The sequence below is a fragment of the Christiangramia portivictoriae DSM 23547 genome, assembly GCF_000423045.1.
In the GTDB taxonomy this organism is placed as follows: Bacteria; Bacteroidota; Bacteroidia; order Flavobacteriales; family Flavobacteriaceae; genus Christiangramia; species Christiangramia portivictoriae.
Map to the genome: position 1 here is coordinate 115,343 of NZ_AUHF01000007.1, position 57,671 is coordinate 173,013.

55 protein-coding genes and 2 tRNA genes (1 of these 57 cut by a window edge) are annotated in these 57,671 nt (G+C 38.7%); 20 read left to right on the top strand and 37 right to left on the bottom strand.

Annotation, left to right across the window (positions count from 1 at the left end; genetic code table 11):
- Positions 1-187: 187 nt before the first annotated feature.
- From G529_RS0105545 to G529_RS0105555, 3 genes are read left to right on the top strand one after another with little or no spacing between them, the layout of a single operon-like run.
- Positions 188-472: a helix-turn-helix domain-containing protein gene (locus G529_RS0105545; RefSeq protein WP_026914596.1), complete on the top strand. Its 285-nt coding sequence runs from the start codon at positions 188-190 to the stop codon at positions 470-472.
- Positions 473-475: 3 nt separating this feature from the next.
- The gene (locus tag G529_RS0105550) at positions 476-1,228 is read left to right on the top strand and encodes a hypothetical protein (RefSeq protein WP_026914597.1); all 753 of its coding nucleotides are present in this window, start codon (positions 476-478) and stop codon (positions 1,226-1,228) included.
- Positions 1,212-1,874 carry a P-loop NTPase family protein gene (locus tag G529_RS0105555; protein WP_026914598.1) on the top strand — a complete coding sequence of 221 codons (663 nt, stop codon included), beginning with the start codon at positions 1,212-1,214 and terminating at the stop codon, positions 1,872-1,874. The genes G529_RS0105550 and G529_RS0105555 overlap by 17 nt, the downstream gene beginning before the upstream one ends.
- Positions 1,875-1,891: 17 nt before the next feature.
- Here G529_RS0105555 and G529_RS16695 read toward each other — a convergent pair whose 3' ends face one another.
- The 5 genes from G529_RS16695 to G529_RS0105575 all read right to left on the bottom strand — a co-directional run bounded on the left by G529_RS16695 (position 1,892) and on the right by G529_RS0105575 (position 5,314).
- The gene (locus G529_RS16695) at positions 1,892-2,101 is read right to left on the bottom strand and encodes a GDCCVxC domain-containing (seleno)protein (RefSeq protein WP_084509750.1); all 210 of its coding nucleotides are present in this window, start codon (positions 2,099-2,101) and stop codon (positions 1,892-1,894) included.
- 9 nt (positions 2,102-2,110) lie between these two features.
- Entirely contained in the window at positions 2,111-3,457 is a 1,347-nt protein-coding gene (locus G529_RS0105560) for a dihydrolipoyl dehydrogenase family protein (RefSeq protein ID WP_026914599.1), read from the bottom strand.
- The gene (gene merTP, locus G529_RS0105565; RefSeq protein WP_026914600.1) at positions 3,458-4,081 is read right to left on the bottom strand and encodes a mercuric transport protein MerTP; all 624 of its coding nucleotides are present in this window, start codon (positions 4,079-4,081) and stop codon (positions 3,458-3,460) included.
- Positions 4,082-4,093: 12 nt separating this feature from the next.
- Positions 4,094-4,465, bottom strand: coding sequence for an ArsR/SmtB family transcription factor (locus G529_RS0105570; protein WP_026914601.1), 372 nt, complete (start codon positions 4,463-4,465; stop codon positions 4,094-4,096).
- A gap of 219 nt (positions 4,466-4,684) precedes the next feature.
- Positions 4,685-5,314: an N-acetylmuramoyl-L-alanine amidase family protein gene (locus G529_RS0105575; protein ID WP_026914602.1), complete on the bottom strand. Its 630-nt coding sequence runs from the start codon at positions 5,312-5,314 to the stop codon at positions 4,685-4,687.
- Positions 5,315-5,503: 189 nt separating this feature from the next.
- Between G529_RS0105575 and G529_RS0105580 the strand changes: the two genes are divergently transcribed.
- Complete coding sequence (locus G529_RS0105580; RefSeq protein ID WP_026914603.1) at positions 5,504-5,791, top strand: hypothetical protein; 288 nt, start codon at positions 5,504-5,506, stop codon at positions 5,789-5,791.
- A gap of 19 nt (positions 5,792-5,810) precedes the next feature.
- On the opposite strand, the gene G529_RS16800 is transcribed toward G529_RS0105580, so the two are convergent.
- The gene (locus tag G529_RS16800) at positions 5,811-5,993 is read right to left on the bottom strand and encodes a hypothetical protein (protein ID WP_157514540.1); all 183 of its coding nucleotides are present in this window, start codon (positions 5,991-5,993) and stop codon (positions 5,811-5,813) included.
- Positions 5,994-6,064: 71 nt separating this feature from the next.
- Between G529_RS16800 and G529_RS0105590 the strand changes: the two genes are divergently transcribed.
- Genes G529_RS0105590 through G529_RS0105620 form a run of 7 tightly spaced genes read left to right on the top strand, consistent with a single transcriptional unit; the run spans position 6,065 to position 12,682 of the window.
- Positions 6,065-8,467, top strand: coding sequence for a TraG family conjugative transposon ATPase (locus G529_RS0105590; protein WP_026914605.1), 2,403 nt, complete (start codon positions 6,065-6,067; stop codon positions 8,465-8,467).
- 4 nt (positions 8,468-8,471) lie between these two features.
- Entirely contained in the window at positions 8,472-9,047 is a 576-nt protein-coding gene (locus tag G529_RS0105595; protein ID WP_026914606.1) for a hypothetical protein, read from the top strand.
- A gap of 1 nt (position 9,048) precedes the next feature.
- Positions 9,049-9,891 (top strand): hypothetical protein, encoded by an 843-nt coding sequence (locus G529_RS0105600; protein WP_026914607.1) that lies wholly within the window; start codon positions 9,049-9,051, stop codon positions 9,889-9,891.
- 11 nt (positions 9,892-9,902) lie between these two features.
- Positions 9,903-10,526, top strand: a complete 624-nt coding sequence (locus G529_RS0105605; protein ID WP_026914608.1) for a conjugal transfer protein TraK — start codon at positions 9,903-9,905, stop codon at positions 10,524-10,526.
- Positions 10,507-11,436, top strand: coding sequence for a conjugative transposon protein TraM (gene traM / locus G529_RS0105610; protein WP_026914609.1), 930 nt, complete (start codon positions 10,507-10,509; stop codon positions 11,434-11,436). The genes G529_RS0105605 and traM overlap by 20 nt, the downstream gene beginning before the upstream one ends.
- Before the next feature lie 30 nt (positions 11,437-11,466).
- On the top strand, positions 11,467-12,303 hold the full coding sequence (locus G529_RS0105615; RefSeq protein ID WP_026914610.1) for a DUF4138 domain-containing protein: 837 nt from the start codon (positions 11,467-11,469) through the stop codon (positions 12,301-12,303).
- A 7-nt stretch (positions 12,304-12,310) separates the two neighbouring features.
- A complete protein-coding gene (locus G529_RS0105620) occupies positions 12,311-12,682 on the top strand; it encodes a hypothetical protein (protein WP_026914611.1) in 372 nt (123 codons plus the stop codon).
- 25 nt (positions 12,683-12,707) lie between these two features.
- On the opposite strand, the gene G529_RS0105625 is transcribed toward G529_RS0105620, so the two are convergent.
- From G529_RS0105625 to G529_RS0105680, 12 genes are all read right to left on the bottom strand, one after another.
- Positions 12,708-15,833 (bottom strand): type I restriction endonuclease subunit R, encoded by a 3,126-nt coding sequence (locus tag G529_RS0105625; RefSeq protein ID WP_026914612.1) that lies wholly within the window; start codon positions 15,831-15,833, stop codon positions 12,708-12,710.
- 14 nt (positions 15,834-15,847) lie between these two features.
- Positions 15,848-17,086, bottom strand: a complete 1,239-nt coding sequence (locus G529_RS16655) for a restriction endonuclease subunit S (RefSeq protein WP_211220651.1) — start codon at positions 17,084-17,086, stop codon at positions 15,848-15,850.
- 1 nt (position 17,087) lies between these two features.
- Entirely contained in the window at positions 17,088-19,850 is a 2,763-nt protein-coding gene (locus tag G529_RS0105635; RefSeq protein ID WP_026914614.1) for a type I restriction-modification system subunit M, read from the bottom strand.
- A gap of 125 nt (positions 19,851-19,975) precedes the next feature.
- On the bottom strand, positions 19,976-21,556 hold the full coding sequence (locus tag G529_RS0105640; RefSeq protein WP_026914615.1) for a type IV secretory system conjugative DNA transfer family protein: 1,581 nt from the start codon (positions 21,554-21,556) through the stop codon (positions 19,976-19,978).
- A gap of 5 nt (positions 21,557-21,561) precedes the next feature.
- A complete protein-coding gene (mobB, locus tag G529_RS0105645; RefSeq protein ID WP_026914616.1) occupies positions 21,562-22,593 on the bottom strand; it encodes a MobB family relaxase in 1,032 nt (343 codons plus the stop codon).
- Between the two features lie 11 nt (positions 22,594-22,604).
- Positions 22,605-22,985, bottom strand: coding sequence for a BfmA/BtgA family mobilization protein (locus G529_RS0105650; protein WP_026914617.1), 381 nt, complete (start codon positions 22,983-22,985; stop codon positions 22,605-22,607).
- 443 nt (positions 22,986-23,428) lie between these two features.
- The gene (locus G529_RS0105655; RefSeq protein ID WP_026914618.1) at positions 23,429-23,878 is read right to left on the bottom strand and encodes a JAB domain-containing protein; all 450 of its coding nucleotides are present in this window, start codon (positions 23,876-23,878) and stop codon (positions 23,429-23,431) included.
- Positions 23,879-23,952: 74 nt separating this feature from the next.
- Positions 23,953-24,303 (bottom strand): single-stranded DNA-binding protein, encoded by a 351-nt coding sequence (locus tag G529_RS0105660; protein WP_026914619.1) that lies wholly within the window; start codon positions 24,301-24,303, stop codon positions 23,953-23,955.
- Positions 24,304-24,314: 11 nt separating this feature from the next.
- Complete coding sequence (locus G529_RS15535) at positions 24,315-24,593, bottom strand: hypothetical protein (protein WP_035695668.1); 279 nt, start codon at positions 24,591-24,593, stop codon at positions 24,315-24,317.
- Between the two features lie 370 nt (positions 24,594-24,963).
- The gene (locus G529_RS0105670; RefSeq protein ID WP_026914620.1) at positions 24,964-25,800 is read right to left on the bottom strand and encodes a DUF932 domain-containing protein; all 837 of its coding nucleotides are present in this window, start codon (positions 25,798-25,800) and stop codon (positions 24,964-24,966) included.
- 174 nt (positions 25,801-25,974) lie between these two features.
- A complete protein-coding gene (locus G529_RS0105675; protein ID WP_211220652.1) occupies positions 25,975-26,967 on the bottom strand; it encodes a nucleotidyl transferase AbiEii/AbiGii toxin family protein in 993 nt (330 codons plus the stop codon).
- A complete protein-coding gene (locus G529_RS0105680; RefSeq protein ID WP_245566894.1) occupies positions 26,960-27,586 on the bottom strand; it encodes a DUF6088 family protein in 627 nt (208 codons plus the stop codon). Before G529_RS0105680 ends, G529_RS0105675 begins: the two co-directional genes overlap by 8 nt.
- Positions 27,587-27,729: 143 nt before the next feature.
- Between G529_RS0105680 and G529_RS0105685 the strand changes: the two genes are divergently transcribed.
- The 6 genes from G529_RS0105685 to G529_RS0105715 all read left to right on the top strand — a co-directional run bounded on the left by G529_RS0105685 (position 27,730) and on the right by G529_RS0105715 (position 32,021).
- Positions 27,730-28,836 (top strand): helix-turn-helix domain-containing protein, encoded by a 1,107-nt coding sequence (locus G529_RS0105685; RefSeq protein WP_026914623.1) that lies wholly within the window; start codon positions 27,730-27,732, stop codon positions 28,834-28,836.
- A complete protein-coding gene (locus G529_RS0105690) occupies positions 28,837-29,250 on the top strand; it encodes a hypothetical protein (protein WP_026914624.1) in 414 nt (137 codons plus the stop codon).
- Between the two features lie 445 nt (positions 29,251-29,695).
- Positions 29,696-29,848: a hypothetical protein gene (locus tag G529_RS16480; protein ID WP_157514542.1), complete on the top strand. Its 153-nt coding sequence runs from the start codon at positions 29,696-29,698 to the stop codon at positions 29,846-29,848.
- Positions 29,849-29,898: 50 nt separating this feature from the next.
- Complete coding sequence (locus G529_RS0105705; protein WP_026914625.1) at positions 29,899-30,393, top strand: Pycsar system effector family protein; 495 nt, start codon at positions 29,899-29,901, stop codon at positions 30,391-30,393.
- Between the two features lies 1 nt (position 30,394).
- Positions 30,395-31,381 (top strand): hypothetical protein, encoded by a 987-nt coding sequence (locus tag G529_RS0105710; RefSeq protein ID WP_026914626.1) that lies wholly within the window; start codon positions 30,395-30,397, stop codon positions 31,379-31,381.
- A complete protein-coding gene (locus G529_RS0105715; RefSeq protein WP_026914627.1) occupies positions 31,374-32,021 on the top strand; it encodes a ubiquitin-conjugating enzyme family protein in 648 nt (215 codons plus the stop codon). Before G529_RS0105710 ends, G529_RS0105715 begins: the two co-directional genes overlap by 8 nt.
- Positions 32,022-32,196: 175 nt before the next feature.
- Here G529_RS0105715 and G529_RS0105720 read toward each other — a convergent pair.
- The 7 genes from G529_RS0105720 to G529_RS0105750 all read right to left on the bottom strand — a co-directional run bounded on the left by G529_RS0105720 (position 32,197) and on the right by G529_RS0105750 (position 40,673).
- Positions 32,197-32,269 (bottom strand) — tRNA-Met (locus G529_RS0105720).
- 57 nt (positions 32,270-32,326) lie between these two features.
- Positions 32,327-32,680, bottom strand: a complete 354-nt coding sequence (locus G529_RS0105725; RefSeq protein WP_026914628.1) for a SpoIIAA family protein — start codon at positions 32,678-32,680, stop codon at positions 32,327-32,329.
- Positions 32,681-32,746: 66 nt separating this feature from the next.
- Positions 32,747-32,929 (bottom strand): CPXCG motif-containing cysteine-rich protein, encoded by a 183-nt coding sequence (locus G529_RS0105730; protein ID WP_026914629.1) that lies wholly within the window; start codon positions 32,927-32,929, stop codon positions 32,747-32,749.
- Positions 32,930-32,932: 3 nt separating this feature from the next.
- Positions 32,933-34,276, bottom strand: coding sequence for a TolC family protein (locus tag G529_RS0105735; protein WP_026914630.1), 1,344 nt, complete (start codon positions 34,274-34,276; stop codon positions 32,933-32,935).
- A 33-nt stretch (positions 34,277-34,309) separates the two neighbouring features.
- Positions 34,310-37,543 (bottom strand): efflux RND transporter permease subunit, encoded by a 3,234-nt coding sequence (locus G529_RS0105740; RefSeq protein WP_026914631.1) that lies wholly within the window; start codon positions 37,541-37,543, stop codon positions 34,310-34,312.
- Positions 37,540-38,724 (bottom strand): efflux RND transporter periplasmic adaptor subunit, encoded by a 1,185-nt coding sequence (locus G529_RS0105745; RefSeq protein WP_245566895.1) that lies wholly within the window; start codon positions 38,722-38,724, stop codon positions 37,540-37,542. Before G529_RS0105745 ends, G529_RS0105740 begins: the two co-directional genes overlap by 4 nt.
- A 32-nt stretch (positions 38,725-38,756) precedes the next feature.
- Entirely contained in the window at positions 38,757-40,673 is a 1,917-nt protein-coding gene (locus tag G529_RS0105750) for an ABC-F family ATP-binding cassette domain-containing protein (RefSeq protein WP_026914633.1), read from the bottom strand.
- A gap of 70 nt (positions 40,674-40,743) precedes the next feature.
- On the opposite strand from G529_RS0105750, the gene G529_RS0105755 reads away from it, so the two are divergent.
- Positions 40,744-41,124 carry a DUF983 domain-containing protein gene (locus tag G529_RS0105755; RefSeq protein WP_035695671.1) on the top strand — a complete coding sequence of 127 codons (381 nt, stop codon included), beginning with the start codon at positions 40,744-40,746 and terminating at the stop codon, positions 41,122-41,124.
- Here the strand turns inward: G529_RS0105755 and G529_RS0105760 are convergent.
- From G529_RS0105760 to G529_RS0105795, 8 genes are all read right to left on the bottom strand, one after another.
- On the bottom strand, positions 41,121-42,191 hold the full coding sequence (locus G529_RS0105760; protein WP_035695675.1) for an NAD(P)/FAD-dependent oxidoreductase: 1,071 nt from the start codon (positions 42,189-42,191) through the stop codon (positions 41,121-41,123). The genes G529_RS0105755 and G529_RS0105760 overlap by 4 nt on opposite strands.
- A gap of 58 nt (positions 42,192-42,249) precedes the next feature.
- Complete coding sequence (porN, locus tag G529_RS0105765; RefSeq protein ID WP_026914636.1) at positions 42,250-43,143, bottom strand: type IX secretion system ring subunit PorN/GldN; 894 nt, start codon at positions 43,141-43,143, stop codon at positions 42,250-42,252.
- A 12-nt stretch (positions 43,144-43,155) separates the two neighbouring features.
- Complete coding sequence (gene porM, locus G529_RS0105770) at positions 43,156-44,706, bottom strand: type IX secretion system motor protein PorM/GldM (protein ID WP_026914637.1); 1,551 nt, start codon at positions 44,704-44,706, stop codon at positions 43,156-43,158.
- Positions 44,707-44,753: 47 nt separating this feature from the next.
- Positions 44,754-45,401, bottom strand: a complete 648-nt coding sequence (gene porL / locus G529_RS0105775) for a type IX secretion system motor protein PorL/GldL (protein WP_026914638.1) — start codon at positions 45,399-45,401, stop codon at positions 44,754-44,756.
- Positions 45,402-45,455: 54 nt separating this feature from the next.
- Positions 45,456-46,820, bottom strand: a complete 1,365-nt coding sequence (porK, locus tag G529_RS0105780) for a T9SS ring complex lipoprotein PorK/GldK (protein ID WP_026914639.1) — start codon at positions 46,818-46,820, stop codon at positions 45,456-45,458.
- A 117-nt stretch (positions 46,821-46,937) separates the two neighbouring features.
- Positions 46,938-48,098 (bottom strand): formimidoylglutamase, encoded by a 1,161-nt coding sequence (locus G529_RS0105785; RefSeq protein WP_026914640.1) that lies wholly within the window; start codon positions 48,096-48,098, stop codon positions 46,938-46,940.
- Positions 48,099-48,101: 3 nt separating this feature from the next.
- Positions 48,102-50,666 (bottom strand): type I DNA topoisomerase, encoded by a 2,565-nt coding sequence (gene topA, locus G529_RS0105790; RefSeq protein ID WP_026914641.1) that lies wholly within the window; start codon positions 50,664-50,666, stop codon positions 48,102-48,104.
- 149 nt (positions 50,667-50,815) lie between these two features.
- Positions 50,816-51,826 carry a hypothetical protein gene (locus G529_RS0105795; protein WP_026914642.1) on the bottom strand — a complete coding sequence of 337 codons (1,011 nt, stop codon included), beginning with the start codon at positions 51,824-51,826 and terminating at the stop codon, positions 50,816-50,818.
- 132 nt (positions 51,827-51,958) lie between these two features.
- Here G529_RS0105795 and G529_RS0105800 point away from each other — a divergent pair, with 132 nt between their 5' ends.
- Both G529_RS0105800 and G529_RS0105805 read left to right on the top strand, forming a co-directional pair.
- On the top strand, positions 51,959-52,690 hold the full coding sequence (locus G529_RS0105800; protein ID WP_026914643.1) for an SDR family oxidoreductase: 732 nt from the start codon (positions 51,959-51,961) through the stop codon (positions 52,688-52,690).
- A 27-nt stretch (positions 52,691-52,717) separates the two neighbouring features.
- Positions 52,718-52,960: a hypothetical protein gene (locus G529_RS0105805; protein ID WP_026914644.1), complete on the top strand. Its 243-nt coding sequence runs from the start codon at positions 52,718-52,720 to the stop codon at positions 52,958-52,960.
- A gap of 268 nt (positions 52,961-53,228) precedes the next feature.
- On the opposite strand, the gene G529_RS0105810 is transcribed toward G529_RS0105805, so the two are convergent.
- The 4 genes from G529_RS0105810 to G529_RS0105825 all read right to left on the bottom strand — a co-directional run.
- Positions 53,229-55,226, bottom strand: coding sequence for a protein-disulfide reductase DsbD family protein (locus G529_RS0105810; RefSeq protein ID WP_026914645.1), 1,998 nt, complete (start codon positions 55,224-55,226; stop codon positions 53,229-53,231).
- Between the two features lie 258 nt (positions 55,227-55,484).
- The gene (locus tag G529_RS0105815; RefSeq protein WP_157514544.1) at positions 55,485-56,681 is read right to left on the bottom strand and encodes a GAF domain-containing sensor histidine kinase; all 1,197 of its coding nucleotides are present in this window, start codon (positions 56,679-56,681) and stop codon (positions 55,485-55,487) included.
- 264 nt (positions 56,682-56,945) lie between these two features.
- Positions 56,946-57,019: transfer RNA gene (locus G529_RS0105820), tRNA-Asp, on the bottom strand.
- An 86-nt stretch (positions 57,020-57,105) separates the two neighbouring features.
- Positions 57,106-57,671: the 3' portion of a DUF58 domain-containing protein gene (locus tag G529_RS0105825; protein WP_026914647.1), read on the bottom strand. It continues 364 nt past the right edge of the window; only the last 566 of its 930 coding nucleotides appear in the window; its start codon lies beyond the right edge, outside the window; its stop codon occupies positions 57,106-57,108.

Genomic DNA, 57,671 nt, shown 5'->3' on the forward strand with positions numbered 1-57,671 from the left:
CGTAGTACGGTCGTTCTGTCGAATAAAATCCAACAAACCTATTCAAATTTGTAGAACGAAAGTCAAAATCGAAGATTCACGAACTCATATTTATTAAAATATTAAAGTCCGTGAGCTAAATCAGGTCAGGGACCATCAATTAAAATCTTAAACCCAGATAGTCCCTCTCCATTAAAACCGTTCTATTATGCCGACAAGTATTATTACCACAGACGACCTTCGAGAATTCAAAATGGAATTGCTCGAGGACATTAGAGAATTACTTACCCGCCAATCCAAAGGGAAACTCAAAAAATACCTCAAATCTTCCGAGGTTATGGATTTGCTTCAGGTAAGCCCTGGCACTTTGCAAAACCTTCGTATCAATGGTACATTGCCGTACACAAAAGTAGGTGGAATTATCTATTACGATACCGAGGAAATTCAAAAAGTGATGGATGGGAACCGAGTGCATCACGGTCTAAATTCTTAAGCTATGAACTATATAAAGCAACTTAATGCGGCTTTTGAGAAATTCTATTTTGATGACCGCCTAAACCCTACCCATATCAGCCTTTATATGGCGTTGTTCCAAGAATGGAATAGCAGCCGCTTTGCCAATGAATTTTACGTAAACCGTCGCGATTTGATGCGTGTGGCCAAGATCGGTTCAAAATCGACGTACCATCGGTGCGTGACCGACCTCGATTTGTGGGATTATCTTTCCTATTTTCCGTCCAACAATCCTTACAAAGGAAGTAAAATCAAGATGTCCATTATAGGGACAACTGATGAACCGGATATGGGACAGTACGATCCCGAATTGGAACAACTTGCGGAACTGTACCATCCCACACGTGAACCGGCAGTGTACCAGCACCATCCCAACAACGAACAAGCTGTGTACCCGCACCGTCCCGTGAGTGGACAAGCACTGGTATCTAATATAAACAATAACAAACAGGTAAATAATAATAAACAGCCAAAGGGCAGGCAGGTCGTTTTAGATTTTTTTGTTGAAAAAGATTTTAATGCTGATGAAGGAAAAAAATTCTTTGCGCATTATGAAGCTAACGATTGGAAAACAAGCGATGGAAAAACAATCAGGGATTGGCAGGGCTTAGCCAAAAACTGGATGGATAGGACCGAATTGTTTGCCGAAGAAAACACACCAAAAAAAGCGGGAGCGTCCCAAAATCGAGACAACCTTAAAACCAGTAAAACCAAGGATTATGGACAACCCCTCTAAAATAACCGAAGGCGGAGTGGAATATTCGCTCGGAAAATTTGATGGCAAAAGTGTACTCTACGATTTCCCAAAAATCCTGATTTACTTGAATGCCAAGGGCAAATTGCTCTTTGGCGAAAAGTTCAGGATTTACAATGAGGATAAAGATATTTTGTTGAAGCTCTGTTCCTACTTCATCAAGGACAAAGACAACTGTGAAAAATTTGAGATTGACATTGACAAAGGTATTCTACTTTCTGGTCCTGTAGGTTGTGGTAAAACCAGCCTAATGAAACTTTTAAGACATTTAGTACCGTTGCAACGCCCTTACGAAATGATCCCTTGCCGAAATGTGACGTTCAGTTTTAACCATCTTGGTTTTAAGACTATCGAGGATTATGGAAACACGAAATTCTTCTGTTTTGACGATCTGGGTGTAGAACCGTCAGGAAGGTTTTATGGTAAGGATCTGAATGTGATGGGTGAAGTACTTTTATCGCGGTATGAACTTTACCTCCAAACAAAGCATAAAATCAAAACTCACGCCACTACCAACCTAAATGCCGAGGAACTGGAAGAACGCTACGGTAACCGTGTGCGTAGTCGTATGCGAGGGCTGTTTAATTTGATTGCTTTTGATAAAGGAGTTGGGGATAAGCGCAAGTGAACTTAGAATATGGATTTTCAGCAACAACTTTTGTTTTCTTGAATCGGCGGGCAAGCCACAGTTCCGAAAGAACAATACACACAACAATCCTCTTCATTTGGTTTTAGAACCGTTTTGCAATTCTCACATTCATAAAAGAATTGACAGGATTCAGTCGGCATTTCTTCTGCTTTTTTGTACCCGCATTCAGGGCAGGTAATCGTAGATTTCAATATAGTAGTTTCCATAAATAATTTTCAAAGCATATAGGTTAGGTCAGATGCCATTGTAGGGTACGAAAATATCATTGTCTTCAAATCGCTAATGGTCATCTTGGTCTTTATCGCCATTGCAAAAAGATTAATAGTTTCTTCACAATGAGGCCCAATAAGATGTGCGCCCAAAATGGTATTGTTATTTTTATCAATGATTGTTTTAAAAGCATATTCATCCACATTCAGGCGTCTCGCATTGAACCAATTATCCACTTTTTCAAAATTGACATTGATTTCATATCCCTTTTCTTTGGCTTCATCTTCCAATAAACCAACAGTTGCCATAGTGGGTAAAGTGAAAACCACCGAAGGCATTGGGGGATAACTGACTTTTTTCTGGTTTCCTTTGATTATATTTGAAGCCACAACATGTCCTTCCATCACCGCAAGAGGGGTAAGGGGCAAACCTTTAGAATCTGCCGAATCTCCGGCTGCATAAATATTAGGATTAGAGGTGCTTTGGAGGTAATCGTTGACTGTGATTCCTTTTTTTGAAAAAGAGATGTCTGCTTTTTTCAAATCTAAATCAAAAATCGCTGGAGGACGACCGGCTGAGTTAAAGACAGATGCTGCCATATAAGTTGACTTTTTTCCATTTGAGTTTCCTGTTACTACATAGTGGTCTTCTTTCTTTTCAATTTTAGAGACTTCGGTTTTCAAAACCAGTTTGATTCCCAGCTTTCGGGTTGCATCCACAAGATGTTGTACAATGTCCTGATCAAAGTTTTCCAAGGGATGTTCACCACGATGTAATATGCTTACATCGGCACCAGCACGCGCGGCGATATGAGCAAATTCAAAGGCAATGTAGCCACCTCCAATAAATAAAAGAGATTCAGGTAGCTTTTTCAGGTTAAGGAAATCTGTACTTGAAAGAGCCAAATTTCCACCTTCAAAATCCAGTACCCGAGGTTTTGCTCCGGTTGCGATAACGAATTTATCCGCTTCAATAACTTCATCACCTAACTGTAAGGTATTATTTGATAAAAATTTAGCCGAGGTGTGATAGGTGTCTATGTCCTTATTCTTATATCCTTTTTCAATTTTAGGAGGCATGGCATCCACAAAAGATTGTTTAAAAGCCATAATATCTTCCCAATTGATTTTAGGTACTGTATCTATTCCATTTCCTTTAAGCCTTTGGGCAAATTCGCGTACTTCAGTTGCGCCTATAATCACTTTTTTAGGATCGCAGCCCCTTAGCGCACAGGTTCCACCGTAGGGGAGTTCATCGGTAATGCCTACCGTAAGACCTTTGGAGGCACATTTGTTGGCAGTGGTCATACCTGACATACCGGAACCTATTACAAATACATCGTACTTTTTCATCTACTTCTCTATTTTGTTTTCAGTATCGATTATCTTATAACCTGTTTTATTTATTGCTTCTCGAATGGCAGTTAAATTGGTTTTACTCTTATCATATTCCACGACGGTATTAGTCTTTTCGTAACTCGCCTTGACTGACAAAATACCATCCAGGTTATTTATCTCGCTTTCTATGTGAGCTTCACATCCTTCACAGGTCATTCCCTCAACTTCAAAAGTGTGCTTTTCGATATTGGATTGAGAGACATATACGATATCCTTGGTGGGTTGTGCATAAAATAGGTTGGAATAGTAAGGGAAAGCCAACATCAATCCGGCAAATAGTGTTACGATGAACAAAAACTGTTTGGATTGCCAAAACGTAGGTTTTGCATCATCCTCGCAAGCGCAATCAATTTCTTCCTGAGTTTTCGGCCGTAGTTTCTGGTACCAGGCAAAGACCAAAACAATAATGGTCAGACCGATAAGATAGGGTCTAAGTGGCTCGACCCAGGAAAAGGTAGATGCGATTCCGCTTGTTCCGGCAATTAGCGCCAATACAGGTGTTATACAACATATTGATGCTGCAACTGCGGTAAAAATGCCGGTATAAGCTGCGGTGTTTGAAGGTTTATTCGGTACCATAATATAAAAATTCTAAGCTGTTTTCTTTCTTGTCGAAATTGAATTGAAAATTCCATTCAAAACATTGTCTTCACTCTTTACCAGCGAATAATATAATGTTTGCCCTTCACGTCTCGATGTAATAATTCCTGCATCCTTCATTTTTCGGATATGCTGGGACACGGCGGGAACACTCATTTCAAGAATGTCCGCAATATCGCAAGGACACAGTTCATTTTCTATGTTCAAAAGGAATAGTACTTTAAGTCTTACCTCGCTTCCAGCGAGAGCCAAAATTTTGCTTATTACCTTAAAGCTGTCCGAAGAATTCTCTATGGTTTCCTTACATCTCGATATTTGCTTCTTGTCTGCTTCGTTCCGTGTACAAGTAATTTCCAAGCTCATTTTTTTTGATTTAAAGTGGCAACAAATATATCACTATTATATTATTTAAGCAAGTACTTAAATATACTATTGAGTAAATTGTTTTTTATAATGTGTAAATAATAAACTTAGGTAATCTAACTTTTAAAGGATTTACACAATAAAATCATTTCTGAAACAAACTGTAGTACAATGTCCTTCAAGCTTTTCGTTAACTCTAAAAAAATATTTTTCATAATTCTATTGATTTTGAATGGATGATAATATCGATAGTGCGATGGGTTTAATATTGTTATCTGAAATATAGCTTGCTTCATCCCTATTCGACAAAAAGCCCAACTCTATCAAAACAGCAGGACAATAATCTATAGTTTCGCTCAGCACCTGAAAGTTGGCGAACTTCACACCTCTACTTTCGTAGCCTACTGCTTTACAAAGAGCTCTTTCAATTTGATAGCCTATGAAAACTGACGGTTTCGAGAATTTTCCATGTTTTCTTGAAGCATAAACCTCTATTCCTCTCGCATCTGTATTATCAGAGTGATTGCAATGCAAGGACAGAAATAAATCAGCATTTAAGGCTTTAGTCAATTTGGTTCTATCCGATAACGAAATAAGCGTATCACTATACCTAGTTAAATAAATATCTAAAGGTTTATCCAAGTCGTCATTAAGTCTTAAAATTTCGTTTGCAATCGACAAAACCACATCCTTTTCTTGAATGCCATTTATGCCAATTGCTCCAGCATCTTTTCCACCGTGTCCAACATCAATTACAATTCTCTTTTGAACATCGATTTCCTGCCCGAAAATGAGACACATTTTCATGAGCAAAATCACAAAACTGACGTTTTTGAGGAGATTTTTCATTTCCAATTTTCAGGTTATTAACAACTTCCCTATAGAAATCCATAGAATTTGATGTCAAATAATAACATTGAAATTCAAACAATATCAAAGAATATTTTATTCACATTTATTTGATTTTCAGTTATTTACAATCAAATATATGTAAATTCTAATAATGAAAAATGAACTTAAAATCTAAATTTTTCCGTTATGAAAAAATCACACTATTTAGCGTCCATTCTTTCGCTCTTATCCACTTCCCTTTTTGCTCAAATTGGTGGCATAGAAAATTCCGTTAACGATGTTGGCGATACCATCAGGACTATCTTTCCGATTTTATTGGGTGTTATCTTCTTGGTTGGCTTCCTATTTAATGCTGGACATTTCTTCGGCGAAAATGCGGACCTCAAAAAAGGGATAACAAGAATACTAGTCTTTGTACTAATTGCAGGTGCAGTAGTCGGCATCTTCACATACTTAATAGGAATCGTAGTTTAAAGATGAAGCGGTTCGAAGTCTATAAAAACATTCGGAAACGGGCTGTCATTTTTGGACTGTCCATTTCCCTGTTAGCCTTGATGATGGTTTCCATTTTGGCTTCGTTGCTCATCATCATTTTCTCTTTCAGCTTTGGGATAATAATAGGAGTATTGGTACTCAATTCTTTCTTATTTGTGGTGCTGACGAGGATAACACACAATCCACAAATTTTTCAAATGGCAAATGCTTTCCCAAAAATAATGAGTAACAAAAAAACCTCAGGCTTTGATTATGAACAAGATTAACATTTCAGCATATCAACCCATCGCAGATATTCAGGACAATATCGTGTTTGCCAACAATGGTAACGTTGTCCTATGCTATAAAGGGAATCTACCAGAAATATACTCTCTTTCTGAAAAGGATTTTGAGGATATGCACGGTGCTTGGTTTCAGGCTTTGAAATCATTGCCAGTTGGTACTGTGGTTCACAAGCAGGATATCTACCTCAAAAAATCATATACTTCAGAACAACTTCCGAATTCAACCTTTCTGGAAAAGGCTACCCACGAGCATTTTAAAGGTCGTAGGCATATTGAGCACAGCTGTTATTTATTCTTCATCTTGACTAAAAACAAGGCACTCAACAATCCGAAATATGTCAATCCCTTCAGGAAAGTTTCAAAAGAAATCGTAAAGGAACTGGATGATAATATCAAGAGCTTCACGAACTCGGTAAGTGATTCAGTTTCCTTTATCAATAACAGCCGAAAGATGGATTTTGTTTCGCTTAATGCGAAAGATATTCGGCAACTAACAAGTGCCTACTTCAATGGCTTCAATGAAGGCTACGACACCGATACTTTACTTGATAAAAAAAGCGTCAATATTGGCGAAAACCATTTTGATGCCCTGGCCATCAACAGCGAACTGTGCTTTGGCGAAAGTGTACAGAGTAGCAAAACCAATGAGAAATTCACTTCTGACGATTTTGTATTTCATCAAGGGTTTATTGATGGCTTAGGGCTTACGCTTAACGAGAACCACATTGTCAATCAAATTCTTTATTTGGATGACAAACAAAAATGGCGTAAGCTGCTCGATAAGAAGGTTGAGGAACTAAACAAAAGTTCAAACTTTGGTTCACAAAATAAAGTAGTGCTTGGTAAAATCCAACACATCCTTGACCAAATCAATGCTGATGATAATGCCCGAATTATTCGTGGTCATCTCAATATTATCTATTGGGCAAAGGAAGTCAAAGAGCTCGACAAAATAACTTCAAAAATAAAGACGGAATTTAAGGAACTGGATATCATCCCGTATTACCCAAGAGGCGAAGAACGTAAAAACTATATTTTAAATAGTTACTGCTGTTTTTCGTCCAATTTTTCAAATAACGATTTATATGTAACTGACTTAAAACACGCACTTTGTCTTTTTATCAATAACACTAACTATAAAAGTGATAACACCGGAATCATTTTTAATGACCGTGAGCATAACATTCCTGTTTTAAAGGATGTTTGGGACGAAAAGAAGAAAAGAATAAAGGCACGAAACTTCGCCATTTTTGCACCAACTGGTGAGGGCAAATCTTTTCTGGCAAATAACATTCTACGTCAATATTTTGAAATTGGCGTTCGCCTGGTCATTATCGACTTAGGTGGCTCTTATACCAAGTTTGCAAAGCTCTATCCTGAAGAATATTCGGTGCTTCGCTACGAAAGTGGAAAGAACCTTGGTATCAATCCATTTTACATTAGCCACACTAATGACCTTACACCAGAACGTTTGGAAGATTTGTCCGTGTTCCTCTTTGAACTGTTTGCTTCAGACTTAAAGGTTACAAAGGCACAATCGGTATCAGTCAAAAAAATACTGCGTTATTATTACGATAGCACTTCAGAAAATCATTCACTGGATGGTTTCTACAGCTTTATAGAAAGGAATCAGGAAGATCTTCTGAGCAGCCTAAAAATCCATCCCGATTATTTCAATGTGACGAGCTTCTTGCACGTAATGTCAGAATATGTCGGGGATGGTCTATATAGCTTCCTTTTTGAAGTGAGCGAAGATCAGACCTATAAAATTGAGGACAAGCGTTTAATTGTTTTTGAATTGGATGAAGTGAAGGACAATAAGGAAATCCTGTCTGTAATGTTAAAACTGATTAAGTCAGCTATCCAAAGAACCATCTGGAAGAATAGAGCAGAAAAAGGCATTATCCTCTTTGATGAGTTTGCAAAACAATTAAAGTTTGAAAATGTCCTGGAAAGTGTCGAATTCTACTACCAAGCAATACGAAAACAGAACGGAGCTATCGGTATCATTCTTCAATCCATTAATCAGCTTCCGAAAAATTCCACTTCAGCGAGTATTCTTGAAAACACGCAGGTCATTTATAGCCTGAATAATGAAAAAGGCTATGACGAATTGGTCAAACGTCTCAATCTATCCAGCCACGATTTGAACCAATTAAAATCAATCAATAACAATCTTTCCGGTCCACGGAAGTACACCGAAATGTTTATCAAAATTGGCAGAGAAAGTAACATCTTCCGTCTGGAAGTTCCGAAGGAAGTATATGCAGCTTACTTGACCGATGGACAAGAAAATGAGGAAATAATGAAGCTCTACAAAGAGCATCAGGATATGCAAAAAGCAATAATTCAATTCGCATCTAAAACATAATATTATGAAGACAAAAATCTTAATTATCGCAACGGCATTCATCTTTTTATTGCCCACACGCGCTGCGTGTCAGGGAATGCCCACTTATGACAATACCAATTTTATCAGCTTGGTAAAACAACTTGTAGAATCAGGTAAACAGACAGCTCAAATGATTAAGTCTGTAAAATTCTTAAAAGATGCAAAGGAGAGCATTGAGAAAGTATCAAGTGTGGTACAGCAGCTTAGAGCAGTTGAGGAAATTGGACAGAACAATCAGCGCCTTATCACCGTAATGCAGAACGATGTACAGGACATACTCAACTCGCCCTACATCAAACCAGAGGAAGTTTCAAGGGTTGTAAAATCTTTTGATGCTATTGTTCAAAACTCATTGGAGACGGTAGATTTTATTGATGAAGTCCTGTCCAGCGATTATCTCAAAATGAGCGATGCAGAACGTGCTGAAATCTTAAAAGCAAAGGAGCTTGAATCAAAGCAGATGGTTTCCAACATAACTACAAAAACAAAACGCTATCGAGACATTATTTCTTTCAGAAAGATGCAAGATAAAGTCAATAACCGAGAAACATTCTACTAAAATGACCGCGACCATTCTCTTAGGAATTGGTCTGGAATATATCGATACCGTTTTCCAGACCATACAAGCCAGCAATTTTTCGCAATACACAATTGCGGGAATGAAAACGCTCGCTGTCTTGTTCTCTTTGGTCAACATCCTTAAAAAGTATAACGAAGGAATTGCAGAGAAGGACGGTTACACTTGGGGATTGAGTCCTGGTGAATTGGTCAAGAATTTTACCATTGTCATCTTGGTCATATTCTCAACTCAGGTATTGGGATTTTTTGATGGGATTTTAGTCGCCATTGAAGAACAATATCGAGGAACAGCACCAGCATTACTGCCTTTGCAAATGCAGGATATTCCTTTAGAGGAAGACGTAAGTCTTTTTGATGCCGCAAGTTCAGCGATGACACTTTTATATGAAGCCCTGGTTACACCTTTATACGGTTTTAAAATATTGGCATTTATCTTAACTACCCTACTTTGGATATTGGATTTGTTCATCTACCCGCTATTTTTAGCAGAGCGCTTCTTCCTTTTAGGAATAATGCAAGCATTTTTTCCTTTGGTCATTAGCCTTGCAGTTTTTGAAAAGTTTCGTTCGCTCGCCTACACGTTCTTCAAACTATATGCAGCGGTGTTTATGCTCGTGCCAGCCTTCTTTCTGGTCAATATATTTATCAATGCCATATACACGGAAATCAACACCAATTTTTGGGTCAACCTTTTTGGGACAGAGGTTGGCCAGGGCTTTTTTGCACCTGTGGTTCAGTTGGGATCAGTAGGTTTTATTGTTTTCTTGAAATTCACCCTTTATAAACGTGCCACGTCATTTACGCTAAGACTATTTACCAACTAAATATTTTCACAATGAAAACACCATACAAGAACATTTACAGCGTCCTAAATTTGAATCGGTTTATCGTTTTGGCAGTGGTTGTCTGCGCCTTACTATCCAGCACATTTTCGGTTTGGATGGTATTCAACACCCATCAAAAAGCCCTTAATAGTGCCTTTGCTATCAATACCGATGGCAGTATAATTCCGCTGAAGCTCGTAACCCAAAAGGAAAATTTTCGGGTTGAAGCTTTAGCACATTTGGATCTGTTCCATAACTACTTCTATAACATAGATGCGAGTAATTATGAACGTAATTTGGAAAAGGCATTGTGGTTGGGCAATAGTTCTGTGGACAATCTCTACCGCCAGAAAAAAGCGGATGGTGTTTACAACAGGTTGCTTCAGTATTCCTTGGTTCAAAAAGTACTGGGCATCGATTCACGACTATCTGAAAATAATGGATCGTATAGTTTTACAACAACCACCATTTTTGAAATTAATAGAGGTTCAATCATCGACACCTATGAGTTGGTTTCCACCGGAAACTTGATTACGGTTGACAGAAACTTCCCCAACAATCCACACGGATTATTGATTACCAAATATTTCGAGAACACCTTAAAAAAACTAAACGATGAAAGTAGAAAAGAATAAAATAGTATTTGCAGCAGTATTGGCCGTGATTGTCATATTCATCATTTCTTATTCCGTAATGGTAATGGGCGATGATGAAAGTGAAACTGAAAACCTTAAGCAAACCTTAGTTCCAGATTTAGAAGAAGGTCAAAAAGAGTATGATTCCAAACTGGATGCGATTAACGACTTAAAGAAAGTACGTGAAAATAATGCGCCCAGCATTTATGATGAAAAACTGATTGATTCTTTGGGATTTTACGACCCAGATCTTCCAGATCGCGAAAAAGAGCGTATCGTAGATAGCATATATGAAGCTGGTAAGATCCAATATTCAGAAAAGCGATACCAAAATTTGGGACAGAAAAGAACTGTTCGCAAAGCGGTTTCAAAGATTGATTCTGTAGAAGTAAAACGAGAACAAAAAATCCAAGCGAAAGAATTGGGATTGGAACATCAATTGTTCTTTGCTGCTGCGCCTAAACCCAACGAAGTTTCAATCATCGGCAATACAGATGAAGCAATTTATGTGGTCGTTGATGGCGACCAAGTCGTAAAAGCGAATACCAGATTGCGAATGCGACTGATCAAAACTGCTACAATCAATGGTAAGCTGATGCCCAAGAATACACCTGTGTTTGGATTTATCAGCTTTCAGCCCAACCGAGCGCTCATTGAAATTGAAAACATACAGCACCATCCCACAAAACTCAAAGCTTTTGATTTATTTGATGGTAGTGAAGGCATCTACGTACAGAACAATTTTAGAGCAGAAGCTACTACTGAAGTGTTGGATGATATTATTGGCGACATCAACATCCCTACTGTTCCGCAAGTAGGTGGCGTAACAAAGGTGCTCAGGCGTAGTAACCGCAATGTAAAAGTTACTGTACTGAACAATTACAGATTAATTCTAAAACCTAAATTATGAGCCTATAATGGGCATTTAAAACGCACTCTTATGAGAAAGTATATTATTATTTCCGCGCTTATTATTGTTTCCGCTTTCGCGAAAGCACAACAGCAAACAATACCACTTGATACAATCTATGCCAACGACACCAAAAACGTTGCGCTATTTTTTCCAGAACCCATACGACAAGGAATAACGGGTTCAGATAATTTTGTTTTTACCTACAACCGTGAAAAAGAACAGTATTTTGGACTTCTTCAAGCAACCCCTGGAAAGGAAAGTAATTTACTGGTAGTCAATAGAAATGGTTCGATTTTTTCGTATATTGTAAGGTATAAAAAACAGCTTTCTAAGTTTAATTATTTCATTCCGCTATCAAATAGTATCGGAAATGAAAAACCGTTTGTAAAGGATTCGGTTCTTGTTGAATCTTCTGAAGAACTTGTAGATAACAGCACCTATTATCACCAAAAATTCTGCTCATATCTACTCAATAGAAAACAGCGTATAGGGCGCATCAAGAAACGAAACGAAGGTATTATCTTGACCGTAGAGAATATTGTTTTTGATAAGGATGAGCTCTATTTTGTTATCGAGATTGAAAATAATTCTACGTTGGATTACGATTTGAATTTCTTGAACCTTTCGATTGAAACTCGGCAAAAAGGGAAAAGAAAATCATTGCAAAGGCTCTATCAAGAACCGATATATGAGCATAATCTGCCGTCTAAGATTAAGGAAAATGAAATGGCTCGATTCGTTTATGTGCTGCCCAAATTTTCACTATCCAATGACCGGAGGGCAATTTTGGAATTGAATGAAAAGGATGGCGAACGAAATATAAAAATGAAACTATCGCATAGATATATTAATAACCCAAATTAATACTGATATGAAAAAATTTGTTGTTTTGTCGCTCATAGCGCTGTTACTTTCTTGTGCTGATTCTAAAACTAAAATCTCGGGACCAAGTGCCACAGCCCAAATTGTTATTGAAAGCTTTTATGAAAAAGATGAAGAAACTTTAAAGGCTAACTCAACACCACAGGCATATTCAAACTACATGAATACTATAAACATGTTTAATGCTACGGTAAAGGATGATTCCAACTTTACTGTTTTGCAGGATACGATTATGGGTGACGTGGCTTGGGTAAAATATACCACAGCTTATGATAAAACGCCTGGTGTTTTTAAACTGGTTAAACAGGACGGCAAATGGCTGGCTACTGCAAGAGGCTCAAAGGACAAAGCGCCGTTTTAATTTATTTCTTGATCTTTTAAACTAATCAAAGCTCAAATCCACCTTCAAGGATAAAATGTTGAAGAAGATTATCTACCTTAATGTTGACTTTGAATTGTGGTAAGTTTGTTTCTTCAAGTGCGTCAAAATATGCTTTTGCTTTCTCTTTGTTTACGGTATCCTTTAGTTCTGTAAATCTGCCATACTCGTTGATGTTCTTTGCATTTAAACCTGAATCCATCATTTCGCGTAAGCGTGATTCATCCAATCCTAATACCGTTGCGATTTTTCTTATCTGATCGTTCTTTGCATTAAACTGATAACGTGTTATGTAATCTTTAAAAGTTTTTCCAGCTTCCAATTTTGCGCTACCACGCTGTACATCATGCAAAAACAGATTCGCATATTTCTGTTCTTCCTGGGTTAGGGAAGCAAATGATTTGTGCAGCTCATCAAGGGTCTGGCGTATTTCTTCTTTCCCAATTTTATCGCTTTGAAGTATTTTTAAATACTTTTCAAAGCGGGAGTTCATATAGTCAGCATCAATCTTTTCGGTATCAATTTCTGTAAGGTGCCCGTCTATCTCGTAGGGAACATCTAAACTGCCGCCACCGCCACTATCAGAAAAGAGTTCTTTATATCTCAGGGCTAGAATTAAATAGGTATTCTCGTCCAGAGCTAATTCTACAACCTTTTTTTCCTTACCTTTTCCAAATGTGTATTTGAGTTTTTTCCAGTTAAAGCCTTGAATTTTTGCGGCTTCCAGATACGCATTAAAATAGCTGAACAACTTTGCAAAACGACCTCTTTCTGCAAGGTTGTCTGGTAACTTCTCGAAGTTTTCTACTCCAGCAGCATTAAATAAGTGGGCAATGTCATCAAAAACGCTATTCATAGCGTTTAAATTATAGTCGAGCTGCTCCACAAATAAACCGATGGGCTTATCTCCAGAATACAGTTTTATGGCCGCTCTTATATTGCGATCCATTGTATGTGGCTTGCGGTAATAGCGTATCGTACCGTGTGGTTTATCTGGACCAAAGAGTCTATTAGTACGAGAAAATGCCTGTATGATGTTCTCATACTGCATCTTTTTATCCATATAGAGCGTGTTGACCCATTTTGAATCAAATCCTGTAAGCATTTGATCAACCACTATTAGAAGATCCAGTTGCTTTTCTGGCTCGGTTTCTATTCTTAAATAGGGTTCCTTGTGAGACAGTCTGGCGGCAATATCCTTTTTCATTTTAGCATGGTTTGCCATCCTAAAGTCCTGATCGTACCGCTCATTATAGTCTTCTATAATTTCTACAAGAGCTTCTTCTTTATACTCACTATTACCATTGTTATCTATAGTAGGGTCAAATAGCGCAGTAATTTTTAAATCTGGTTTGGCTCTTTTTATGACTTGATAGTAAAGAACCGCCATAGGAATACTGCTCGTCGCAAAAATGGCGTGAAACTTTCCATTCTGACTCAATATTTGCCAGTTTTCCAGAATATCCTCTACCACCTTTGTAATATGTGCTTCACGGTCGTATTGTGACGATGATAGATGATCTTCAATACCGGTAACGTATTGCCCAGCGCTATTATAAGATCCAGCCATAGTGACCTCATTCATATACTTCAAAAAGATCTTTTTTTTCTTATCATCGCTTAGGGCCTCTGTTACATCTACAGCTTTGGCTTTTTCTAAAGCAACCGCTGTTCGCAGGTCTTTATCTTTATAGGTTAGCACTTTATAGGGGTCAAAACCCAATACATTTCTATCCCGTATTCCATCGGCAATACTATATCTGTGAAGCTCATCGCCAAATACCGTAGATGTGGTATTCATCTTTTTCTGGTTTTCATCTTGTATGGGCGTGCCCGTAAAACCAAAGAAAATAGCCCAGGGAAAGGTATTCTTGATTGTGATAAGCATATCGCCAAAGGTGCTGCGGTGCGCTTCATCTACAATGAATACAATACGCTTACTATTCATTATCTCAATATCAGCCGATTTTAATCCACCTTCTTCGTCATTGATATTGCTCATTTTCTGGATAGAAGTAACTATCAATGTATTTGCTGGATCATCGCTTTTAAGTTTTGTGACGAGCACACCAGTATTCTCTGTAGCCTGCACATCTTCGTTGTCATCTGAAAAGCCTCGATATTCTTTAAGTGATTGTGTGCCCAGCTCAATACGATCCATCAGGAAAATAACCTTATCTGCATCTTTAGAATTTGCAATGAGCTGTGCACTCTTAAAACTAGTCATCGTTTTACCAGATCCTGTGGTGTGCCATACAAAACCGCCCAAAGCCTGCTTGCTTTTCCAGTCTGTATTTGTGATCTTATCACTTATGGCATTTGCAGCATAGTACTGGTAGCTGCGCATCACTTTTAGAATACCATCACTACTATCTGGTACGGTGTAAAAACCTATGAGACGATGCGCCATAGGAATAGACAATAGCGATGCCGCTATATCGCTCCAATGGTTTATAGGCTCATTATTAAAATCTGCCCAATTAAAATAGAAGTCTTTGTTGAACCTACCGTCTGGACCTGGATTTGCAAAATATTTGGTTTCTTCCGGCTCCATTGCCACAAAGACTTGAATAAGTGAAAATATGCCTGTGAACAATCCGGCATTTGCATATTTTTCTATCTGATGATAGGCCTGACTTACTGCAACATTACTCTTTTTAAGCTCAATGTGGATGACAGGCATACCATTAATTAGTAAAACCAAATCCCCACGTCTATCATTTAAAATTTTTGATTTGCCCTTAAACTGTGGTTGTTGTGCAATTTGATACCTGCTCTGGCCACCAACAATCTCAAAGCGATCGTATATTTTTAGACTTATTTCTTTACCATAATGTAGCGTGTCATTGGGATTGTCTCTGGTAATGGCAACTGTCTTACCATTAATAAAGCTGTTGAGTTTAAGTGGCGTCCGCAGCGCTTTTACCTGTTCCAGTATTTGCTGCATCTCGCCATCTGTTAAGGGATGGTCATTTAAACGGTCTATATTACGATTGTTCTCAAACAGGATGCTTGCCCAGTTATCTATCAATACCTTTTCTGTAGGATATTTAAGGATTTCATTCTCCCAACCTTTAGTAGTGAGCGCAGCAATTAATGCTTCTTCAAATTCTGTTTCTTTCTTGAATATCATACGGTGTGATGACTTTAATCCTGCGAGAGGAATAATTTGTTAAGAAAGGCTTTCTTAATAGTCTTAAGTTTTGCAATCTGGGAATTATGCTTTGATATATTCCTATCTAAGATTTCAAAATATTGTCCAATTTTTTTTTGTTCCGAGATATCTGGAAGCAATAAATTAGTTTCTTGTAAATCACTATTTCTAATATGAACGACTGATTTACCTTGTGCTTTTTTTATTAATTCATTATACATTATCCCGTTTGAGATCGACAAGGCTAAAAATGTAGAATCCAAATTTTCTTTTGGGCGTATTACATTTAAATCACCTCCTATTATCACTTGAGCATTTTTAATTACGGAAGCAGTAACTATGTCTTCAGATGATTCTCCAGAAGAAGGAATTATTACTTCACCACCTTCACTATAAAGGGAACCCTCTTTTGGTTTCGTAAATGTTTCAACATTTTCAATGATTAATGTATAATTCGTGTAAAGACGACCATATAAAATAATAGGTATTCCATTTTTTAAAAGATCGCTTTTGGAATAACCGCTACCTTTTAAGAATGTGCCCAAATTTTCAAGTTTTTTACTTTTCCACTTCTCATCAAATCCCTTAAAACGTATTTCTGGAGCTGTTGCACCGTTTTGTGGAAACATCTTGATAAGCATTGCTTTTTTCAATTTCAATAGTTTTTCATATTTTTTTGTATGATTAACTATGGATGATTCAAGCTTATCAAATAAAACACCTATCTCCTTTTGTTCTCTTTTTGATTTTGGTAAATTGATCTTAAGTGATAATAAGTTTTCAGGCTTAACAGATTGGCGCTTTACTACTGTTCCTTCTTCATACTGTAATGCTCTTAACTTGAACTTTTCGCTTTTTACTATTCGTTCAATAAATGACGGCTCTTCCTTTGTAGTAAAAGTTACATAGATTGGCGATATGACACCTCTACCATGCTTGTTTCTATCTATTGCGCCGTATTTAAGATTTGATGGATTGTAAACGATATCCTCAAGCTCTGTTAATTTGTAAATTTTATTTTCCTGATCTAAAGTCAAGTGGTCTCGATTGTTTGATCTTCTCTCACTTCTGTCAATCACGCCTTGCCCTGATGCAAAAGCTAAAATAGGTGCATCCTCAGATATTTTTTGAAGTTCATTTCGTTCTGTTAGAATTTCGCCTAATTCTACTTCTCGCCATTCGTCTGTAAAACCTGCAAACCGAATTTCTGGACTTTTCTTTTTTTCTGCCATTTTATCCATCGGTTTTTAATAATGTTTTAAACTCATTGATGGCTTGCATATCAAACTCACTTCCTGTAAGATCATCCATCAAGGTTGACAGTGAATTTTCTGCTTCATTGATATCCCTGGCTACATTTGAGTAGGTTACGGCATATTTTTCAGAGAGTGATTGTAGCTTTCGCGAAAGCGTATCCAGTATTTCAAGTGGTAAACTATGCATTGCCTTTACTACTGGTGTTACCCATTTGTGTTCCAATAAATAATAGACTTGTGCTTCGGTTAAGTTTTCAATGGTTTCTTTAGTGAGTAGATGCAGAGCTGCCGCTTCTTTTTTTACCACTGCTTTCACCTCTTTTTCTTCGGCAAGTAAGCTCGCTGCCATTACTAATTGAGACTCGAGAGAATCTTTTGGGAAATTAAAGGCTGCCTGTAACTGTGCCAGATATTTATTCACAGCTCCTTTACCATAGGTACCATCCTTATTGGCATCCATCGCGGTCCATTGTATCGTTTTATTAGCTTCAATAAATGCCAGCTTTTCGGCTTTTTTAGGTTTATTGTCCAGCACTTCATAATAAGCCCTGAGGGCATTTATTTCTTCAGACTCGACATCGGCATAAATATCCTTTAGCGCATCTTTTAATTCCTTTGCCATAAAAGCATCATTCTTATCATTAAGAAGACTGCTTTCTTTTTCATCTTCTGGCAGGTTATCTATAAGCTCTTCTATTTCTGTAACAATAGCCACGAGACGGTTTTCCTTTTGCTGTAACTCTTGTAATTCTCTGTGCAAAAATTGCTCCTGCACCAGTTCAAAAGGCATCACACGACCTTTCCAGCCTTCTTGCACTTCTTGCTCTTTACCGTCTTTCTTTTTCAATACCATATTAGGATCTACCACACGTGTGGCATTAAAACCTTCTGTCTGGATAATCTCAAGATCTATCTTTATGGTGTCCCATTCATCATCCAGCAGCTGGTATGCCTGATATTTATCTATAAGCGGCAGGGATTTTAAACGTTTAAAAATATCGTTGCTTAGAATGGTTTTTTCTCGTGATATGCGCACGGCATCCATATCGCTAAGTAGTTCTTCTTTAAGATAGCCTTCTAAACTAGCAAAGGCAGTTTTAAAATTTGATATAAATGTTTTAATGCTATCATGCTCCAGGATAGCTGAATGGATATCCTCTACCTGTAATCTCGCATTTACCGCAGAGTTGTTTGAGAACATAACATCTCGCAATCCAGGAAAGGATTCCCAATATACCCCTAGCTCATCTATTTCTTTAATAGGAATACCGCCAAACATTGATGCATAAATATCCCAGTTCTCTGGATCTTCAGATGAATCTACATAGCGCGGTATATTTAAATTATAGTCATTGCCTCTTATCTCGTCTCTTTTTACAACTCTCGAGAATTTGGGTCTACTTTCTCTGTTCCGCACTGCGTCTGCAATTCTCTTGATGTCTGATGCTCTTAGTTTGTTGTTCTTTCCTTCCTTGATAAAGCCTTTTGATGCATCTATGATCAGGACATCTGTATTACTGCGCTTTTGTTTGAGAACGATTATTACCGTTGGAATTCCTGTGCCAAAGAAAATACTAGGTGGCAATCCTATAATAGCGTCTATATGATTAGACTCTATGAGCTGCCTACGTATGTTACCTTCCTCACCACCACGGAAGAGCACACCGTGGGGTAATACGATAGACATAATACCATCTGGTTTTATGTGGAACAGATCGTGTAGTAGAAAAGCATAATCTGCTTTAGTCTTAGGTGCGAGTCCGAATCTTGCATATCTAGGGTCTGCATCTTTATGAGCTGGCGACCATTTTTGCGAGTAGGGTGGGTTCGAGACTACAGCATCTACATATAAAGGTTTGTAGGTACGGATGGGATCATTCTCATCAAAATACGGCCAGTCATCTTCCAGTGTGTCGCCGTTGCGCGTTTCAATATTTGTGGGCAAAATACCACGCATTACCAGATTCATTCTGGTAAGGTTATAGGTGTTCTTTTTTAATTCTTGTGCAAAGTATTTAATATTGTTCTTGTCGTCCATATGCTTTGCAACACTATTTCCTATGTTGATAAGCAATGATCCAGAGCCACTTGCAGAATCATAGATTTGAATTTCCTTTCTGTCTTTTAAGTGATCTGAGATAATTTCAGACATTAGGACAGACACCTCGTGCGGTGTATAGAATTCTCCCGCCTTTTTACCGGCATTTGCGGCAAACATACTTATGAGGTATTCGTAGATAAAACCTAGCACGTCATAATCCTGTTTTCCATCCATCGGGATATCCTTAATAAGATGTAACAGGTCGTTTATAGCCTTGGTCTGTTTTGCAGCATTTTCTCCCAGTTTGCTCAAACCTGTTTGCAGCGTGTCAAAAATCCCATCAAAGAGTTTCTTGTGTTTAGGACTTATCAAACGGCTAAATGCAGAAAGAGCATCACGCACGTCTGAAACATCAAAGTCTCTACCGCTTTTTAGCCAGGTGTGGAATAAATCGTCATAAGCGATAAAGTAACCTAAATTGTCTTTGATGAAGTTTACAGTTTCTTCATCTTCTTCACTTAATACTTCAATATCAGCATCAGTAAAATCTGCTTTCTTGGCAAATTGTAATTGTTTTTCAGACAGGTATTTATAGAATATAAAACCTAATATATAATCTTTATATTCATTGGCCTCAATCTTGGATCGCATCTGATTTGCAGATTCCCATATTTTGGCGGCTAGTTGTTGTTTGTTCATATTTGTAATAAAAAGATTACCATCCTATATTTAATTAGGGGCAAAAATATATTAAACTTTAGGAAATTTTAAAGATAAAGTTTCTTAGATAATCAGCACGATAAATTCTTAAATGGAGATTAGGATCATTTAAATATTGACCTAGCCTCATCATAAATCCGCTCAAAATTAGCCGCTAAATCTGCCTTAGAAAATTGCATGGATTCTTCAGGAAGCTGCCGTTGAATTCGGGCTAATTTAAACTGAACTTTCTTATCCTTACCATCGGCATAGGTAATAAACTCGCCTTGTTTCAATCTAAAAAAAACGTCTGCTCTTATCTTTGGGATTTCTTTTTCGCCAGTCGTAATACGAGTATCAAAATCGAGATTATGGCCGCGACTTATGCTTTTGGTAGGATCTTTTATAATTTCAAAAAAGCGTTCATAATATTTAGCCGTATCTGGGTCATTGACCTTTCCGAAGAACTGGTAGGATAGGTTGCTCAAAATCGCTTTGCTTGCCTTATCGCCATACATCATATCATTCTGAATTTTGTCCTGCATCACATACACAGTAGCAATATCATAACTTCTGAGCGTTGCCGGAATGCGGTGCATATTCAGTAATCGGATGGTAGGTGCTTCTTCCATCAATAAAAAAGACGGTCTCTGACCGCGTGCGCTCATTTGCTTGGTAATAGTGTGAATAATGGTTGCAACAACAGGCGAATAGGATGTTTCATATTTTGGATTATTTACTACTGAAATAATTGCTGGATTATCCTCGCTATTAATATTTAGTGGCACTTCGTCTGCGGATAATGCCATAAAAATGCGCTGTGTGCTAATTCGTTTCAGCGCATTGGCCAAGGTGCTTTTTACACCAGCGGTCTGCCTATCAGAATCCTTACCACTAATAAATGCATCTGCCATTGCCCTCGATGTGGTGTTGGTCTCCAAAAATTGAATAAGGCTATCCGTGTCCAATAATTGATAAATCGCTATTAAATGTGGAAGCGTACAGTAGTTGGGATAGTCGGTTTTCAGCTTCCAAATCAAACCACCAATCAAACCTTCAGCTGCATCGTTAAAAAATTTGGTTGTTCCTGTTGTTCCACTTTCTCTTTGTTCCAAAAGGTTTTCAATCAATACCCTTGACACCTCATTTACGCTTTCCTCATTCTCTAAATAACGTGGTGCAATAGGATTTACCCTGTGGATGATTTTATCGAAGGAAATGACTTTAAACGGGATATCGCTATCCTTAAAAAGTGGAAATGCCATTTCGGTCAGTTCAAAATCTTTGTAGTCGTGAATAATTCCACAAAACTGTTCTTTCCGGAAATGTTTTAAAAAGCCATACACCACACTTTCGGTCTTTCCACTTCCGGCAGAACCTATTATGGATGCGCCCCTTTTGATATTATCCAATTTGAAATTTCCTTTGGTCGTAGCAAAATTGACTTGATATTTTCTATCGCCATTCTGTACGGTTTCAGTTTTGTGTAGAAAGACATAGAACCCTATATTAATTAGCATTAGAGGACACGCTAGATACAGCAATATTGATACTAATTCATTCCCTTCAGAAATAAAGAAAATGAGAAATAAAAGTATTGCGATATTCAAAAGAAACGCATACTTGCTAACCCGAAACATCGCATAGAAAACCATACTGGATAAACCAATAATTGAAAGTACCGATATAAAATTGTCTATCTCCATATCAATTAGATCCCTATTGAACTTGATTTAATGGCCACTTCTACACCACGTCTTAATTGCTTAAAAACCCGAAGTGCAATTTGTGCTTGAATAATTGGAATACTTGGCACTATGGGCAATCCCGTTTTTGTGATCATTTTGAAAGCCAATGCTTTTTCATTGGCTGGCAACTTCATCAAGGCGGCGAAGTATAGATTAGGATTCTTTACAAAATCCTTTCGGGCTTTATAGGATTCTGCAAAGTTGCGTTTATAGTCAAAAGTCTTGTCAAACGTTTTTTCCGCTTTCGCGAAAAAGGTATCTCTATCAAAACCGCGCTTTACCTTTTTACCGTGCATTTCCACTACCGAAGCTTTGTGTTTGCTTCCTGGAGAAAGACTAACCGAATTCGAAGCATCCTTTCTGCTAACGATGATATGGATATGACTTTGGTATCCATCTTTTCGCATTCCCTGGATAATCCGTTTTCCGTTTTGTTGATGCGGTGCTTGGCGTTCCAATTTTGCTACTTCCCTTTTCATACTTTTAAAATTTCCTTCAACTCTTCCTTCTTGAACATTTCGGATTTCAGTTTTTAGCTGAAGAATTTTTGAAGCGTAAGGTTGATTCTCTTTAATCTGAAAATCTGTTCCTTTAAAGGTTCGTTGATGTTCAATTTTAGCGAAGTATTTTATATCATCTATGGTTATCGGTCTTCCGTGAATTTCTCGATTGAAACTGGCAACATAATCCTTCATCAACTCACGCGTGTAGGTTTTTAAATCTTGGCTATTGTTCTGAAGTTTTCGCAATTCGTACTTTGACGGACTGACCGTAATCGAATAAAACTTGGGTTCTTTATTTTTCAATTTTGCGGTGTTGCCATCGATTTCTTTTACCACTTCTTCAGCGGAAATTTCATCGCCATATTGATTGAAAAAGTGTTCCATATCTTGCTGTTCTAAACCCTCGTTTTCTTTCTCTAAATAGCCCACAAAATCAGCTGAACTTTGTGAATAATTAGTACCCAACTTTTGAGGTGTTATTGTGATGTACATGGTTCAAAAAATTAAAGTTGGTTACTTGGGTTTTGCTTTTCGCGAAAGCGTACTTCCTTTTTTTCTTCGACATATTTCTTCTCTACAATCAGCGGTTTTTTTGTAGGTTCTTCTGTTTCAAAAAGGGATTGAATCATTGCTACCGTCGGTTTCGTTTGTGTCTTTTCCACGTCTCGCATTATGGCGATAACTGCGTTAATTCTTTTTAAAAGTTTTGCTTCAATTCTTCGTCCCGTTGGACCTAATTTTTCCTTTGGCGAAATTTCGTTATAGAAGAAAAAATCGAGAATAGTTGACATTGCTTCAGTATGTGACTTGAAGTGTGTTTTCGAAAATGCTTGAAAACGTTTGGCAGTTTTCCGTTTAAACCTAATTGTAATAAATGAATCCATTTTCTTTCGCTTTTTTAAAGATTTGACGTAAATCCACCCCTGTTTACTGGCTATTTCAAGCTGTTTGACGCAAATTGTAGAAACTTTGAAATATCGACTGATTGTAAATAACTAATAATCAGATGTTTAAAACGTAAATGGAATCCGTAACATCGCGCAGCGTGTTACCCTCTTGCTATTCCATTTTCGTCCGCACAGCGGACAAAATTTCATACAATTTGCTTATACACAAATTGCTTTTTTCGGAATTCGAATAATTCCAAATTGTAAATTATCGATGGATACAGCTATCAGCGAAAGTCAAAAATTGGATAGCTATAAAAATTATATTTGCTGAAGTTCAGCTTTTTAAAGATACAATTTTTTGGAATTTTAGTGAAAAATAGATTCCATAAAAAAGACCTGAAAAATCAGATCTTTTTAGAATTTATAAGGAAGTTCTATTATAACAGTCCCTCATCTGCAAAAGAGAAGTAATTGCCGTCTGGAGTAATAATTAAATGATCAAGGACTTTGATATCAAATAACACAGCAGCATTTTTTATTTTTTCTGTAAGCCTTTTATCTGCTTCACTCGGTCTTAAAGTTCCGCTGGGATGATTATGTGCTAAAATAACAGAGGTAGTCAAACTCTTTAGAACTACCGCAAAAAGAATTCTCAAATCTACTAATGTGCCGGTAATTCCACCCGTAGAAACTTCATAGATTCCTTTAACCTTATTGGCATTATTAAGAAGCATAACTTTAAAGCATTCTTGCAGTCCTATCTGATCTTTATTCCACTCACTAAATAATAGTTCGGATGCACTTAACGAAGAAGTAATTTTAGGAGCCTGAGAGATTTTAAAATTTCCCTGATATTTTATTGAGATTTCATTAACTTTAGTTTTCATTATTGACTTTTTAAAGGGTTGATAATTAAAAGAGGGCGTTACCGTGAACAAGTACCCGCCCTCTTATTTTATTATTACTGGCTATCGCCATTTTTTACACCTAGTAAAAGAATTTCGTTGGCTTCTACTTCGGTTACATACCGTTTTACTCCATCTTTATCCTCATAGCTACGGGATTTAAGTTTTCCAGCTACTCCAATCTCTTTACCCTTTCCGGCATATTTTTCAATAATTTCTGCAGTTTTTCCCCAGGCCACGATAGTGTGCCATTCGGTATTCTGTATTTTTTCGCCTTTTTCATTTTTATAAAACTCATTAGTGGCGAGTGAAAAACGGGCAACTTTTTTACCGCTTTCGAGGTTCGTGATTTGTGGATCCTGTCCGACATTTCCAATTAACTGTACGTGATTTTTTAAAGTACTCATGATTAAAAGATTTAAAGATTACTAATTATGCCACCTGAACCTTTCAGATAGTTTGCTTTATTATTTTTCTTAAATGATTTACTTATTATATCTGGAGCGTTTTCCTTTTTTGTTTTTTTTGGTGCGACTTCCTTTTGAATGTTTTTATAAGATTTCATAAGATTCATTTTAGATTTACTTCCTATAGCGCCCTCGCTGTTTCCTTTTTTTGTTGCTGAAACATTTTCAATATTTGGAATTGATAAGGACTTATAAAAAGGAGGTACGACTGGCTTATGCAGTGCGTTCAACTTCCGAATGTTGGTATTTTGCTATTAAAAAAAGGGAGGGACAGTGAGGGTGCGGGAGTAATTCTAAAGGCGTTTGTGAAATATTAAAACATAGGAAGTAGCATCAAATGAATAAATGGAATTCTATTTAGCGGACTTACTTCACGATTTCGGCTCGGGAATGTAGTGTTCCTTCCCTGCATAGCGGGAAGGGTTAACGGAATGGAAAGCTGAAATTGGGGATTGTGTCCAAGACCTTTCTAGTGAAGCTCTTTGCCCGTAATGAAGCTTTTCGCGAAATGCAGGGGAATGTGCTGAGTGGATTTGGGTGTAACCGTCTGTTATATACTTAGCCATCCAGTTTGAGGTACTGGATAAACCTTTATTTATTTTATGCCATAGCATAGACTTCATCAAACAGCTTTTTATCCAACCGTTCTTGTTGGCCAAAGGTTTTCTTTAGGACGTTGTGTAGTACTGAATTGAATGCATTGTAGCCCAACCAAAGATTTGGTTCTTCATTGAGCAACAATGCTTCGTAGTTTAAGATTTCGATGACTTCACGAGACTTTTTTGATGGGTCGCTATTCTTGTCGCTACATTCGTATCTAAACAATTTTGTTCTGTGGAGAATCGCCTTCACAAATTCCTGTATATCGATGATTTTAAATTCCTTCATCTTGTCGAAATTCTTGGTAATGGTATAGAATTCATTAGTCAGAAATTTATCGAACAGATTGTTTAGCCTCGGCATAATTAGGTGAGTATTGTTCTTACTGTGCTTGATGGAAAACTCAATTTCCACTTGTGAAACGTGCAGACCATTTGAACACACCTCTCTATAAAACCCGAAGTGGCCAGAGGTCTTCTCACTTCCATCATAAGAGTTTTTAAACCGAAGCATCGGTAGTATCAAGTCCTCATCATTCTTGACTGTAAACTGGCTTTTATCATCGATAATAAAGTCAGTAATAAATGACCTGTCGTTTTTATTAATAGTGCGTTTGTGGAAATTCAGTTGTGCATCGGTCAGCATTTCTTCAGCTTTCTTGAAGAATAGTTGATTAGGAATGTGTCCGTAGCTATTTGATACCACATTGACGATTTTGCCGTTTGATATAATGGCATTTTCAAGCCCTTGTCGGGATTCCATCTGGGTCAGACTTTTTAAGGATTTCATTTCAGATGGAACAAAGATTTCATCCTGTTGCAAATTTTGTAAATACATAGCTTTTGAATTTAGATTAAACAATATTTAAGCATAACCCAAACGGAAGCTAAAATCTCAGCTCAAAAGGAAACGGAATAAATAAGCGTAGGATGGCGCGATGGCTTTATGCCGTAGTCTTTTGATGGGTGTATTTTTCGAGTTTACCTTGCGTGGATATTGTATGATAATAAATTACCACACCAATACCCTAATTCTTTCTTGTAGTAAAATAAGACGTTTCAGAATATCATCCCACGAGAGGGCTTCCCCTGTGAACATACTTTCTTTCATAACATTATAGTCATTGGCATAATCTTCTATAACTGAATCTGGCGGTACTATATTAATCGAACTTGGTATATGATTAGAATAATCAATTCCTCTTAATGGCGAAAAAGTACTCCGATGTTCTGCAATATCATAGAATAGTTTACCATCTTTTAAGGCTTTCTCTGCGTGGTCGCTGTCCATCAACTTCTCTAAATCGTATAAGTGTCGGCTTAGCCTATCAACCCTTATGTTTTTCTTTTGCCATTCTTCGTGTAACAGAAAAATCTTTTCTAAGAATGTGCGCTGTGGTTCTACCGTTCTCACATCAAAAGATGGATTGGTAAAATCCGCTGACTCAAACTCTCTATCAACAATGGAATTTATAGGAACATCCTCACAGGGTTCACGAAGTGACCTGCAACTGATTTCTAAGAGTATCCTTGGTTCTATATATTCGCTCTGTCTTGTTAATGGTTCATAGGTTATAAAAATCCGTAAAGGATCTGTATCAGAATCTTCAAAAGGCTCAACGCCTATCGAAGAAAGGGGTAGTTTATTTTTTTTTATTGCTTGTGTTATATCAGCTAGTAGCTCTGTACTTATAAACTTGGCACTTTTCTTACGAAGTTTTTTTATCTGTGAACGAGATAATTCCCCTTCCATATTTAAATAAGCACGGTCGATGGCCAAGTCAATATCCTCAGAAAATCGATTTATTAAGTCATAACCCTTACTTAGTGATGTACCGCCTTTAAATACAAATGCTTCTGCGTAAGGCAACGAAAAAACGATGCGAAGCATTTCTGTGACCCACCAGTCTTTTTCTACTGCAAATGCAGGAAGGTTGGCTTTTACACCAGCTTGGGTAAATATTCTTGTTTTCTGTTCGTTGGTTAGGCTTATAAACTCACTCATAATAATACATTAGTAAATCCCCAAAAATATCGGCTATCCAGGAAGGTGCCAGCTTCATATCTTGGTATATATTTTCAGGATCTTCTTTTTTTAACTGTGCTTTAATTTTGGCGATTTCTTCTTTGGTTACCTTTTCTTTTCCAATCTCCTTTAGCGCCTGTATTGCAAGACCACTCAACCTACCCCTGGCAGCTAAATTTTTCGGGCTGGCTTTTTTGAATTTTATTTTTCGCTTACCAATTCTAATTGTTCGTGGTGAACCGTCCGTTAAAAAGATCGCATTCAATGGCACTTGTGTTGACATCCCTAGCAAATTCAAAGCTTGTATTCCAGTTGGAATTATACGGGCATTATCGCGAATTGCTATTTCCTCAGCGACAGTTTCTATGTCTGGATATAGCACCCCTAATAATTCGTCTCTTTCAGGATATAAGTAAATTCCACGTGCCAAACGTTCTAAAAAACCCTCATTGGTAAGTCGCAATAATGATTTCTTTGTGTTTTCTACACCGTACTTTATTTCAAAATCTGATGGCAATACTATACTACCCTTTTTCCCAAGTTGAATTTCATCCTTTATTTTCTCTTTTACAGACTTCAATGTTACATTTTGTCCCAAATATATGCTTTTTTTGGGACAAAAATACATCTATTTAACAGTGTAGTTTACAGAACACACACAATAAAATAAAATTTGATATTTTTGTGCGTATGTAATAAATTATTTATCTTTGTAAAAATATTGAACTAACACGTTTAAAAATGGAACTCGGAAAGAGAATAAAACAGTTAAGGCAAGATGCAGGGCTATCTCAGCAAGAATTTGCTGATTACACAGGGTTTTCAGTTTCATATATTCAAAAATTTGAAGAAGGAAAACGAGAAATGAAAACAAATCATTTGATACGTTTTTCTAAGGTTTTGAAGTTGAAACCATTCGATATAATTAATACCGAAAGCACAAACTTAGAATATAATCCGACCGACAAGTCTGCATTCTCGATGACCAACATTGAGTATAGGGAAAAACAAGACTCTCACAAAATTTTTGAAAATGAAATCATCGAAACCATTTCAAGTGATTTCTTCAACATCATCGAGCTTGAAAACATAATGGACGATAAAATGAAGTTCAAGAATCCGGTTGAAGATATCTTGATAACCAATGGTGATGATATTGAAGATGCGGTCAAGGTTATTCGCAAGAAATGGAAGCTTGGCAAAAACCCGATATACGATGTTATCCACCTATTGGAAAACAAAGGCATCAAAATTTTTGAGGTAGAAAAGCCAAATAGTTTTGTTGCTTTTTCTGGTTGGGCTGGCGAAGTTCCAATTATCGTACTCAACGGTGTAAATCCAGACATTGCACGAAGACGCTTTACAACTTTGCACGAATTGGCTCATCTGATCCTTAATTTTAATATTGACGACCATAATAAGATTGAACGTTTTTGCAATCACTTTGCAGGTGCTATGTTGCTTTTTGAAGATATCCTATCCGACCACTTCAATGATAATAGAAACGGTATCACACTGGAAGAGCTAAAGAATATTAAATCCGCCTATGGTATATCTATTTGGGCTATTATTATGCGTGCTTTAACTCTCAGTATTATTAATTGGGACACTTACCACTCGTGGAAAGAAAATTATGACCAATGGCGAGAAAATGATGAAACCTCTTTTGGTGATTATCACGGTGTAGAAAAACCCAAACGATTTTACAGTCTGTTGGCAAAAGGATTAAATATGGATAATAAAGAGGGTAAATCTTTACTTTCCCATACCAGGGCGGCAGAACTGTCAAATATGACAGTAAAGGATATTAAAGCGAGGTTTGGTGGTAAAAACTTTATGCGAAATTAGATGTATGTATTCAGTGACATAGAGTTATTGCTCCTCTTAGATAGTTTAAAGATATTAGACAATTCAACAGATTCTTTTTATGTAACTGAAATGGCTATAGAATCGCCTTGTTACGATTACGTAGAACAAAATCGTTTGAAACGCTTGGTTGGAGAAGGTAAAATAGAGACATACTCGCTGGAAGGCGAATTTTTTAAGTTTTCCTGTAAGGAAAGTATAAAGTACAACGGGTTGCACATTATGGATTTTGCTGCTATTTATTTTTGCAAAACTATAAACGGATGCCTTGTCGAAAGAAACGATTTAATAAAGGAATGTGCCTCAACTAATGGAGTCAATGCTTTATCTGTCAATGAAATATTGGGCACTATTGTTAAAGAAAAAAAGTATATGGAATTTATAAAAGCACTATAAAAAAAGCTGACATCTAAGATATCAGCTCTATAATTTACTTTAAGATAAGATTGGAATATTATCTGTAAAGACTTTGTTTTTGGCGAAACAAATATACCGCTTATTTCGGTATTTACAAGTCCTTCACACATAATCTCCCTTTTTCAATTAGAGTAATAATCCGCTACCAGAATGGTGGCAAGGAATATTTGTTTAATTATTTAAAATAACCTGTTATGGCAAAGAACAAACCGTTTGGGTGACAATGCTAGAAAAGGGGCAGTTAAAAACCGTACCCAAGTACTCAACCCCAAAACTGGGCTTTACGTTAAAAGAAATTCCGACTCAGGAAAATTTATGGACGTAAAAACCAGCGGTGGAAAATTTAAAGGTGTTACCGATAAAAGCAAGTAACGCATCAGCGAAACCCAAATGCTGTGAATTAGGGCTAATTTAAATTTTGACTATGAATTATTCATTTCAAAATGACAGGTTGAGTCTCTGTGAAAAAGACACCTGTTTACATTTAAAAGGAAATAACGCCAAAGTTATTTCCACAATTCTTACTGTAGTAACTTTTGTTACGGCTGTTTCCGCCATTGCAAAGGCTATCAAGTAATCAACTAGGCTGGTTCTTAGGATTCAGCCTAGTTAATAATTTAATTCTATATGGAAAAAGAAAGATTGGAATATACCATAACCCGATTGGACCACTACTATGATAGTGTAAATAATAAAACAGCAGTATATATTGCTATAAACACCTTTATCACAGGTGGGGCAATTACGCTGTTAACTCAAATTCAGGAACTTCTTGATAAAGAAACATGGCTCTTAATATTTTTAGCAGTAATTATTGCATTTGGTGTTGGCAGTCTTATACTGCTGGCATTGGCAAGTATGCCTTATTTCTCACCTAAGTCAGATGTGGAATCGCTATACTATTTTGCTAGTATCGCACAGAAAGGCAAAAAAGAATTTTTCAAGCTTTCAAAAAAGCAGGACAAAATAGAGGATGTAAAAGACTTGAGAAATCAAGTTTTCGTTCTTTCACAAGGCTTGAAATCAAAATTCAAAAAACTAAAATTGGCTTGTGGCCTATTAATCATACAATTTGTGCTATTGGCACCCTTAACCTACATATTAATTAAAATAACCTCGTAAAATGAACTTATTTGAAGACTACAAAAACGTAATTAAAAAAGCGGTCGAGAACGACCCTACAAAATCAAACAAAATCTACGGATTAAGTGAACCTCTGTTGGAAAGCAACCGTGAATATCTTAAAACGTTAAGAAACGAACTTCCTGGTCGAGAGCTATCTCGTGAAATGAAATTATTTGCGAAAGGGATGGGTGTGCCAGAGACTTTCGATTATCAGCCGTTGGGAAGTCACCCAGACTTTGTACACTTAAAGGGGACAGACTTAGTAGAAGAGCATTGGATAATTTCAGGCTTCATCGATGTTAAGAAAAGCACCAAACTCTTCAACAATTTCACAAAAGCAACGGTAAGGTTGATTACAGAAAGTATCATCCGAGCTTCAATGTTTGCAGTAAACCTATGCGGTGGCTACGTGCATCGAATACAGGGTGATGGTTTAATGGTCTATTTCGGCGGAAAAAACATAGAAAAGCTAAAAGCTGTCGAAGATGCCTTAAAGTCCTTTTCTATGATATCCTATTTTGTCAAAAATGATCTAAAAGAATTTTTTGAAGAAAATGGCATTCAAGATATTCATACAAGGGCAGGATTGGATTTGGGTCATTCCAAGCAGGTGGATTGGTTTTATTCCGGCATTGGTGAATCTGGTGAAGTTACCACGTGCAGTATTCATACTAGTCTTGCTCCTAAAATGCAAAGTAACGCAAAAAACAGTGGCATAGTTGTAGGTCACAATGTGACAACACAACTTAGAAAGGATAAGTATTTTGAACAGAGAAGTAAAGAAATTCACGATTATGAGGATGGAAGAAAATATCATCAATACAACTTTGATTGGGAACGCTACTTGGTAGATAACAACCTAGCTGTTCAAAATGATAAGGGTGTTTTGGTATTGACTATTAATACCCTTCCGGACCCCAACAGAAATAGCCGTGATTTGTATCCAATAGCTTCTAAAAGTAAACCCTACTTCAACTATGAGTGAAAAAGGACTCAATACTGACATCAAAAATTTTCTGAACAAATATTTTGCCTTTGAAATAGTTGAAAGCCCTAAAACTGGATATTTAGCTCTCGAAGGCAAAATAAGTATCTTAGACAGAAATGATAAGCTCTGGGGTCAATTTAAAATCCTAATCCTTATAAATGAAGTTGAGTACCCACATACCGTACCTATAGTAGTCGAGAAAACTAAGATCATCAATAGAAATTGGGATTTTCATATTTCTAAGGATGGTGAATGTTGTTTAGACATTCCGCATAAACTTATGAAAAGAAAAAGACGAGGAATTGTATTTGAAGAGTTTTATAGAGAAGTAATATATCCTTTTTTTGCGAATTTCCATTATAAAGAATCCACGGGGGATTATGCAAATGGGGAATATAAACACCACTTTGAAGGTATCGAACAATTTTATCAAGAAGAATTTGGGCTATCTGATTTTGAAAATATTATTGCCCTATTGGAAACGGCCATCTATGGTATCAAATATCATCCCAATAAGGAATGTCCTTTATGTGGCGGTCCTAAATATAAAAAATGTTGCCGGAAGAAAATCTATGATTTGAAAGGGTATGGCTTGCACCAATTAAAATTTGATTTGGCACTTTTTAACAAATACTAATTCAAAATAGAACAGATTCCAAGTTAAAAAATGTTCTAAATAAAATACGAATACAACTGGCATTAATTTTCGCCAAATTATATTTCTTATAGAAAAATAATAAGATGTTGTACCTATGTTGTACCCAAGCTATAAAAAAAGACTTCACATTTCTGTGAAGCCTTGTCTTTCTTAGTAGCGGGAACTGGACTCGAACCAGTGACCTTCGGGTTATGAGCCCGACGAGCTACCTACTGCTCTATCCCGCGCTATTGGACGGCAAATATAAGACGTTTTTTAGTTTCTATCCAAACTTTTTTTAAATTTTATATAGAAATCCATTGGATCGCATTCAGTCTATCCTTTATATCGTAGGTCCTAACCTCTACGTTCAAAAATATATCACTCACATTAACAGCCTTTTGAAACCAAATACTATCAGTAACTATTGCGATCTTATTAAAAAGATCTGCATTTAAATATTTAAAATTTATTCCTTTTAATAAAGCCTTAAAGCTAATTTCATGACCTCTTTCCAGTTCTAGGTAGACATTTACCTGTTCGTATTGCTCCAGACGTGCTTTAATCTCCAGAATCACTTCATCCAGGAGTTGATCTGTAAGATCTGTATTTACTATGATGCCGATGACATGACCGGCTAGATCAAATGTTGCCAACATGATTTATGTGTAGGGTAAGCTACTAAGATAATTTAAAAACAGATCAGGTTTACCTGTGAATAAAAATTATTGTTCAATTGGCCGGGCTTCGAAAACCTGCAATTCGTTAGATTCAAACTCAATGTGAAATTCAATAGGATTGCAACAGGTCTCGCAATCTTCAATATAAGTTTGTTGCTGAACAGAAGGATCCAGCAGTACAGAGACTTCTTCCCAGCAGTAAGGACATTGAAAGAAATGTTCGTTCATCAATCAAAGATTTACGTTCAGTAATTGACCAGTAAGTTGCAGAACCTGTAACTCCGCCAGCTTGGCATCATACTTGGCCAGGTTGAGACTTGTCCTGGCATCCAGTAAATTAATCTGCGCCTGCCTGAATTCTATGGAGGAAATTCTTCCAAGCTTATATTGTTCCTCAGAACGATTGAAGTTGTTGAGGTTCGTTTCAACATTTTCCTGCTGCACGTTCAGGATAAAAAGTTTGTTGCGGTAATTTCCGAGGGAATTCGCAATGTCACGCTGCACCTGACTGATTAATTGTTCTTTCTGAATTTGCTGATTCTCATATCTAATCTTTGAATTCCTAACCTGGATATTCCTGAAACCTCCGTCAAACAGGTCCCAGCGCAAGCTAACACCGGCAGCCAGACCATCTGTAGTAGTCGTACTTCCTGGAAAGAATGCGGTCGCGGCACTTCGGTTTAAATTCCAGCCGTAAGAACCCGTAAGGTCTATGGTTGGTAAATATCCACTTTTATTGATCTTAATATCATAATCGCTGATCTCCAGATTTTGCTCGATTTGCAGCAATGACACGTTATTTAATTCAGCCTCCGAAATATATCCATCCAGTTCAAGATCGCTTACAAAATTTACGGTAGTATCTACGGAAAATTCATTCGCGGTGATCTCCCGGTTCAAAAGCACATTTAGATCCCGCTTAGTGTTTTTTAATTGTTGCTCGGTTTCTATTAGCGAGATGCTATCATTGTTGACATCTACCCTGGCATTGAGGACTACAAGATTATTGGCCTGTCCATATTCAAACTGATATTGAGCCCGTGTTACCCTGTTTTGAGAAATCTCCAGGGTTTCCTCCAGTACATTGATATTTTCTGAAAGTCTGGCGACCTCATAGTACACACTCATAATCTGTAAAATAGTGTTTTCTATGGTTTCCCTGGCTTCCAGCCTGGAGAGATCGTACTGCTCCTGAAGACTTTTATAATTGTACAAACGCCCAAGGCCATCAAATAGTGTGTAGCCTACGTTGATGGATGCATTGTAACGATTGCTCTCGATCCCACGCTGGTCCACTGTCTCACCATTCTCCGGCTCTGTAACCCGATCGTTTAAATCATAGTTTGCACCCGCAAGTCCCGTAAGACTTGGTAAGTATCCCGAATTTAGAATACTCTGGTTATTATCGGCGATCTCAACATTATTTTCAGCGATCCTTATTCCAAAGTTTTCCTCCAGCGCCCTGGAAATTACTTCCTGCTTCGTGAGCAGACTATCCAGACTATCCTGGGCGTTGCTCCCCATACTCCAAAACAGTACGATCAAAAAGCTAAGAATATATTTTCTTAATGTCATTCGAAATTATTTATTCTCAATTTCAATTGTTTTCTAGTAATTCTGACTTTTATTCGCCTCATCGATTTCGTTCTGTCGCTCATCCTCATCATTTTTCTCCTTGATCGCTCTTTCCACAGATTCCCGACTTACCCTATGGCCTGTTTTTAACCATTTTGCTCTGGCCTTTCCTGAGTTTGTAATGGAAAGTAGCAATGGCAACACCAGTAAAGTTAAAAAGGTTGCCACAAAAATTCCATATGCGATCGAAATTGCCATTGGCTTTAAGAACTGTGCCTGCCTGCTTTTTTCCAACAGCAACGGAGCAATCCCGGCGATGGTCGTTAAGGAGGTAAGGAAAATAGCTCTAAATCTTGACTTTCCGGCTTCAATAAGAGCTTTCTCGAAACGCATTCCTTCCCTCAAATAGGAATTGAACTTCCCAATAAGCACAAGTCCATCATTTACCATGATTCCCACCAGCGCAATGATTCCCAATAGTGAAAGAATATTCACCGGAAAACTATGCAGGTAATGTCCCCAGGCTACTCCAATGATACTGAATGGAATCATGATCATTAACAATAATGGCTGACTATAACTTCTGAAGGTAAATGCGATCACCGCATAGATTAGAAACAGGATAATTGGGAATACCTTTTCCGCAGATTTCGTAAGTTTTTCAGCTTCACGGTTCTGTCCCTCATAGGATACGGAAACACTTGGATATTTGGACAAAATCTCCGGAAGTATATTATCATCTATATTGGCTATTGCATCTGTAGCACTGGCATCCGGATCATCCATATCTGCCTCCACCCTAATTTCACGAAGTCCTTCCAGGTGACTAATGGATTCTGTTCCACGTCTAATTTCATAAGTCGCGATTTCACCAAAAGGAACCCTGTTCCCGTCTGGAGTTACAATTCGCATATCGTCCAGGTCATTGATAGATTCCCGGTTCTCACGATCATATCGCACCCAAACCCTGATCTCATCCTGCCCGCGCTGGAATCTTTGTGCCTGCAATCCAAAGAACCCTGCCCGCACCTGGCTCATCACTTCTCTTAGATTCAGTCCTAAAGCATAAGCATTCTCATTGAGATCTATGGTGATTTCCTTAATCCCGTCAGGATCTGTGTCTGTAACATCTTTCAAGGTGGAATTCTCTTCCATTGCTTCTTTAAGCTCCACCTTGGCACGCTCCAGCTCTTCAAGGTTGTTTCCCAGGAGTGATACTGAGACCGGTTTCCCGCCAAAGTTCCCACCGCTACCAAACGTTAAACGTTCCACACCGTAGACCTGCCCTACTTCATCCCGAATAGCATTCGTAATTTCAGGAGACCCAAAATCACGTTCTTCTCCCGGCAACAAATTCACTCTCAAAGAAGCTTTATTGTTACCCGGTCCAACTCTTCGAACAATATTCTTGACGACCTGCTTATTTCCTGTCTGGCGTTCAGTAAAGTCTTTATTCACTCTCCATGCGGCATCTTCAACCATAGAAATGATACTATCGGTCTTTTTCGGGTTTGTGCCTTCCGGCATTAGCAGATCTATGCTTACCCGGTCGCTGGCGATACTTGGAAATAAAGTTACGTTCACAACACCTCCCATCACCGAGCCTACCGTTAAGATAAATAATGTGATGAGAATCGAGAGGCTCAGGAACCTGTGCGCAACGGTAGCACGTATGACTGGTTCGTAAAGTTTATCCCGCAAATAGGCCATCAATTGATCTCCGTATTTGTTGATGATCCTTAGTTTAAGGAACAGCCTTGATAATCCTTTCTTCTTCTTTTGATCCTCTTCGGTTTCTCGAACCAGTGCCCTGGAATGAGCAATGTGTGCTGGAAGAATAATTAAAGCTTCCACCAGGGAAACCACCAGAGTCAGAATAACGACTGTACTAACTTCACCAAAGAATTCTCCAATCCGGCTGTCTAGGAACAGGAATGTGGAAAAGGCTAAAACCGTGGTAATGATTGCTGAAAGGATGGGCGGCAGCACTTCCATGGTTCCATCTATGGCTGCCTGTACCGGTTTTTTACCTCTTTCGTAATGCTGGTAGATATTTTCTGAAATAACAATCCCGTCATCTACCAGGATCCCAATCACGATGATCATCCCGAATAAGGATAGTACGTTGATGGTGACCCCAAATCCCGCGGCAAAAATGAACATCCCCAGGAACGAGATAGGAAGCCCGAAAGCCACCCAGAATGCCAGCCTGGTATTCAGGAAAAAAGAAAGAAACAAAAGAACCAGAATGATCCCAACGGCACCATTCTCAATGAGCAGCTGTGTCCTTTGATTCAGGGTAATACTACGGTCATCTTCCACGATGATCTTTAGGGTATCGTTCTTTTCATTGAACTCTTCCACATATTTGCGCACCTTTTCAGCCGCAGAAATAAGATCTTCATTATTGGTGGTGGAGATATTTACGCTTACGGCAATCTGCCCGTTGATATAAGAGGCATTCGGAGTTTCTGAAAACCTGTCACGAATCGTAGCAACGTCTTCAAGTGTTACCGTAGTACCATCAGCCTGTGATTTCACTACCAGTTTATTCAGTTCCTTTCCGAAGTAGGAACGATTATCAGCGCGAATCAGGAAATCCTCTTCCTGTGTTTTAATACTCCCGCCGGTGGTTAGAATATTTGCCTGGGCGACCGCCTGTGCAACTTCAGTAAAAGTAATATTAAAGGCAAGCAGGTCATTTTCATCGACTGCTATTTCAATTTCTTCTTCAGGAAATCCAGATAATTCTATCTGGGAAAGGCCATCCATGGCTCTAAGATCATACTCGATCTGCCTTCCAATTTGCTTCAGCGTGGCCAGATCTACCCCTTCACCACTAACGAAAAAGTCAAAGGTTTCCCGGATATTTTCCTGTTTTGCAACTACCAGAGGCTCCATTCCAGAGGGAAAGTTGGGAACTCTGTCCACTGCGTTTTTTACTTCGGAAAGCATTACATCAATATCCTCGTCTGAGTCTATTTCCACAGTGATACTACCACCGTTCTCTCTGGAAACTGAAGTAACACGGTCTACTCCAACCAGGCCTTTGAGGTTATCTTCAATTTTCAGTACAATTCCTTCCTCGATCTCCTCAGGAGCAGCTCCAGGATAAGTAACATTGATATTAATGATCTCAGATTCGATCAATGGGAAAAAAGAAGATTGCATACGCAACATTCCCACCACGCCAAATATCACAAAGGCGATGATCATGATATTCACCGCAACATGATACTTGATAAAGTAACTTATGATCGCTCTCATTGAACCTGACTTTCAGAATTTGAATTTGCTGCGGTGTTCGCTGTATTATTTTCTTCGGCGATCTTGACTGGCATTCCATTATAGGCTCCAGAAACCTGTCTTGTAACGATCACTTCTCCATCCGGAACACCTTTAATGACTACTTTACGATCTGAAAAATAAACCGGTTTTACTTCCATGGTTTTCAAAACAGAATCACGCACGGTAAATATTTCGTTTCGGTCATTAACGAGACTTCGATCAATTTCGACCGCATTATCCTCATTCCTCGCATCCAGGTTAGCCTGCATATACATGCCTTCCTTGAGACCTTCAGCAGCCACTTCAATAAAGACATTTACAGTTTGAGTAGCCTGATCTATCCTGGCATTGATTCGGCTTACTTTACCTTCATAAGTTTTGCTGCCGCTGTTATCGGTAAGACTTACTTTTTCATCAAGCTTTAATAGATCTGCGTATTGTTTTCCTATGGAAACCTGAAGTTCATAAACTTCCGGATCTATAAATTCCCCAAGCTTCTGCCCGTTCCGGATCAGGGTTCCTTCAGTTACTAAAGCTTCGGTTAGAACTCCGTTGAATGGCGCAGTGATCCTGTACTTAACCAGGCGCTGTTCCAGATTCTTAATGTTGAAATAAGCGGAATTAATTCCGCGACCACTTATGAAATAACGTTCTTTATCATTTGCAGGTTCTGGCAATGCAGGAATGGAGCTATTCACGTCCAGATTGTTTAAATACTTCTGCCACTTCGGAAAGATCTCCGGGTAGTCCAGTCTTAGATCTGGCATGATAGCCGTGATCTGGTTGTAAAGCTCACTTTTCGCAGATTGCACACTGGCTTCATACTCCTGGGCATCTATTTTCAGTAGAGTTTGTCCTTTTTTGTAGGCCTGTCCTGCCTTAAAATCCTGAGAACTGTAGCGAAACACCCCCTGAACTTCTGCATAGAGTTCTACTCGGTCTTTCGCCACAAGATTTCCATTTGCGGGTATTTTAATAGCTATGGAACTGTTTTTGACCGTGTCAACAAATACAGTTTTTACGGTTTTCTGAATATTTGGTTTAGGCTGCTCTTTGCTATCTATGATAGCTTTTGCCCCAAAAATAGCACCTACAATGAGCACGACGCCCAGTAGAGAAAGTATGATCTTGCGTTTATCCATGGTAGTCGTTGGACTCATTGAAGTCCTGATAGTTTAATTAAAAAAAAGAATTAGCTTATTTCTTCCAGGCTGAAATGTATTTCTTCCCATTCCTTCATCAAATTTTCCAGCTTCTTTTTTGATTCATTATATTTATTCAAAAAATCTGATTTGGTGATCGTCTTCTCGTAATTTTGAGCCAGCTCCCTGTCTTTGGACTTGATATCTTTCTCGAGTTTAGTGATCTTTGCCTCCACTTTGCTCAGTTGGTTCTTAAGTCTCTTAGCTTCTTTCTGATCCTCAAAGGAGGATTGTTTATTTTTAGTCTTATCCTGTTTTACTTTTCTGCCTTTATCAGACTTTTCCACGGCTCTCATATCCTGCATCTTTCTTTGATCCAGGTAATAATCAAGATCTCCAAGATATTCTCTAATCTTATGATCACGGAATTCGTAAACCCGGCTGGTAAGTCCCTGCAAAAAGTCCCTGTCGTGAGAAACGATGATCAGTGTCCCTTCAAAATTCTTTAGAGCATCCTTCAGTACATTCTTCGATTTGATGTCAAGGTGGTTCGTAGGTTCATCCATCACCAGAACATTAAAAGGCTCTAGCAGCATCTTACACAACGCCAGCCTGTTTCTTTCTCCTCCTGAAAGCACTTTCACTTTCTTTTCAACTTCATCTCCTCGAAACAAAAACGCACCCAGCATATCTCTTACCTTGGTACGATTCGATTCATTGGAGGCATCTTCCATGGTTTGCAGCACCGTTTTTTCACCATCCAGGTATTCAGCCTGATTTTGAGCGAAGTAACCTAATTGGACATTATGACCTAGTTTTAAGGTTCCTTCATGTGGGATCTCTCCAATAATGATCTTGGCCAGGGTTGTTTTTCCCTGTCCGTTCTGACCCACAAATGCGATCTTACTTTGTCTTTCTATAAGTAGCTCCACATCTTTAAGGACTTGTTTTTCTCCGTAGAACTTCTGAAGATCTTCAGCTTCAATAACCACTTTCCCCGGAGTGACCGAAACAGGGAAGTTTACGCTCATTACTGAGTTGTCATCTTCATCTACTTCTATACGGTCTATTTTATCAAGCCTTTTAATAAGGGATTGAGCCATGGAAGCCTTACTGGCTTTGGCTCTGAATTTATCGATAAGCTTTTCTGTATTTTCAATTTCTTTTTGCTGATTCTTTTGAGCTGCCAGCTGTTGCTCCCGCAGTTCTTTTCTGAATTCGATAAATTCTGAATAAGGTTTACGATAGTCATAAATGTGACCTAGAGAAATCTCGATACTTCTATTAGTAACATTATTCAGAAACATTTTATCGTGGGACACCAGCATCACACACCCGGAATAATTGTTCAGAAAGCTTTCCAGCCAGATGATACTCTCTATATCAAGGTGGTTGGTTGGCTCATCGAGCAGCAAGATATCATTGCTTTGCAATAATAATTTTGCAAGCTCGATACGCATTCTCCATCCTCCGGAGAATGTCTGGGTCAGTTTTCCAAAATCCTTTCGCTGAAATCCTAAACCTTGCAAAACCTTTTCAGTTTCACCTTCGTAATTATATCCTCCAATGATCTCGTACTGGTGAGTGATTTCGCTTAGATCTTCGATCAACTGGCTGTAGCCTTCGCTTTCATAATCTGTCCTGGTGGCAAGCTGCTCATTAATATGCTCCATTTTTGCTTCCAGTTGCTTGATCTCTGCGAATGACTGGTGCGCTTCATCAATCACTGTCCTACCCTGTTCAAATTCCAGATCCTGCTTTAAAAAACCAATTCTAAGTTCCTTATCCTTTGCGATCTGCCCGGTATCATATTCCTGTTCTCCGGAAATAATCTTCAGCATTGTGGATTTCCCAGCTCCGTTCTTTCCAATAAGACCCACTCGATCTCCTGCACCAAGCCTGAAACTTACCTCCTTAAAAAGGTATTCACCCTGGAACGACACTGATAAATTATGAATATTGAGCATTTTGTAACTATTGTAACTTTAGGTTTCGTGCAAAGATGCTTAAATTTGAATTGCAAAAAAAACGATCGTCATGCTTAAAGGAACTAAAGTTTATAGTATTGCCACAGGTACCTGCCCTGTGTGTCAGGAAGAAAGCATGTACAAAGAGGAAAATCCCTATAAGCTTAACAGGGTGTATGAAATGCACGAACGTTGCAGCAATTGTGGCACAAAGTACAAAATAGAGCCTTCGTTCTTTTATGGTGCCATGTACGTTAGTTATGCCGTTGGTATTGCCTTTGCAGTGGCCGCATTTGTGATTGCATATGTATTCCTGAATTCCAGCCTTTTAACATCCTTCTTTGCCATTGTAGGAACATTGGTAATCCTGATGCCCGTAATTATGCGACTATCACGAAATATCTGGATAAATTTATTCTTCAGCTATAAAAAGGACGCTGGAAAAGCTTAAGTTCTCTTCCAGTATCTCTTCTGAAATCTGGATACATCAATTTCAGCGTTCAATAGTGAATTTTTTAGAATATGGTCTGCTAATTTTGGAGCAAGATAAGGAGCTATGAGTACTCCCCGACTTCCAAAACCATTAAAACAGTACATGTTTTTAAATTCAGGATGCCTACCCATTACTGGTCGCCTGTCCCCGGAAGTAGGACGTATACCAGCAACCTGATGCACCACTTCAAAATCAACATTGATCACCTGTTTCAAAGATGCTTCCAGCTGCTCTCTGGCTTCTGAAGTTGGTTCTGCAGTTTTATCATGATTGTTATAGGTTGCACCCACCTTATATAGGTCGTTTCCAAGCGGCATGATAAAAACCGAAGCCTTGATCGCAAAGTCCAGTTGAAGCGCTGGAGATTTAACGATGATGTATTCTCCCTTGTTTCCATGCAACGGGATATAATTGAAATACGAGTTCCTGGATAGACCAAATCCTTCACAAAATATGATCTGCTTTGCTTGTATGTCCTTATAAATTAAAATATCGCCATTCATCTGCAAGAGCTCATAGTCAAAATTTTCAGCCCTCAGTTGTTGCTTTTTTTGCAGCTCTTGCCGATAAGCGTTCAGCATTAGCTCCGTATCAATATTTCCCGTATGCATTACTCGTCCAAAACCATAATCGGTCTTTACTGAGGAATTCGAATTGCTGACCAGGTTTTGGTCTAGAAAAGGTGAAAGCAGAGGCTTGTCTGCAGCTACGAACCAGTCGTTTTGCTCTTCAATGGAGTGGAATCTTCTAAAGATGTCCCATCGATATATAATTTTCTGCTGAAGATCATTTTCTAATTCGCTATAAAATGGAAGAGCAATGTCCATTTGTTCTTTAGCTTTCCATGCAGGGGTGAATCGCTTCAGAATAACCGGATTAAATATTCCTCCTGCTACGTAGGAAGAAACCTGGGAACTGTCCTCGTAGACTACAAAACTTTTGCCTCTCTTATTAAGTTCACGTGTGATGGCCAAACCGGCAAGACCTAAGCCTACAATGATAAAATCTACTTTTTTTATGATCATGGTCTTAAAATAAAAAAAGCGCTCCGGAAAGAGCGCTTTTCAATATGATACTATGGAATTAGTAACTCCACATGTCTTGTTCAAAATTTCGAATTTGCTCCTTTATTCTTTGGGATTCGAGCAATTGCATAAACGCATTATCTGCTATATAATCGTCAATCTCTCTATCACCCTGTACGTTATCCTCTTTGTAAATAACTCCGTCGAAACGTCTGGCGTTCAACAAGTGATCAAAGTTAATGGTTTGGGCAGTATTACCACCGGTAAATACAAGTGCGTCATGCAAAACTTCACGTGCATCCGGATACCAAACCCAGAACAACTCAACAAGATCTGTTTGTCCTGAATCGATGAAGTTAACATCTGGTGCTACCGGAGCGATTCCCAGAATTCTGTATTTCAATTCTGCAAGACGCTTATCAAAATACCATATTCCACGAATGTGATACTCCACGATATCTGCCGCACCAAGATCACGACGATCAATAAATTGAGCATCTACTTCTTCCCCGGCATTGTACTGCTCGATCCCCAGGTCTGTCGTATCCACCTTGGAAATGGTTGCACTAATATCCTTTAGCGTACGCTTTTCAGTAAAATAAGAATCGGCGTAAACGTTCTGAATCTTACCCTGCTTAATAGCGCTCGTTAAGACATCATAAAGCGATCTTCTGCTTGATCCAATATTATTGGTATCGATTGGATAATACATTGGGAAATTCACTCTTTCATCAAGATCGATGATCTCCCAGGTGCTTTTAGACCATAAAATATCACGGTCTCCAACGTATCCATATTCAAGAGGTTTGTCTTCCTGATCTACCATAGCCTGAGCCTGCGATTTCTTCCCGATATCCTCGGGTTTTTTCGCATTCAGGATGTTTGCCTGACCGAAAGAAGAAGCACTCATCATCATCACAAAACCATAAACAAAAATTTCTTTCAAGCTCATTGTCTTCAATTTTTAGTTTGTAAGCTCAATTACGACCGGCGCAACTTTCTTAAGCTTATAACTTGAGTTCCCCTGAAGGGAAGCATTAATATCATAAATCTGTACAGATTCACCTCTTCCTGCTCTTCTTAAAGCGGCTTTGGCTCTATCATCCAAACGGCTACCATTCACATTGATAGTAGGCTGTCCCGGTACTTTAAATTTGAAACCAGTTACATTCAGGTTCAGATCGAAATCAAAATCCGGAAGGTTAGCACCAATAGTTGCTATCTCTAAAGAATTTCTCTGCATAGATACAGAACCATCCTCTCCACGAATCGTACCAACAGGTCTAGGTATATCTTTAACACGGAAGGTTTTTCTATCTGAAACTGTTTTACCTCCTGGAAGTTCTCCACTCACGCTAATAGTAACTTCTCTAGCCTGCAGCGTGGTCACATCCATCATATAACTTCCAGCACCACCAGAAGCTCTTAGTCCCGGAGCATTTGCACTAACGCTACTTACACCCGGAATGGAGATCGTCATCGGGTTCTGAACCCCACGATAAACCACATTCATCTTATCTGCGGAAATCACGGCTGAATTAGGTAAAGGAATTACGTTATAAGAATCTGAGATCTCGATACTTTTCAACGAGTCATTCTCAAGATACTGAAGCTCTCCAGTAATTTTTTGCTCACCTACATTTCCTGCAGGAAACTTTAATACTACCTGTCCAGCCTGAGTGTTTTCAACCTCTTTCCCGTTTATGGTAACCTTTTCGAATTGTAATGTATTATCGAAACGACCAAGTACTACTTTACCGCTAAATTCCTCACCGCTAAAAAATGCTGGTTTATCTGGAATTACGATAGCCTGGTAATTACTTAAAGAAACATCACTCTGTAACTGTCCCGATAACATTTGAGATAGGATCTCGCTTTCTGTACTTTTAATATCAGATTGTATCTGAGTCATTTTCGTTAAAGATGCGATCAATGGAAATCCCTGGTAGTTGTAATACAACCACGGTTTGGTAACACCATCACCATCAGTCACCTCTTCCGTAGAAAATTCTCTTCTTACATTAGCTGCAAGCTGAGGATATTTATCTTCAAGGATCGCTGATACTTCTTCACGATAAGTATTAATTTGATTTACAAATTCCTCACCGGCAGGAGAAACTCTTCCACTTTGAAAGAACATTTCATCCAGCTGATCTGACTTATCCATTTCTTCGTAGTTCCATTTACCGTTCTCCTCCTTCTCCATTTCTGCAGTAAGATCATTCTTTACTCCTTCAATATAATCATTGAGTTGAGCAGATAACTGGTCGATTTGATCGGCTTTTTCCTTAATTGAGGTGTACTTGGCTGGCTGCTCATCCACTTTTTCAGCAAGACCGGCCATATAAGCGGCATTTCGGTTCTCAGCAGTAGCATTTGCCGTACTCAATTTTTCATTCATCATTCCAAAAGCGGTAAGTACCTCTTTGGACATATTTAGTGCCATCATAGCGATGAAAACCAGGTACATTAGGTTAATCATCTTCTGCCTTGGCGATTGTTTTCCGGATGCCATGTCTAATTAGATATTTTAATTAATAAATCGTTTAATTGAAAATTCAATTAGACTCTTGGTTTTCCGTTCATAGCAGTTAGCATACCTCCGTAAACATTGTTCAGTGAAGCCATATTGTTTGCTAACGAATCCATTTGCGCTTTAAGTTTACCAGCATTCTCTGCAACTGCCTGGTTCACCTCTGCCTGCTTGGAAGCAGATTCAACCTGTACTTTATAAATATTGTTCAAAGTTTCCATTTGAGCAGCAGCTACGGTTAATTCTTCGCTGTATTTCTTTTGAGAAGCCATCGAGTCAACTGTTGGGGCAATTCCTTTGGCAGCTCCTTCAAAATTTCTAATACTATTACCTAGTGAGGACATAAGATCTGCATCTAGTTTTGCTTCTTTCAGCATTGCATCCAGCTTCTTAGACAAAGATGCCTCTGCTTCTTTTTGTTCCACAACCACAGCTTCTCTTTTAGTACCTGTTCCACCAGCCAGTTCTGGATATACTAATGACCAGTCCAGTTCATCATCGATTGGTTCAAATGCAGAATATGCAAATACAAGTGCTTCTACGATAAGACCGGCAATAAGCATTTCATTACCACCCGGCCAGTGCATAATTTTAAATAACGCCCCTAAAATAACTACAGATGCACCAAGACCATACACCATGTTGGTCACCCGTTTTGCTCCTCTTGATTTTGCCATAACTTTAAGCTTTAAATTTTCTTGTTGGTTTATTGATAGGTTGAAGTTCTAAGTTTATTTACTCGATTGATTTAGGGTAACATCTGTTCCAAGGTAATCCTGAACAGTTCTAAATCCAATATAGCTACGTGCTGAGTCCATGTACTCGTAATCTCTCGAGCTCACCTGTAAGAAGTATGCTACATCTTTCCATGAACCACCTCTTACTACTTTTCTCAAATCTTGTGGATTATTTACCGTTGGATTCATTGTGGACATGTATTCATAAGATCCTGGATCATAACTCGAATCTACCCATTCTGCTACATTTCCAGCCATATTGTACAATCCGTAATCATTTGGATCATAAGATTTGGCTTCTACAGTATAAAGAGCCTGATCTGCCGCGTAGTCTCCTCGAAGTGGCTTGAAATTAGCCATAAAACATCCACGATCATTCAAGGTATAAGGACCACCCCATGGGTACGTTCCACCTTCCAGACCTCCACGAGCGGCGTATTCCCACTCACCTTCTGTAGGTAACCTGTAAGAAGGTACGTTGGCGTCTCCTTTTTCTCTTCGGAAGTCGTTGTGATACTTAGTTCTCCACTGTGTAAATGCTCTCGCCTGCTTCCAGGAAACACCTACCACTGGGTACTCATCAAATGCACTATGCCAGAAATAGTCATTATGCATAGGCTCATTATAGGAGTAATTGAAATCTCTAATCCAAACTGTCGTATCAGGATAAACTGAAACTTCCTCATTCTTAATATAGTTACTACGGTTACCCTGCTTTTTGGCAGCCGACTGTATATCCATATAAGAATATTTGAACTTTAATTTTTTAACGTCGATCGTTCTCTGCCCGTTGTAAACTTCATTCATTGGAATGTACATGGAGTCCATTACTTCGGCATAGTAAACATCTGGATAATCTTCAGTATCCCAGTATATCTCCACATCCTTGTTGAGCCTTCTGTTCGAGTAATCTTCTGAAGGACCACCCTGCCCGTAAGTGTTCAGCATATACTCTTCGTACGGTGTCATGTTTCCTTCTTCAGCATCTGCAAAGGCAAATTCGCCAATTCCATCATCACCAGCAGTAGCACCTTGCAACTCAGCCATTTTAGCTAGTTCAACCCGTACTACCGAATCTTTTACCCAATCTACAAATTGACGGTATTCAGAATTAGTGATCTCCGTCTCGTCCATATAAAACGAACGAACAGTAACCGTTTTTGGAGGTGCATTCTTCTGCCCGGCGATATCATCATCAGATTTACCCATGACGAACGAACCACCAGGAATTAATGTCATACCATAAGGTTTCTCCGGATTCCACTTCTTTCCCTCCGCACCTACTAGCTGTCCACGATCGCCTCCACCACAGCTTGAAAGCAAGGCCAGAACAGCAATGAGCGAAATATACTTCTTCATAATTATCTTAGGTTAAGACATTTTGATTTACGGCAGTAAACCTATCTAAATATTTTTTAAAAAACAATATTTCCGATAAAAATACAGCAATTACCGATAATGCCTGACTTTAATATTTTATACCTCGTTTTTTCTTTTAGCCTTATACCATCGTTCCGGGATAACCTGGTTGCAAGCCTCCAGGTAATCTTCTTCACTGCATGGTAATAACGTATGCCTTTTCAATTTATTATTGACCGAATTTAAAAAAGGAATTTCGATCCACCATCGCCCGCTCACAGGACTCTTGAAGAACACCAGTATATCGTCATCTATAGGTACCTGGTACTTTATAAATTCTTTTTTAGCCGAAATGGTATTCTCGTTGGTACGATAATTCACCCCTTCAATAAAATACCAGATGATCTGTGCGAGCAGTGTATCTGTAAGCTTATTCATCTCATTCTGGTATTCATAGACACCAAATGAACTTACTTTATCGCTTATTCCCGCATAACGTGATAATGCACAAATTTCCCTGCCATTGAAGCCATTGGGACTGCTGAAATAATCTGAATTGGCAGATGCCGAATCTATAGATCTTATGTCGAGACCTACAAGATTTGCATTTCTCATGATGGGTTCCATATGACCAATATTTGAGGTGACTTCGCCTAACCGGTAAGCTTCAAAAAACAATCGTTCCATCAATTCAATTTCCTCCTGGGAATTGAAATAAGTTTGATAACCGATAGTTGAATAATTAAATAAATTATAAGGCTTATCTACGACGATTTTTCCTACAAACGACTGATTACTAATAGGCTTATCTGCATCACCAAGGTCAAACTTACTATCAATATTTACCAGGTTCACCATTTGATCAAGGGAATCATACGCACGGTATTGAGCATAGATTAAATCCTGACTTCCTCCTAAAATAACAGGGATAATGTTCTGCTTTATAAGTGCTGAACAAAGACTTGAAACCGCATAATATGTATCTTCTACCGTATCTCCTGCGTTGATATCACCCAGGTCTGCAAGTTTTAAATGCCAGTTTCCGGGATACAATCCATATAACTGCCTCCGTAATTGCACAAAATCGGGGACCGAATCTCCGCTTACTGCCCGGCGATTTTCCCTTACCCCAAATATTGCTACATTCACCCTATCCAGGTCTGGCAACCCCTGATTGGATGTATGAAGTTTTAATTGACCACCTATGGTTTGTGGATTCAGGTTTGTGACCTCATCCAGTAATTGTTCTGATACAGGACTAAGAAAGTCGAACTCCATATATTATTTCTTTTTAGGGGATGTCTTTTTCGTTGTTTTCTTAGCCGTGGTCTTTTTTGCTGTAGTTTTCTTTGGTGCGGCTTTCTTTTTAGCTGGCTTTTTCTTGACAGCCTTTTTCTTGGTTTTACCGCTTTTTTCCAGAATATCCTGTACTTCTTCGAGAGTCAGTTCCTGGGCGTTGGTAGTCTTAGGAAGCTCCACCTTGGCTTTGCCTTTAATAACATTAAAACGTCCCCAGCGAGCTTTCTCTACACGAATTCCCTCTTCTTCCCAGTGATGGATTAACTTATCCTTTTCCTTCTGAATCTTGTCATCGATCAATTGTTCAATATCCTTATCTGAAAGGTTGTCGAAATCATACTTTTTGTTCACATTAATGAACATTCCGTTCCATTTTAAGTAAGGTCCAAATCTACCTACTCCTTTTTGTACCGGATGATCTTTGTATTCATAAATAGGTGCATCGGCCTTCTCCTTTTCTTTTATGAGTTCCATAGCCCTATCAAACTCGACACTTAAAGGATCTTCCCCTTTTTCGAGAGATACGAAGGTCTTGCCGAAGCGCACGTAAGGACCATAACGACCGTTATTCACCTCAACACTTTCGCCTTTATATTCACCTAAAGTTTTTGGTAACTGAAACAGGTCCATCGCCTGCTCATAAGTAAGCGTTTCCATGCTCTGGTCCGGACTTAAACTGGCAAAACGAGGTTTTTCTTCATCTTCCACACTTCCAATCTGCACCATTGGTCCAAATTTACCCAGACGAACACTTACAGGTTTACCGGTTTCGGGATCTTCACCCAGTATTCTCTCCCCAACTTCTCTTTCAGCATTTTGTGCAACATCCTGAACATGAGGATGGAAATCCTTATAAAAGTCCTTCATCATAGACTTCCACTCTTCATTTCCTTCAGCTATGTTATCGAAACTTTCTTCGACCCTGGCCGTAAAGTTATAATCCAGAATATTGGAAAAATGGTTCACTAAAAAGTCATTAACAACCATTCCTGTAGCAGTGGGAACCAGTTTACCTTTATCACTTCCAACGGTTTCAGATAACTTATCTTCCCTGATCTTTTGATCCTTCAATGTGAATTGCAGATACTCCCTTTCGGTCCCATCTACAGAACCTTTTTCTATATAATTTCTGGATTGAACGGTAGAGATTGTTGGCGCATATGTAGACGGCCTTCCAATTCCAAGTTCTTCCAGTTTCTTCACGAGTGAAGCTTCCGTATAGCGATATGGAGGCCTGGTAAATCTTTCGGTTGCCGTGATATATTCATTGGTAAGAGATTGAGAAACTTTCAAAGCCGGTAACATTCCGCTTTGTTCTTCATCCTCATCATCACTACCTTCAAGGTATACTTTCAGGAATCCATCAAATTTAAGCACCTCACCATTTGCAGTGAACTGGTTATCATGCTTATCTGCATCGATCTTTACATTGGTTCTCTCCAGTTGCGCATCGCTCATTTGTGAAGCGATCGCTCTTTTCCAGATAAGTTCATATAATCTTTGCTGATCCCGATCTCCGGAAATCGTATGTTTTTTAAAGCTGGTTGGGCGAATTGCTTCGTGAGCTTCCTGCGCTCCCTTGGATTTTCCTTTGAACTGCCGTGCCTTGGCATATTTATCTCCGTAGGCTTTCTCAATTTCTTCCTTGGCTCCCTTTCTTGCTTCTTCGGAAAGGTTTACAGAATCTGTTCTCATATAAGTAATATGACCGGCTTCGTAAAGACGTTGCGCCATCGTCATGGTTTTACTTACTGAAAAGTACAGTTTCCTAGCAGCCTCCTGTTGTAAGGTCGATGTGGTAAATGGAGGTGCGGGAGATTTTTTCGCTGGTTTTGTGGTAAGATCTGCCACCTTAAAGCTAGCGCCGAGGTTATCCTTCAGAAATTGTTCTGCCTCCTCTTTGGTATCAAAGTTCTTCGGAATCTTAGCCTTAAAAGACTTTCCTTCTTCCGTAGAAAATTCAGCATCAATTCTATAAGAAGCCTGTGCGGTAAAATCCTGAATTTCTCTTTCACGCTCTACGATCAATCTTACTGCTACAGATTGTACTCGCCCTGCTGAAAGTCCTCCTTTTACTTTTCTCCAAAGCACCGGTGAAAGCTCATAACCTACCAGCCTATCCAGGACTCTACGTGCCTGCTGGGCATTAACCAAATTATAATCTATTTTCCTGGGATTATCAATCGCTTTCAGGATCGCCGTTTTGGTGATCTCATGAAATACGATCCTTTTGGTTTTGTCGTCTTCCAGCTTAAGTTCCTCAGCAAGGTGCCAGGCGATTGCCTCTCCCTCCCGATCCTCGTCACTCGCCAGCCATACCATTTCAGCAGTTTTAGCAAGACTTCTAAGCTTTTTTACAACATCCTTCTTGTCTTTGGATACAATATATTTAGGTGTGAAATCCCCTTCAGTATCTACCCCTATCTCTTTAGTTGGCAGATCGGCAATGTGCCCAAAACTGGAAGCGACTTTATAATCACTTCCAAGAAACTTTTCAATGGTTTTAGCCTTCGCAGGAGACTCAACAATCACTAAATTCTTAGCCATAAATCTGTTGGTTTGTAGTTGCAAAAGTATATCAATTTTTTAATCTGCCACTAAACTTCAATTAAAACGGGCAGAAGGCCAGCAAAAACAACCAGCTATAAAGGGCCATTGAAATACTTAAATTTTTCTGAAGGACTATTCAGCAAATGTTATTCTGTGTGAAAAAATACGGAGGAAACTCCCGGCATATCATACTGCAGATCTGGTGAAATATTTCCTGAAACTGAAGTCGCATCATTGAAAGCAAGGATCTTACCTCCATTATTTGCAGCTTCAGCAACAAATATTACGTTATACGCGCTATCATATACAAGGTTTACAGGATTCCCTAAGAGAGTATTGTCTCCAGAGATGCGCAATTGATCTTCAAGGGCCACAAAGCCATTCTGAGCGGCATTAAATTTTTCTTCAAAATTTTGAATGATATGCAATCCTCCATCTGTAGCAGATTCAGCTTCTCCTATATCTGAAAGCACCATGATCCCATTATCAAAATCCAGCCCATGTGTGCGAAGCAATCCCTGAAAAGCCACCTGCTTATTGGCTGTAGCAAGTATATTGGTAGTATAGGTTGCTGCAAAATTTCTATATACAGCAATTTTATTCGTTTCGTCTACTGCTGCATAGAGATCGTTACCAATAAATTCCAGACCCCAAAGCTTAAATTTTGTGGTCACGACATTTCGAAGTCTGAATGAATTTTCTTCGCGAACATAAACAAAGAGTCGACCTTCCGGGGTGGTTTCGTCAAGATCGAGATCTGTATTATCTGAGACCACATAGAACTCACCCTGGACTGCAAGATCTCTACCGCTTTGGTAATGAATATTCCCGAGAATATCAGCATCAAGTTCTACTTCCACATTATTCGCGTAGTCGGTAATGTTATGATACGACTCCAGTCTACCCGGAATCCTGGAAACAATCGTAAAACCATTATCAGCAGGATTATAGTAAATACCTTCGGCATCTGAGGAATTCAACCTGAAAGTACTTGAAGTAGCGTTATTAATATCAAACTTTTTAACTTCTCCATTGTGGTTTGTGGCGAGAACCCATGCGGTTGCAGAAGTTCGTACACGCTGGTTCCCATCATCTTCACTACTGCAGGCAGCAACGAAAAATAATAATAGAAATAATTTATAAAGGTGTTTGTTCAAATCCTGATAATTTCTACGAAGATAAAATGAATCTATTTCTGTAAAAGTTGGAATTCGTTAAATATGTGTTATTTGCCTCTATTTTAACGCAGAAAACGCTGGCGATTGGACATCTTATCCAAAATGAAAAAGATGAATGAAAAGGATCGGGTAGCAGTCGTCACTGGAGCCAGTAGCGGCATTGGTAAGGCAATCGCCATAAAGTTATCAAAAGAGAATTACAAGGTTGTGCTGGCCAGCAGAAGCGTGCCGGAAATGAAGAAAATCCAGGAAGAGCTCTCTGGCGACTCCATGGTCGTGGAACTGGACGTAACCAGTACAGAAAGTGTTACCAAAGCATTTGGCAAAGTGGATGAAAAATATGGCAGAATAGATATCCTGGTAAATTCTGCCGGAATTATGCCGCTCACCTATCTTAAAAACAGACATCTGGATGAGTGGCTGTCTACTATTGAAGTGAATGTGCAGGGAACGCTTAGATGTATTTATTCTGTGCTGCCGCTTATGAAAAACCAGGCAGATGGTCATATAGTGAATATCGCCAGCGTGGACGGTAAAGAGATTTTTGCAGGTGGCGCCATTTACGGAGCATCAAAAGCGGCGATCATCGAACTTAGCAAAGCGATGAGAATGGAACTTTCTCCAGAATTCAACATTCGCGTGACTGCGGTAGAACCAGGAACAGTGGATACGAACCTTAGAGATGGTATCACAGATACTGAACTCCTCGAAGACAAGAACTACGGCGGCGACGAACCAATGCTAGATCCTGGATGCATTGCTGATGCCGTGTATTATGCAGTTTCACAACCTGCATCTGTAAACGTAAATGAACTGCTGGTCAAACCTACCGGAAAAGCATAAAATTATAACTAACTAAAACTTAAGAAAATGGGAATTGGACATGTAATGAAATTGGGAACTAAATTTCTAATTAGAGGAATTATCTATAAATCGGGTAAAAAGGCCGCGATCAAAGGCGGGAAAGTAGGAATTGGAATTTTTTCTGTTCTTTATGCCGGTTATATGGCGTACACGCTTCATAATCTTAGAAAGGAAAGCATCGAGGAACAGAAGCAATTAGGTGAGGACAGAGGCTGGGATCGTAAGACCGTAGAAGAACACAAGGACTAACACGCATCCATAAAAAACGGGCGAGTAAATTTTAGAAATCTCAGTATTCAGTTTTATATAGGAAATTGAATATTGAGATTTTTTCATTTAGCGCTTTGAACAAATCTGTTTTCACACATTCTAATAAAGCAACGTTTTTGCTTCACTTCGGAAGAATCTAATTTCATTTTCAGGTTTAGTAAGCCTCAAACAAAAACTCAGATAGGTGCGATAAGATTAAAGAGTTACCGAAATATTATTAAAAACGAAACTTTGCGAAAAACTATACTTACTGAAAAATGGAAGAGGAGTTTTCAATCAGAATTTCCGACTTCTCATCATTACTGAAATTTTTCACCCCGTTCTTCAACCACTGCAAATATTTCTCAGCATCTGGTTCATAGGCAATGGGATCATTCAACTTGTTTCCTTCATTGTCGAGCAGCACATAATAAGGTTGTGCATTTGCCTGGTAGTTTGTGATCTGAAAATCACTCCATTTATTTCCAATAGTTTCAATTTCCTTTCCTGTAGCTTCAGAAACATATTGTTCATTCTCGGGAAGATCTCGTTGATCATCCACGTATAGTGAGATCAATACGATCTCATTCTGAAGCAAATTTAACACTTCATCTTCGCTCCACACTCTTTCTTCCATCTTTCTACAATTCACGCAGGCATGTCCGGTAAAATCAAGAAGAACTGGTAGATTTTGTTTTTTTGCCCAGGCCATTCCCTGTTCATAATCATGAAAACTTACCAGGTCATGTGGTCCATAATCGGCTCCTTCAGGAAGGTTAGCATTCACGTTCGAATTGATACCTCCGGCACTTCCAATGCCATCAGGTGATTCACTGTACTGCAAGGGTGGAGGAAATCCACTAATGATTTTGAGAGGTGCTCCCCATAAGCCCGGGATCAGGTAAATGGTGAACGTAAGAACTATGATCCCTAATAATAATCTTCCAACAGAAATAAATTCCAGAGGAGAATCATGTGGCAGACGGATTTTTCCGAAGAGATACAAAGCGAGAACAGCAAAAATCGCAATCCAGATCGCCAGAAAAACTTCTCTTTCCAGCAAGTGTAGCTGCAAAACAAGGTCGGCATTCGACAGGAATTTAAAGGCCAGTGCGAGTTCCAGGAATCCCAGCACCACCTTGACCGTATTCAACCATCCACCAGATTTCGGCAAACTGTTCATCCAGCCAGGGAAGGCCGCGAACAGTGCAAAAGGCAGGGCTATTGCCAGCGAAAACCCCAGCATTCCTATAATTGGTGCGATACCTCCTTTGGAAGCTGCTTCTACTAATAAAGTTCCCACGATTGGACCTGTACATGAGAATGAAACGATGGCCAGGGCCAATGCCATAAAGAATATTCCTACTAAACCACCTCTGTCTGCTTTAGAATCAATTTTGGTTCCCCAGCTACTTGGCAAAACGATTTCAAAAGCCCCCATGAAGGACATGGCGAAAATTACCAGAAGTATAAAGAAAATGAGGTTAAACCACACGTTGGTGGATAAAGCATTCAGGCTGTCCGCTCCAAAAATCAAGGTTACCAGTGAACCCAGAAGTACATAAATAACCACGATGGATATTCCGTAGAAAATAGCATTCCTGATTCCCGCTGCACGTGATTTTGACTGTTTGGTAAAAAAACTAACGGTCATGGGGATCATTGGAAACACACATGGAGTTAGCAACGCAGCAAATCCAGAGAGAAATGCAATGATAAAAATGCCCCAGAACGAACGCTGGTCTTCGGTTTTAGGAGCACCTTTCTCTTCAGTTTCCAGCTTTGCCGGAGTACTATCTTCCTTTAGCTGAAAAGTAAATTTCCTGGAATCGAAAATACAGGCTTCATCATCGCAAGCCTGGTATTCAATTTTGGCAATTATGCTTGTTAAACTGGAATCTGTTACCCTAACTCGCTGAGTGAATGTTGCCTGATCCAGAAAATAGCTTAGATCTGTCTCAAAAACCTTGTCAAATTCAGTAATAGATTCACTTTCCCTGGTTTCGTTTACCAATTCATACCCGGCATTCAGATCTTCAAAAGTAAAAACTGTAGAATTTACAGCTCCTTCAGGTTGAGTTTGGGAGTATAAATGCCATTTATCCTGTATACTAGCCTCAAAAATGAGGTCATATTTATTCTCTGAAACTTTTTCAACTTCAGAAGTCCACTTTACAGGTTCCTGGATCTGAGCGGTAGCGCCCAGGCTAATAAACAAACAGCATAAAAAAAGACCTTTCGAAAAATGTCTTAGGGAAGTATACATATAGACTGCGTCTTTTAAATATTGAAATGGCTTCAAAAATAATCAATTTAAGCTGATTGTAGCTCCTGTTAAATGAGCATTCCAGATTCATTAATCAGGTAGCTATTTTTAAGCCATAAGACTATCTGTGTCGTAATAATTTGCGCGCACTAACTTAATTCTCATTGTTTTTTCAAGTCCATTACAGCATTGAGTTGAACTCTGATAAATGGAATTTTATCAATACTGAACTTAAGACAAACTACCTCGGGCAGGCGCCTATAATACAGGAATAAGAATACTAATTTTAGTGCCTTTGTTGACTTCTGAAGCAATTTTCATGGAGCCTCCCAGTTCATGCACCAGCTCATTGACCAGTTTTAAACCAAGTCCGAAACCTTTTTCACCTCCTGTTCCTGAGGATAATTCTGAAACATCTTCAAAATAGTTCTCTAGTGCCTTGCTACTCATTCCCTTACCATTGTCCTGCACCAGAACTTCCAGCTGTTTTCCGGTTTCCGTATTCACAAAATCCATATGCACCTCTATACGGCCACCGGCGGGAGTGAATTTTATCGAATTGGAGATCAGGTTGCCGAATATGGAAAGAACCCGTCTTCTACTAAACTTAAGCTGATCCTTCTCACGATTTACGAAAACTTTGAAATCAAGGTTCTTGGATTTGGCTGGTAAATCATAAAGTTGCAGCAGCCGCTCCTGCAGATCAGCCATATTTATTTTCCTGCTTGCTTGCATTTCCTGATCTCGGCCACTATTGAGAATTTCATCGGTAAGATCTATAATGCCTTTTCCAGAATTTTTGATAAGAGTAAAATACTCTCTCATTTCATCTGCAGATAGATCTTCATCTTCTACAGACTCAGCAAGACCCGCGATTCCATGTACCGGACCTCTAACATCATGAGCGACCTGGTTTTTTATTCGAACAGTTTCAGAAAGTGTATACAGAGTTTCATTTAATTTTCTTCTGTGTTCCAGCTTATGTACAATTTCCCGGGCGATCACAGCGAGCGCCAGCTTCTTATCTTCTCCTATCTGCTGTTGCTTCGTGTCCAGCATACATAAAGAACCAACATTCTCGCCTGAGCTCAGGGTAAGTGGCATTCCCAGGTAATAGCGGTAAGCTTCCTCACCTACCACATAAGGTTTGTCCCTGAACCGCTCATCGAGATCAAGTCTTTGTACTTCCATAAAACTATTGGACCGTATGGTATACGCGCAAATAGAGTTCTCCTTTGCAATACGCTTAGGATCCTCTTCAACTGCTGAAAGCGTCCATTGTGAATAATTATCTATAAGGTTCACTACAGATACTTCAGTTCCGGCGATATGCCCGGCAAGTTCCATCAAACTCTTGAACTGTTCTCTTAGCTCGTAGAGATCGAGATCAAATTCACTTAGTTTCTTTATTCGTAGGTATTCCTTCTGAAGATTTTCTGCTTTCGTTGTACTCATAGATAAATTTTCGGCTGCTAAGATAGGGGAATCCTGCAGACCAACTCCTATGACTGCATAAATGTGATTACAGCAGCGCCCAAAAACAAAAAAGCCTTCTTCCACCAAGTGGAAAAAAGCTTTTCATTGGTTAACCGTGAATCCACACAACAAGGATTATAAGACGGTCAACTACACATTCCCCTCTCAGGGAACAAAAACAACACAACTAATCTTTAGCGCCAAAAAAAGCCCCCCGTATAGAGGAGCTTTTTTGCAACTTTGCGGTCTGGACGAGACTCGAACTCGCGACCCCCTGCGTGACAGGCAGGTATTCTAACCAACTGAACTACCAGACCGTTGCGTTATTGCGAGGGCAAATATACGTCCCTTTTTAGATTGAGCAAACGTTTTTTTGAGTTTTTTAAAAATAATATTTCCATAACTATCCAAACTTTTGTTTCTCAAGCAAATAGGCCGTCAAAATATTTTCAAAGTTTTTATGAATATCTGCAGCCACATACCTAATGCGGTATTTGGCACATTGCATTTTTAAGTTTTCCAGGTAATTTTTGACTTCCTCCCGGTAAGTATTTCGAATATTCTCAGAATATAGATCTATCTGAGCTCCCGATTCCACATCTGTAAATCTACGCGGACTATTCTCAAAATCGAATTCGAGTTCCTTTTTTTGATCCATTACATGAAAAAGTACGATTTCATGCCTGTTATACTTTAAATGCCTTAAAGCTTCGAACAGCTTCTCTTCCTCTGTATCTTCCTGAAACATGTCTGTAAAGAGAAAAACTAAACTTCTGCGCTTCAGCTTTTCAGCGATTTGATGTAAATACGTATAGGTATCAGTAGAACTTCGTGGTCTTTTAGCTTTCAGAAGATCGTCAAATTTATTGAGCAACATATGATGATGTCGTTCTCCAGTTCTTTCCGGCGCATAGAATTCAAACTCGTCACTATAAACACTAGCTCCAACCGCATCGCGCTGTCTTTTCA

Bases quoted from the DNA above. Each gene is read 5' to 3' on its own strand.
- G529_RS0105545 (WP_026914596.1), top strand. From the start codon at position 188: ATGCCGACAAGTATTATTACCACAGACGACCTTCGAGAATTCAAAATG.
- G529_RS0105550 (WP_026914597.1), top strand. From the start codon at position 476: ATGAACTATATAAAGCAACTTAATGCGGCTTTTGAGAAATTCTATTTT.
- G529_RS0105555 (WP_026914598.1), top strand. From the start codon at position 1,212: ATGGACAACCCCTCTAAAATAACCGAAGGCGGAGTGGAATATTCGCTC.
- G529_RS16695 (WP_084509750.1), bottom strand. From the start codon at position 2,101: ATGGAAACTACTATATTGAAATCTACGATTACCTGCCCTGAATGCGGG.
- G529_RS0105560 (WP_026914599.1), bottom strand. From the start codon at position 3,457: ATGAAAAAGTACGATGTATTTGTAATAGGTTCCGGTATGTCAGGTATG.
- merTP (WP_026914600.1), bottom strand. From the start codon at position 4,081: ATGGTACCGAATAAACCTTCAAACACCGCAGCTTATACCGGCATTTTT.
- G529_RS0105570 (WP_026914601.1), bottom strand. From the start codon at position 4,465: ATGAGCTTGGAAATTACTTGTACACGGAACGAAGCAGACAAGAAGCAA.
- G529_RS0105575 (WP_026914602.1), bottom strand. From the start codon at position 5,314: ATGAAAAATCTCCTCAAAAACGTCAGTTTTGTGATTTTGCTCATGAAA.
- G529_RS0105580 (WP_026914603.1), top strand. From the start codon at position 5,504: ATGAAAAAATCACACTATTTAGCGTCCATTCTTTCGCTCTTATCCACT.
- G529_RS0105590 (WP_026914605.1), top strand. From the start codon at position 6,065: ATGAACAAGATTAACATTTCAGCATATCAACCCATCGCAGATATTCAG.
- G529_RS0105595 (WP_026914606.1), top strand. From the start codon at position 8,472: ATGAAGACAAAAATCTTAATTATCGCAACGGCATTCATCTTTTTATTG.
- G529_RS0105600 (WP_026914607.1), top strand. From the start codon at position 9,049: ATGACCGCGACCATTCTCTTAGGAATTGGTCTGGAATATATCGATACC.
- G529_RS0105605 (WP_026914608.1), top strand. From the start codon at position 9,903: ATGAAAACACCATACAAGAACATTTACAGCGTCCTAAATTTGAATCGG.
- traM (WP_026914609.1), top strand. From the start codon at position 10,507: ATGAAAGTAGAAAAGAATAAAATAGTATTTGCAGCAGTATTGGCCGTG.
- G529_RS0105615 (WP_026914610.1), top strand. From the start codon at position 11,467: ATGAGAAAGTATATTATTATTTCCGCGCTTATTATTGTTTCCGCTTTC.
- G529_RS0105620 (WP_026914611.1), top strand. From the start codon at position 12,311: ATGAAAAAATTTGTTGTTTTGTCGCTCATAGCGCTGTTACTTTCTTGT.
- G529_RS0105625 (WP_026914612.1), bottom strand. From the start codon at position 15,833: ATGATATTCAAGAAAGAAACAGAATTTGAAGAAGCATTAATTGCTGCG.
- G529_RS16655 (WP_211220651.1), bottom strand. From the start codon at position 17,086: ATGGCAGAAAAAAAGAAAAGTCCAGAAATTCGGTTTGCAGGTTTTACA.
- G529_RS0105635 (WP_026914614.1), bottom strand. From the start codon at position 19,850: ATGAACAAACAACAACTAGCCGCCAAAATATGGGAATCTGCAAATCAG.
- G529_RS0105640 (WP_026914615.1), bottom strand. From the start codon at position 21,556: ATGGAGATAGACAATTTTATATCGGTACTTTCAATTATTGGTTTATCC.
- mobB (WP_026914616.1), bottom strand. From the start codon at position 22,593: ATGTACATCACAATAACACCTCAAAAGTTGGGTACTAATTATTCACAA.
- G529_RS0105650 (WP_026914617.1), bottom strand. From the start codon at position 22,985: ATGGATTCATTTATTACAATTAGGTTTAAACGGAAAACTGCCAAACGT.
- G529_RS0105655 (WP_026914618.1), bottom strand. From the start codon at position 23,878: ATGAAAACTAAAGTTAATGAAATCTCAATAAAATATCAGGGAAATTTT.
- G529_RS0105660 (WP_026914619.1), bottom strand. From the start codon at position 24,303: ATGAGTACTTTAAAAAATCACGTACAGTTAATTGGAAATGTCGGACAG.
- G529_RS0105670 (WP_026914620.1), bottom strand. From the start codon at position 25,800: ATGTATTTACAAAATTTGCAACAGGATGAAATCTTTGTTCCATCTGAA.
- G529_RS0105675 (WP_211220652.1), bottom strand. From the start codon at position 26,967: ATGAGTGAGTTTATAAGCCTAACCAACGAACAGAAAACAAGAATATTT.
- G529_RS0105685 (WP_026914623.1), top strand. From the start codon at position 27,730: ATGGAACTCGGAAAGAGAATAAAACAGTTAAGGCAAGATGCAGGGCTA.
- G529_RS0105690 (WP_026914624.1), top strand. From the start codon at position 28,837: ATGTATGTATTCAGTGACATAGAGTTATTGCTCCTCTTAGATAGTTTA.
- G529_RS16480 (WP_157514542.1), top strand. From the start codon at position 29,696: ATGAATTATTCATTTCAAAATGACAGGTTGAGTCTCTGTGAAAAAGAC.
- G529_RS0105705 (WP_026914625.1), top strand. From the start codon at position 29,899: ATGGAAAAAGAAAGATTGGAATATACCATAACCCGATTGGACCACTAC.
- G529_RS0105710 (WP_026914626.1), top strand. From the start codon at position 30,395: ATGAACTTATTTGAAGACTACAAAAACGTAATTAAAAAAGCGGTCGAG.
- G529_RS0105715 (WP_026914627.1), top strand. From the start codon at position 31,374: ATGAGTGAAAAAGGACTCAATACTGACATCAAAAATTTTCTGAACAAA.
- G529_RS0105725 (WP_026914628.1), bottom strand. From the start codon at position 32,680: ATGTTGGCAACATTTGATCTAGCCGGTCATGTCATCGGCATCATAGTA.
- G529_RS0105730 (WP_026914629.1), bottom strand. From the start codon at position 32,929: ATGAACGAACATTTCTTTCAATGTCCTTACTGCTGGGAAGAAGTCTCT.
- G529_RS0105735 (WP_026914630.1), bottom strand. From the start codon at position 34,276: ATGACATTAAGAAAATATATTCTTAGCTTTTTGATCGTACTGTTTTGG.
- G529_RS0105740 (WP_026914631.1), bottom strand. From the start codon at position 37,543: ATGAGAGCGATCATAAGTTACTTTATCAAGTATCATGTTGCGGTGAAT.
- G529_RS0105745 (WP_245566895.1), bottom strand. From the start codon at position 38,724: ATGAGTCCAACGACTACCATGGATAAACGCAAGATCATACTTTCTCTA.
- G529_RS0105750 (WP_026914633.1), bottom strand. From the start codon at position 40,673: ATGCTCAATATTCATAATTTATCAGTGTCGTTCCAGGGTGAATACCTT.
- G529_RS0105755 (WP_035695671.1), top strand. From the start codon at position 40,744: ATGCTTAAAGGAACTAAAGTTTATAGTATTGCCACAGGTACCTGCCCT.
- G529_RS0105760 (WP_035695675.1), bottom strand. From the start codon at position 42,191: ATGATCATAAAAAAAGTAGATTTTATCATTGTAGGCTTAGGTCTTGCC.
- porN (WP_026914636.1), bottom strand. From the start codon at position 43,143: ATGAGCTTGAAAGAAATTTTTGTTTATGGTTTTGTGATGATGATGAGT.
- porM (WP_026914637.1), bottom strand. From the start codon at position 44,706: ATGGCATCCGGAAAACAATCGCCAAGGCAGAAGATGATTAACCTAATG.
- porL (WP_026914638.1), bottom strand. From the start codon at position 45,401: ATGGCAAAATCAAGAGGAGCAAAACGGGTGACCAACATGGTGTATGGT.
- porK (WP_026914639.1), bottom strand. From the start codon at position 46,820: ATGAAGAAGTATATTTCGCTCATTGCTGTTCTGGCCTTGCTTTCAAGC.
- G529_RS0105785 (WP_026914640.1), bottom strand. From the start codon at position 48,098: ATGGAGTTCGACTTTCTTAGTCCTGTATCAGAACAATTACTGGATGAG.
- topA (WP_026914641.1), bottom strand. From the start codon at position 50,666: ATGGCTAAGAATTTAGTGATTGTTGAGTCTCCTGCGAAGGCTAAAACC.
- G529_RS0105800 (WP_026914643.1), top strand. From the start codon at position 51,959: ATGAATGAAAAGGATCGGGTAGCAGTCGTCACTGGAGCCAGTAGCGGC.
- G529_RS0105805 (WP_026914644.1), top strand. From the start codon at position 52,718: ATGGGAATTGGACATGTAATGAAATTGGGAACTAAATTTCTAATTAGA.
- G529_RS0105810 (WP_026914645.1), bottom strand. From the start codon at position 55,226: ATGTATACTTCCCTAAGACATTTTTCGAAAGGTCTTTTTTTATGCTGT.
- G529_RS0105815 (WP_157514544.1), bottom strand. From the start codon at position 56,681: ATGAGTACAACGAAAGCAGAAAATCTTCAGAAGGAATACCTACGAATA.